Raw genomic sequence first — 46,462 nt, forward strand, 5'->3', positions numbered from 1 at the left:
GAGCCTATGATTTAGGGTAGTGGGAGTGTGCCTCTCCTTGCGCCTCTGTGAGCTAATATGAGGGGAAGGTGTGGTGGAATATCGGGCCTTTGTGGGCTTGCTTGTTATTCACAAAACTATTCTCTACCTTTGGTACATGATCTCGGGGCTCTATGCTTCCGATCTATAGCAAACGCAATATGAACAAACAAACCTCCCACGACAACTCTCTGGGCTCCTGGAGCTCTCGGTAATCCCACCTACGCCCCTCATTGGGTTGGCCTCCCACGGCGCAATTTAGAGCTCGAGCAGTCCTCTTACTTCCCCGACACACCCGACAGACGCTCACTCGGCCACATACCCCTTCCCCCGCTTCGGCGGACACCACCACGCACACGCAAAGGCTCCTCCCGATCCTCGCTAAGGGTCGCACACGCTCACATATCAAGCCTTTGTTCCCCACCATACCGTCTCATACGCTCCCAGAGTCCCCTCCCGAGGTCTCTCAGGGATGCAGTCCTACCATCATGCATATTCCCAGAGGGCGCCTCGTGTACCCTCTTGACACCACATTAACGCAACTACAATTATGAGACTCCATATCAAGTATCTCTTGGGCTGCTTGGCGCTTCTCTTCCTTCTCCCCGGATGTAAGGGGGAGAGTGATGTCGAAGAAGCTACCCTTGATCTCTCGGCCCAGAGTGTGACCTTCACCAAGGATGGCGGCGAGCAGACGCTTACCGTCTCGACCAACAAGGACAGCTGGTCAGCCTTCACCACCGAACGCTCTTGGCTCACCGTAGAGCAGCAGGGGAATACCCTCAAGGTCAAGGCTACGGCCAATGATCGCGGCATGGATCGTGCTGCTTCTGTAGTAGTCAACGCTGGCGGCATGCAGCGCGTCGTAGAAGTCAAGCAGAGCGCTGCTGACATCATCCTCGATGCTGACCCTACTTCGCTCGTCTTCCCTGCCGCAGGGGAAACGAAGAAGCTCGCTATCTCCAGCAACGGTGGGGCCGTCAAGGCTGAGCTCGCTTCGGCTGTCGACTGGCTGACGATCGACAAGGTCACTCCTACGGCTATCGTCCTCACCGCTAAGGAAAGCAAGGAGAAGGTCAAGCGTAGCGTCAAGGTCAACCTCACCGTAGGTACCGTCATCAAGGAAATCGAAGTCACTCAAGAAGGGATCATGTACTACGTACTTCCCTACCTGAAGTTCCCCGCTTCTCTTCCTGAAGTCATCCGCTACGAAAAGAGCCGTGGTAACGAACTGATCAAGCTCCCTGACGGGCTCTTCAACACGACGCTCTATCGCTTCGCTACGCAGAGTAAGATCATGTCCTTCGTACAGTACGAATTCCGTAACGAAAGCACTCCTGGCTTCTCCTCTGCCGTATCTATCTGCTACGATGTAGATCTCGTCAAGGACAATGCAGACTTCGATAACTTCCTTAAGGAAAATGGCTTCGGCGACAAGACCGTAGGTAAGGATGGTAAGACCGTGACCTATCGTGATGATGCCAAGCAGCTGCAGGTCCAAGTAGCCATCCAGTCGGGTGGTGCTATGATCACGACGACCTATGCTCCTAAGCAGGATAAGGACTACACGACCTTCAAGACCCTGCCTATGACGCATCAGACCGAGCTGATGAGTGACCGTGATCTCAAGATCAACAAGGGCAAGAAGAAGGAAGATATCCGTAAGCAGGAAGAAACCTGGGGCTCCAAGCGCGATGAATCCATCACGCAGGAAAACTATGACCGCTTCACTACGGGTAGCAGTGCCTTCGAAGAAGAAATCTATCGTGGTTACTTCTACATCCGTCCTTCTAAGGATGATAAGATCGAAGAAAATGACCCCTACATCGACTTCATGCATGGTACTCAGGCCGTCTACTCAAACATCGGTCTGGCCTTCTGGGAAGATGCTCTTGGTCGCTTCGCTCTGACGAAGGAAGTACAGGCTCTCTTCAAGGAAGCTGGATTCCCCTTCCTCCGTGCTGTCGGTAACAAGGGTTATCAGGCCTTCTACAACAAGGAAAAGATGCAAGTCTACGTCATGCGTGTCGCTTACGACAAGGGTAAGCCCATCATCGAAATGCAGTCCTTCTATGAAAAGGTAGAAGGTGGCAATTCGATCGCTACGCTCTCCAGCTACGAACGCAGTGTACGTGCTCAGAAGGCTTACGAAGCTTCGCTCCGCCGCATCGAACGTCGTATCCTCGATACGCCTCGCTTCCGCTAAGGCTGCGATCGCTCTCCTCTAAGAGGATAGGGTGCCCAGGATATGCTCCGGGCACCCTGCCTCCTTGGGGCGTATGACTCCGTCACCAGACGCACACATCACACTCTCCCCTCAGGCGAGATCGGTCCTACCTTGCCACCTCGCCTTGGGTTCACCATCCCCACACACAAAGACACATTATGAAATCGTATCTCAAGTACCTCATTGGCTGCTTGGGCCTGCTCCTCCTATTGCCAGCCTGTAAGAATGAAAGCGACGTCGAGGAAGCTACCATCGATGTCTCCACGCAGCTCATGACCTTCACTAAAGATGGTGGCGAACAGACGCTCACCGTCAAGACGAACAAGGACACGTGGACTGCCTTCACCACCCAGGAATCTTGGCTCACCCTCACACAGGAGGGCAATGCGCTCAAGGTCAAGGCCAGCGCCAATGATCGTGGTGTCGATCGCTCCGCTTCGATCATCGTCAATGCTGGTGGTGCACAGCGCCGTGTCGCTGTCACGCAGAGTGCAGCTGACGGTCTCATCGAGATGACGGATACCTCCGTGCTCTTCCCCAAGGCTGGTGCCACGAAAAAGGTCACCTTCTCGAGCAATGGCGGTGCCGTCAAGGCCGAGCTGGCTACCCCAGCAGACTGGCTTACCATCGACCGCGTCGCTGATGGCAGCATCGTCCTCACTGCGAAGGAAAGTCCCGAGAAGTATCGTCGCCGTGTGAAGGTCCTCCTGACCGTCGGTGCGACCCTCACCGAAATCGAAGCTATCCAGGAAGGCTCTGTACAGTACGTCCTGCCTATCCTGAAGTTTCCCGCTTCGCTGGCTACCGTGATGAGCGAAGAAATGGCTCGTGGTAACGCGCTTATCCAGCTCCCTGACGGCATCTTCAACACGACCTCTTATCGTGTAGCTACGCGCAGTGAAGCGATGCCCTTCATCCAGTATGAGTTCACTGACCCCAGCGCTCCTGGCTTCAAGTCTGCTATGTCTATCTGTGCCGACAGCACGCTCGTCAAGGACAATCCTGAGTTCATGGCCTTTGTCAAGGAACAGGGCTTCGATGCTCCTACGATCTCTAAGGATGGTAAGACCACGACCTACACCAGCGAAAGCCTCCAGCTCCAGATCGAGGTGACGATCCAGCCTAAGGGCGCTGTCATCACCACGACCTATCGCCCCACGCAGCGCAAGTCCTACAAGACCTTCGACGTCATGCCTCTGGCCGAGCAGCTCAAGCTCCTCAGCAGCCGTGAGCTGGGTATCATGAAGGCCAAGCGCGCTGAGATCCGCAAGCAGGAAGCTGAATGGGGCTCTGAATGGGCTGAGCCACACGATCGTAAGTACTACGACCGCTTCATGGTGACGAAGGCCTTTGACGGTGAGTTCGCTCGTGGGTACTTCTATATCGTACCTGACAAGTACAAGAAGATCCCCGAAGATGATCCATACGTGGATGCTGTCAAGGGGATCCAGGCCATCTACCACAATACTGAGCTGGCCTTCTGGCGTGACTACGCTGGCGACTTCCACCTCTCCAATGAAGTCATCAAGCTCCTCGAAGACAACGGCTATACCTTCCTGCAGAACCTCGATGGCTATAGTAAGGCTTACTACAACAAGGAGAAGAAGCTCGCCTTCATCTTCACCGTACCTAAGCAGACCTACCAAGGCCGCTACATCCTCGAGATCCAAGCCACCTACGCTGACCGTGGCAACAAGTCCGCTACCCTCTCAGTGGCTACCCTCTCCGACTATCCCAGCTATCTGCGCGCCCTGCGTGCTCATCAGGCTGAGGATCGTGCCTTCGCTGCTCAGCTGAAGGCTATCTTCGGGCACTAATCTTCCCGTGTACCGCACCACACGGATAGGGCGTTCGGGCTTCGGCCCGGGTGCCCTATTTCTGTTTCTTTACGAGTGGGGTAGTGCGAACCTATATGGGTCGGTGGGCTGACCTATATAAGTACGAGTGTAGAGCTATATCAGGTTGTTGCTCCGCGTAGGGATAAAAGTTATGGACGAGTGGTAGATAAGTTTGGACTACGTACGTGGCTCTAATATCTACGTACGTGGATATTGGGATTTACGTGCCTGGTCTTTAAGACTCCGTGCGTAGATAGAAGAATAGCACTACGTGAAGGCGCTTTTTTATTCACGAGAAGGACACTTTTCTTTCCGCTGGATAAGAGGAATACTCGCGCTAAGGCGAAGGGCTTGCCTGATCTCTTCGGAGAGGTATATCGGGTAGCTGGGCGCACGATGCCTTAGCACTCTAAATAGAGGTCAGGACTCGCGGTGACAGTCTCTATATAGGTCTGTGAGCTGGCTAATATAGGTTGGATTTGGGCTCCTCTATAGGATGCTTCTCGTGATGAGATAAGTGGCTTGGAATGTGTGGTGTATGATGTTGGGATGGAGCTGGCATCTGTGATGAGAATTTACCCCAGAGAAAGTGTGGTATATGGCTGCAATGTGTAAGGCTAACTTTATGCTCATTAGTATTGGATTTCCCGAAACAAATCTCTAACTTTGACCCATGGTTGAGGCACAAAGCCTCTGCAAATACAGAACACTCATGATCGAATCATCAACCTCAGATATGCCCCTGGGCTGCTGAGGCTCACGAAGAATCCCTTCAACTACGTCGGCTTGGGGCGGCCTCCCTCCGCGTAGATAGAGCCTTGGAAGCCCTGTTTCCTTCCACACAAGACGCTCACCTCTCGGCCACACACATCGACACACCTCGCACCCACCACACGCCTACGACGCATCGAGCTACCACCACAGTACCCTCTTCATAGCTCGTCTGCTGCTCGTCCTCCCTATCGCCTTCTTATGTCTCTGCCCGTAGAGCACTTCGCTCCGTGGGATCTGCAGGCATTCTACACCAGACAAACCCCAGCTGCGCTACCTTGTAGACCGCACGCTTATACCCGTTCCTACCCATTTCTTCCCCCCGCAGGCGACGCTCTTAGCACATACGCTCGTCGTCGAAGCGGAGAGGCCAATGTCCTCCTACTCTGTACCCACCATGAGGTCCATATCTACCTACTTATTAGCGCTTCTGGCGCTCGTCTTCCTCCTCCCTACCAGCTGTAAGCCTGATAGCGACGTCGAGGAGGCTACCCTCGAGCTGTCTCCCTCCACCCTCCACTTCTCTAAGGATGGCGGTGAGCAGGTCGTCACGATCACTACCAACCGCGAGAACTGGAGCGCCTTCTCTCCGCAAGAAGACGCTTGGGTCAAGCTCAAAGAAGAGGGGAGTACCCTCCGTGTGAGCGTCCCTGCCAACCCTCGCAGCGAAGAGCGCACAACGTCGGTCATCGTCAATGCTGGAGGCGTGCAGCGTCGCATCGCCATCCGTCAGTCAGCTGGTGAGGCAAGCCTCACGCTGGAGCAAACGGTGACCTTCGGCCTCGAAGGAGGCTCTCATCTCATTACCTTCGCTGAGGCTTCGGCGGATGCTAAGGCTGAGCTCGCTGTCCCCACCGACTGGCTGAGCATCTCAGCTGCCAGTGCCAAGGGCTTCACCCTCATCGCAAAAGCCAATGCTACGAAGCTGCGCCGTGCTGCTAAGGTGAACGTCATCCGTGGCAATAGCATTCAGGAAATCGAGGTCGTGCAGGAAGGTCTTCCCTCGACGCTCCTGCCCCTCTTGGAGTTCCCCGCTGACCTCTATCAGGTCATCCGCTACGAGCAGGGCAGAGGCCACATCCTCCTCGAGTCTGTCAATGGCGGCGAAGATGAGCCCTCAGTCTACCGCTTCCTCACCAAGGATAAGACTGTGCCCTTCATCCAGTACACGTTCAACGTCCCCCTCAGCCCCGGCTTCATGTCGGCCGAGACCCTCTTCTTCGGCTTCAATCCCAAGGAGGATGTCCCCGCCCTCGAAGCCTACCTCAAGGACCACGGCTTCACGCTCAGTAAGAGCACCGATCAGATGGCCGTCTACACGAGCACGACGATCCCCGTCAGCCTACAGACGTACTACTTCTCCGATGGCGTGAAGTTGGAGTTCACCTACCAGCCCCAGCAGCCTCAGGCTTACAAGACCTTCACCACGCTGCCTATGACGCGCATGACCGCCTATATGGGCAATCGTGAGCTGAATAAGGCCGGTAAGAAGCGTGCTGAGATCCGCAAGGATGAAGAAGCTCTGGGTAGCGAATACTTCGATGTCGGTGATCCCTCAGCTGATGTCTATCAGGTGAAGAAGTCCTTCGATGGCGAGGATGTACGTGCCTATCTCTTCGTCGTGGCTAACCCTGACAAGGGGATCGCAGAGAATGATCCCTACATCGATGTCTGCGTCGGGGTCAATGCCTTCTTCCCCATCACTATGGGTTACTGGCAGGATAAGATCACCGGAAAGCACTATCTGACCAATGAAGTGCGTTCATTCTTTGCAGGGGTAGGCTATCCCTACCTCGGGAAGCTAAAGAATGGCGACTACGCCTTCTATAATAAGGAGCGGCTCCAGGTGTATGTCTTGCGCGCAGTAGATGATGGGGCGACCCAGGTACTACAAGTCCAGTCGATCTACGCTAAGGTCAAGAGTGCCAATGCTTCCCTCGCTTCCCAGCTCGACTATCGAGCCTCGGTCAAGCAGCGTCGTGAGGATCTGCGCCGACTGAGCCAGCTCGTCACAGATGTCTACTACCACAAGGACTAAGTATCTTACTCAACCTCTATAGATAAACTCCCGCTGGAGACGGGGAGATCTCGCCCCGCCTCCAGCTTTTCCTCTCCATATCAAATCAGACTGCTTATAACGAACAGCTACTTTTCTTCCTTTCACACCTTCCACACACCACACGCAATTTTACCACCATGAGACGCTTCCACTTTACCCTTTTAGGGGTCTTGAGCGTATTCCTACTCAGCCTCCTTTGCCCCTCCTGTCGCCCTCAGAGCGATGTGGAGGAAGCTACCCTCGAACTCTCTGCCACCGCTCTGACGCTCCCACGTGAGGGCACGGCGCAGACCCTCACCATCACGACGAACCAGTCCAGCTGGTCAGCCTTCTCGCCGCAGGAGGCTACGTGGATCACCCTACGACAGGAGGGCAATACTCTCTATGTCGGAGCGCAAGCGAATGCCTCTGGGCAGGAGCGTACGGGTGCTGTCCTCGTCCAAGCTGGTGGCCTGCAGCGTCGCGTCACCGTGCATCAGACGGCGGCTGACGTCCTCCTGGAGGCTCCTGAGTCGGTCGTGCTCCAAGCTGAGGGCGGGTCAAGCGAGGTCAGCTTCGAGTGCAATAGCGATGCCCTCACTATCGAGCTGGCCGAGGGTGCTGGTTGGCTTCGTGTCGATAAGCGCACGGCTAAGACGTTCACTCTCGTCGCAGAGGCCAATGCCGACAAGCACAACCGCACGGCTAAGATCACCCTCACCGCAGGGACGGTCGTCCGTGAGCTGGAGGTCACTCAGCTGGGACTCACTCCCTACATCTTCCCCATGCTGACCTTCCCCTCACGCCTCTATGATATCGTTCGCTATGAGCATGAGCGAGGCAATACGCTCCTCTACTCCCGTGAGGAGACGAAGGAGCAGTACCCCAGCTTCCGCTTCCTCACCAAGAGCAAGGTCGTGCCGCTCATCGAGTACCAGTTCAGTGCGACGAATAGCCCTGGCTTCTCTATCGCTACCCTCATCTATACGGATAAGGACCTCGTCAAGGGGAACAAGGACTTTGACGAAGCCGTAGCCGCCTATGGCTTTGTCAAGCAGAGCTCTTCGCCCGACCTCGTCTACACGCTGTATGAGAATCCGAAGCTCCCTCTGCAGCTCCTCGTGACGATCTTCACAGGAGGGGCGAAGGTGCAGTTCGTCTACAACCCCACGCAGACGAAGCCTTTCCCCACCTTCAGCGAGATGCCTCTGAAGCGCCAGATCGAGTTCCTCGGGAGCCGTGAGCTGGATATCAAGGGCAAGAAGCAGGAGGATGTACGTGCCTTCGAGCAGACCGAGGGGAGCGAACGCATTGAGAATACCCCCGACTTCTACGACCTCTTCAAGCCCAAGCACTCCTTCCAAGATGAGATCATCCGCGGTTACTTCTACATCATCACCCCGACGCAGATGGATGACCCCTATCTGGGTGTCGTGAATAGCGTCTTGGGCTACTACCCCCAGCTCGAGCGTGCTCTGTGGTACGATGAGATCGACGGGCACTATCACCTCACCGATGAGGTGATGAAGCTCTTCACCTCCGCTGGCTACGAGTATATGGGCCAGACGCAGAATGCCAGCTATGCCTTCGCTAATCGTGCGAAGAACTTAGCCTACACCATACGTATCTTCTTCTATCAGGAGCAGCGCGTCCTCGACGTCCAGGCTTACTACACCGAGATCGATGATGGGGCAAATTCTGTCCAGGAGTTTATGAACCACCGCACCTCCCAGAAGAAGCGTGCCGCCTTCCTCCGCCGTCTGGATGCCCTCTCTCAGCGCACCATACGCTGAGTGCTCCAAGCTTATATCCACTAACTAACAACACGTAAGATGAGAAAGACAATCAGCCGTATCTTGGGTCTTTCCGCCCTCCTCGCCCTGCTCCCCGCCTGTAGCCCACAGAGCGACGTAGAGGAGGCCACCCTGGATCTCTCCACCGAGACACTCACCTTCACTAAGGAGGCTTCAGAGCAGACCCTCACCGTCTCAACGAACAAGGAAAGTTGGTCCGCCCTCTCCCCACAGGAAGCCACCTGGCTAAGCCTCACACAGGAGGGTAATACTCTGAAGGTCCGTGCTGAGGCCAATGACCTGGGCATCGACCGCGTCGGCTCGGTCATCGTCAATGCTGGTGGCTTGCAGAAGCGCGTCACCGTCCGTCAGGCCTCTGGCGACGTTATCCTCGCCACCGACCTTGAGCGCCTTGTCTTCCCCATCGAAGGGGGTACGAAGAAGGTCGTCTTCGAGAGCAATACCACTGCTAAGGTGGAGATCGGAGCCGAAGCCTCTTGGCTCAAGCTTGCCGAAGTGACGAAGTCAAGCTTCACCCTCGCCGCTGAGCGCAACGAAAGTGATGTACCCCGCTCGGTGAAGGTCGTCATCACGGCTGGTACCCAGCTCAAGGAGATCGAGGTCACTCAGGATGGTGCCAACCAGTACGTCCTGCCCCTGCAGCAGTTCCCCGCAGGTCTCAAGGATGTCATCCGCTTCGAGCGTGGCCGTCTGAGCGAGCTGACGCGTAGCTTCACCCGTGGTAGCGCCGTCGTCTTCCGCTATGCTACGCAGAGCGAGCTCTTCCCTCTGATCGAGTATGAGTTCGAGCACGAGCGTAGCAAGGGCTTCCAGGCCACGATCCAGCTCTGTCTCGATGACAAGGTGGTGAAGGACAATCCTACCTTCGTTGCCTACCTGCAGGGCCGTGGCTATCAGAAGTCCGACGCACTGAGCAATGCAGGTCAGGACGTCTATGTACACAGCACCCTTCCCTACAACCTCAATGTAGCCTTCGACTCCTCGGGCGAAGCGCTCCTCGAGACGGTCTATATGCCCCGTCAGCCTAAGGCTTACAAGACCTTCGACCACCTGCCTATGAAGCAGCTGCTGGCTCTGAACTGTGACCCCGGTCGTGGTATCCACGGCTACAAGCGAGATGATGTCGCTAAGAAGGAAGTCGAATGGAAGGGCGAACTCGATGTGAAGGACCCCCGCGCTAATCGCGAAGACTACCAGCGCTTCATTGCTAAGGGTTCGCTCGAAGGTGAGTCCCACCGTGGCTACTTCTACCTCCAGCCCAGCGAAGACATCCCTGCTGACGACCCCTTCGTAGGCGAAGTCTTCACGACGCAGGCCATCTTCGCCGATGTCACGCTCGGCTTCTGGACCGACCCTCTCGGCAAGTCCTATGTGACGAGGGAGATGGAGCAGCTCCTCAAGGAGAATGGCTACAACTACCTCCGCACGCTCAATGGTGGCTTCGTCGCCTACTACAATGCTACGGAGAAGGCTGCTTACATCCTGCACCCTGCTCAGCTGGATGGTAAGCCCGTCCTTGAGATCCAAACCTTCCTCGTCGAGCTGCCTGGTGGTGCTGGCTCTGCTCCCCGCCTGAAGGCTGCTAAGAAGGAAAACCTCTTCGAGCGCCGTGCTCGCATCGTAGAGACCATCAGCCGTCATCTGCAGAAGACGCGTCGCCTCCAGTCCCGCCGCTGATCCACCACTCGCACTCTTAGGCTCCAGTAGCCCCATGCCATCCGATCAATCTTCACTATAATCTCCATACACACTACAAGAGTCGCACAGCACACACATCACTACCACCACTAAGGACACCACAGCAAGATGCATCGCCCGATCGTGCATCCCTCGGTGGGTGACTCACCTCGAGCCCACCGCCTCCCATGACCCGCATCTCACAGCCGTGGGAGGGGTTAGCCCCCCTCCCACAGGCTGATGGAGATGAAGACCAGCAAGTCCTCCATCTCCACCGTCCCTCTGGCTTGCATACCCGCTCCACTAACCTCGGGGTGCCTGCCCTACGATCTTCCCTCCTGCGCCCCTCGTGGTGAAGTCCCTTCCAGCGACAGGCGCCTTAGTCTAAACACACATATAAGACTACGACAATGAAACGATCTATACTGACCCTGTCACTTCTCTCGGCACTGGCCGTCACCTCCTGTCAGCGGGATTTCGATGAAGTGACACCTCAGAGAGAGCCTCAGGCCTCTGAGACCGGTAGCCCCACTACACCCGCTCGTGCCTTCCTGTCGACTCAGGGGGCAGAAGCTGGGGTCCTCTATTTCCGCATCCAGCGCTCGGCCAAGAGCAGCCTTCGTGCCTTCGATGCTAATGGCGCTTCGATGAGCTCCTTGCCTTCGCAGATGGCTCAGTCCCTGCGTAGCATCGGCACCGAATCCCTCGAGCCCCTCTTCCCCATCGACCCACGCTTCGAGGAGCGTATGCGCCGCGAAGGTCTGGATCTCTGGTACGTCGTCCGCTTCAATAAGCAGCAGGACCTCCAGGGGGCTATGCAGACCCTTGCCTCTACGCCCGAGATCGAATACACCGAGCCCGTCTACGAGATCGCTCGTCCTACGGGCAAGGCTGTAGCTGTCGATGCTCCTCGTAGAAGCGATGCTCCTGCAGCTCCCTTCGATGACCCTATGCTCGGCGACCAATGGCACTACAACAATACCGGCCGCTTCTCACGCAGCGTCGCTGGAGCTGATATCGGCCTCTTCAAGGCTTGGAAAACGGAAACGGGTAAGCCTAACGTCATCGTCGCTATCACCGACGGTGGTATCGATATCACCCATCCCGACCTCAAGGATAACCTCTACGTCAATCAGAAGGAGCTCAATGGTCAGGAAGGTGTCGACGATGATGGCAACGGCTTCATCGACGATATCAACGGCTTCAACTTCATCCACAACAATGGTAAGATCTACCCCGACGATGAGTCCCACGGTACGCACGTCGCAGGTACGGTCGCAGCCCGCAACAACAATGGTATCGGCGTCGCTGGTATCGCTGGGGGGGATGGTACCGAAGGCTCTGGGGCTCGCCTGATGAGCTGTCAGATCTTCGGGGGCGAACGTGAAGGCGGTAATAGTGCCAACGCTATCGTCTACAGTGCCAATAACGGTGCTGTCATCAGCCAGAACTCTTGGGGCTATATCTACAAGGCCAATATCACCGCTATCCCTCAGAGCCAGAAGGCCGCTATCGACTACTTCATCAAGTACGCCGGCTGCGACAAGGATGGGAATCAGCTGCCCAACTCACCTATGAAGGGTGGGGTAGTCATCTTCGCTGCGGGTAACGACGGGCTGGACTATCGCTCCTTCCCAGGGGCTTATGCTCCTGTAGTGGCTGTTGCCTCGATGGCTCCAGACTGGAAGTCTGCTTACTACTCCAACCGTGGGGACTGGGTCGATATCACGGCTCCTGGTGGTGATACTCACTATCCTCAGGGCGAAGTCCTCAGTACGCTCTCTAAGAAGATCACGGGTAAGGACTACGGCTACATGCAGGGTACCTCGATGGCTTGTCCTCACGTATCCGGTATCGCCGCCCTTATCGTCTCGCACTTCGGCCGCCAGGGCTTCACGAACGTCGAGTGTCAGCAGCGTCTGCTCGGTGCTCTGAAGGCTCAGAATATCGACGCACTCACGGGCTTCCCAGGTCGTATGGGTCGTGGCTACATCGATGCTTCCGCTGTCTTCGCTGAAAATAAGGGCAAGGCTCCTGCTAAGGTCTCTCAGATTAATGTCGACGAAGTCTCCTTCGTCACGGCCAACATCTCCTGGGCTGCTGTCAGCGACGAAGATGATGGTACGCCTGTCGAATACAACGTCTATCTCTCCGAAAAGGAAATCACCGATGCTAACGCTAAGGATGTCCACTATGCCAAGATCAATGCTACGGGCTATGCTGCTGGCACGAAGATGTTCCTCCCGCTGAGTGCTCTGACGGAGAATACCTCCTATCATATCGCTATTGAAGCCATCGACCGCTGGGGCCTCAAGTCGGGGCTGACGATGGGTCAGTTCAAGACGAAGAAGAATAATCCTCCTGTGCTGACGCTCTCTACCGACAAGAAGATCCGCGTCTCTGCTCTCACGAAGGAAACCTTCTCCGTCACCTTCTCCGATCCCGACCAGCAGAAGGTCAGCATCAATGTCGCTGGAGAGACTCGTGGGGTGAGCTATCAGGTCAGCGGTGATAAGGTCATCTTCTCTCTGCGTGCTGTAGCTCCTGTAGGCCATCATGAGATCAAGGTCACCGCTACCGACGTCCTCGGGGCAAAGACCGAGCTGACGATTCCCTTCGAAGTCTACACCTATAAGGCTCCTGCCTTCATCGCCTCCCTCGGCAACCACGTCGTCGGGATGGGCCAGTCCACGATGGTAGAGGTAGCACCTTCCCTCGAGAAGAGTGATGGCGTGACCATTACCTACAAGGCCAGCGTCGCTGATGGCTCTATCGCTTCGGCTGCTATCGCTGAAGATGGTAAGCTCACGATCCGTGGTCTGAAGACGGGTACGACTCAGGTCCAGGTAGAGGCCTCCGATGGTATCAGCACGCCCGTGCAGACGTCTATCCCTGTACGTGTCGTCAAGGATGCCTCTGAGCCCGTCTACTCAGTCTATCCTATCCCCGCTACGACGGAGCTGAACATCGTGCTGAATCCCGCTATCCAGCGCGCCAACATCCAGATCTACTCCCTCTCCGGTGTCAAGGCTCTTGACCGTGACTACACCGTCGCTGGGATCGGTAAGGTAAAGCTCCTCGTCAAGAACCTCGCCCCAGGCGCCTACACGCTCCGTGTGCAGTCCGCTCAGGGTAGCTACACTAAGGCTTTTGTCAAGAAATAACGCATCCTACCCATGAATACCAAAGCATCTATCCTGCTGCTCGCAGCCGGGCTCTGCGCTACCTCCACGCTGCAGGCCCAGAAGATCAAGGGGACACGTGCCCTGCCTATCCTCGAGTATGCTCAGAGCGCTCAGACGGCAGCCCTCGGGGGGAACCACTATGGTGAGAGCGATGTATCTCATCTCTACACCAACCCCACCTCGCTCCTCTATGGCGAGACGGTCCTCTCTTTTGGTGGTGGTCTTCGTACCCTCGGCAAGGTCGAGGGCTTCGACGGCACGAATAACCTCTACAACGCTTCGCTCGGCATCTGCGTCGGACGTCATGCCTTCTTCGGCGGCTTCCGCTATCTCGGTGGCATGAAGTACACGCCGATCGACCAGAATGAGAACGCTAAGAAGAAGATGCGTCAGCTCTTCGACTACACCGTCGACCTCGGCTACGCTATTCGTATGGGCGTCTTCTCTGCCTACGCTAAGGGGAGCTACGTATACACCGACCAGGGGGCTGCTGCCTCGACGATGGTCTTCGGTGGGGGCGTCTTCCTCCGCAGTAGCGAAGAGCCATCCGCTACGGGGATGAACTTCATCCTCGGTGCGAAGGTCGATAACCTCGGTGCGAAGTACAAGCAGAGCGCCAAGAGTAGCTCGACCTATGCCCCCGCCTATGCGGGCGCCGGTGGTGAGATCAGCTATGGCATCAGCGGCGAGCATCGTCTGGCGCTCGGTGCAGGCGTAGACTACTTCTTCGCTCCTTCGAATGCCGCATCAAGTGCTATCCACTTCGGTGGGGAATACCTCTACCACCAGCTCGTAGCACTGCGTGCCGGCTATCAGTATGATACCAATGGTGCGAAGGGCGTGAGTGCAGGGCTCGGCCTGCGCTTCAAGCCCTTAGCCCTCGATGCCACGTATATGGCACCGACCTACTCTGGAGGGAAATCCTCTCTCTGGGTTACAGTTGGCCTAAGTTTATAGGCAAGCTGCGGTTTGTTTGTTAGTGAGTAGGCGCAGGGATCTCTCGTAGGTCTCTGCGTCTACCTATTTTATACCCTCTGCGAAGGGGTATCGCGAGCTGTGACATCGAGCACGTAGCTTCTCTCAGCACCAATGGTGGGAGGAGGCACGCTCTTTCTCGGGATTTATCTTGACTCTCAATAGCTATTCTTCCCGAGGACTATGGGTTTATCCTTCGCACCAATAGGGATAGACTTATATCCACGCACGTAGATTTATCATCCACGTGCGTGGCTTATATGATCTCCGTGCGTAGCTCTAAAGACTACGCACCAAGATATAGGCATATCAGTACTGCTTCATGCTTCCTCCACTGCAGAGGATAGAGATTTGCCATGGAGCTGGAGGATGGTTTTAGTATAGGAATGCTCTATAGCCTCGAGCTGTTTGCTACAAAAAGAAGCGCTCCCCTACCTCCGAGTGAGGTGGGGGAGCGCTTTGCTTTGCTGTAAGGGGGCGACTTAGTGGCGCGTGTAGATGATACCAGCAGCCACTTCCTTTGCCTTCTCTTCTCCTGCGAGAGCGGTGATGATCTCGAGGGCGAAGTCGAAGGTATAGCCTGCGGACTTAGCCGTGATGATGTGCCCGCTCTTGACGACGGGAGCCTCGGAGACCTTAGCACCCTTGAGGTTCTTCTCAAAGCCAGGGTAGGCGATAGCTTCCTTCCCCTCGAGGAGGTCAGCACCTCCGAAGACGGAGGGGGCAGCGCAGATAGCGCAGAGGAGCTTGCCTTCGTGGTTAGCTTCGCGGATGAGCTGGTGCAGACGCTGTGAAGCATCGAGGTTCGTCACACCAGGGAGTCCGCCAGGGAGGACGAGTGCAAGTACGTCATCATTGTAGACCTCGCTGATAGAAAGGTCGGCCTGGATGGCGATACCATGTGCCCCCGTGACGTTGGGCTCCAGACCGACGGCCACGACGTGCGTGGGCAGGCCTGCACGGCGCAGGAGGTCGATCGTCCCGATGGCCTCGATTTCTTCAAAGCCTTCCGCAAGGAAGACGTACACGTTCTTAGACATATGAATAGCTTGGTATAAAGGTTAGTAGGCCTTAGGCTCGGATCTTGAAGTGGTAGGTGATGCTACCTTCTTGCTCGTCAGAGCCTGGCACGGCGTTGAAGCGCGTCTTACGTGCTGCCTCAAGGGCAGCGGCACGGACGGAGGGATCAGCGATGTTGGTCCCTGGCGCGATGGTAGCACGGATCACCGAGCCATTGCCATCGACGACGATGCGCACACGCACGTTGCCCTCGACAGCACGCTGTACGCGTGGGGCGACGAGAGCACCGCCGTTGCTGATGATCTTACGTCCAGAGAGTGCATAGCTGGAGGGGCTTCCGTTGGGATCCCCCTGATTGCCCGAGCCCGAGGCAGCTGTACCTTGGCTACCAGCTTGCCCAGCCTGCTTACCGAAGGCACCCGCTACGGAGTTGCCTATCTGCTGGCTTTGGGCACGACGGGAGGCGGCGAGAGCTTCTGCAGCTCGCTGTGCAGCCTCAGCTTTGGCCTTGGCTTGACGCTCGGCCTCAGCACGTCGGGCAGCCTCTACCTGCAGGCTCTGCTCATGCTGCTGAGTCTGTAGGGGCTGGCTGGCCTCATGCGTACGAGTGGGGCGCTGCGCCTTGGGCTGTGGCGCAGGTGGCGTGGGAGGAGTAGGGGTAGCGACCTTGGGAGGGGCTGCTACCTTGGGAGCGGGCTCAGTGACGTCGGGTGTACCTCCAGGCTCGATGGCCCCTGCAGCAGAGGCCACGTTGCCCACATTGACCGCGATGAGTACCTCCGTTGGCTTGGGGGCAGGGCGGTCACTGCTGAGCTTGAGGACCCAGAGTAGGAGGAGGAAGAGGACGTGGCAAGCCACAGTCACCAGGGCGGCGACGGCTCCACGGCGTGGGGCGGCGGGATCGGTCTGTGGCATGAGGCTTATTGGACTGGCTCGCTCTCAGCACGCGTCGCCAGGACTACCTTGAGGGAAGCCTGAGCAGCAGCGTTGATGACGGCGACGACCTCCTTGTAGGGCACGGTCTCATCGGCCTGTACGGAGACGAAGGCCTCGGGGTGCTCTGCGGCGAAGATACCCAGCTGCTCCTTGAGCTGATCACGGGTAAGTTCGGTGGGGGTGCCGCGGTCGATCGAGAGATAATAATGTAGGTCGGGGGTCAGCGTGACGCGTGCGGAGGGCGTCTCGGGAGCCGACTGGGGGGCAGAGGTAGGGAGGGTGACCTTGATCGTATTGGGTACGATGATCGTGCTGGTCACCAGGAAGAAGATCAGCAGGAGGAAGATGACGTCCGTCATCGAGGCCATACTGAAGGTGTCTGCGACTTTGGTCTTACGCTTGAGTGCCATGCGTTCGTGGGTAAGGTGAGATGGGCTATAGCTCAGGGCTTAGTGCACCTCGTTGAGCATGTCCATGAACTCCATCGTCTTGGTCTCCATCTTACCACCGACCTTGTCAAGCTCTGCGACGAGGTAGTTGTAAGCGAAGAGCGCCACGATACCGACGACAAGACCACCGACAGTGGTCACGAGGGCTTCGTAGATACCGCCTGAGAGGAGTGCTACGTCGACGCCGCCCGAGCCAGCGTTAGCCATATCAAAGAAGGCACGTACCATACCGGTGACCGTACCGAGGAAGCCGATCATAGGAGCACCGGCAGCGATGGTAGCGAGGATAGGAAGGCCCTTCTCTAGACGGCCGATCTCGATGTTACCTGCATTCTCGACGATCACGAGGACGTCAGACATGGGGCGACCGATACGGGTAAGACCCTTGCGGATCATACGAGCATAGGGGGTGTTGGTGTCCTCACAGAGCTTGATAGCAGAGGGCGTCTTGCCTTCGATGACATAGTCCTTGATGCGCTCTACGAAGTACTTGTCTTCACGACCTGCAGCACGGAGCTGGAGGAACTTCGATACGAAGATGTAGAGAGCCAGGAGTGAGAGTACGAGCAGGACGATCATGATCCAGCCACCCTTGGTAGCCAGGTCGAGGATGGAGAGAGAGGCCTGAGGAGCCGTGTCAGCGAGAGTCTGAGCCAGAGAGGCTGTTGCGGTTGTATCCACGTGAATTGTAGTCAATATAAATGTGAAAGGATGGTTGCTTATGGGACGGTGCTACTTACCTGCGAGACAAGCGCGGTAGCGGCGGATGGTCTCCTCGAGGCCGAGGTAGAGGGCATCAGAAATGAGTGCATGCCCGATGGAGACCTCGGAGAGGAAGGGGATAGACTCAGAGAAGAAGCGGAGATTCTCCAGACTGAGGTCGTGCCCTGCATTGAGCGCCAGCCCGAGGGAGCGAGCGTGCTCAGCAGCCTGGACGAAGGGAGCTACAGCCTTGGCGCGATCTGCAGGATAGTCCGAAGCGTAGGGCTCGGTGTAGAGCTCGACGCGGTCGGTGCCAAGGGCTGCAGCTGCATCAAGGTTCTTGAGATCCGTCCCGACGAAGATTGAGGTGCGGATGCCCCAAGCATGGAGCTGACCGAGGATCTCGGTGAGGAAGTCACGGTGACGAGCTACATCCCAGCCCGCATTACTCGTCAGAGCATCGGGGGCGTCGGGCACTAAGGTCACCTGATGGGGGCGTACCTCTTCGACGAGATCCATGAAGGAGGGGATGGGGTTCCCCTCGATGTTGAACTCAGTGGTGACCACTCGCTTGAGGTCACGCACATCCTGATAGCGGATATGGCGCTCGTCAGGGCGTGGGTGGACGGTGATACCCTGTGCTCCAAAGCGCTCGCAGTCCAGCGCGACCTTGATGAGGTCGGGGACGTTGCCGCCACGAGCATTGCGCAGGGTAGCTATCTTATTTACATTGACGCTTAGTTGAGTCATACGTCGAACTTTTATACATTTGTAGACAGGGCGAAGAGCCCCGAAATACAAAGTTAAGTTTATTTGACCTACCTACAATAACTTAACGCTTCTTCAGCCACCCCTATGTATAAGATAGCGCTCATCGCCTCCTCACACCTTGCGGCTCATGCCGCTCATCTTGCCGAGCTCCTTCACCTTCTTGATAGGCCTGATGTGAGCTTGTGGTGTGACCGTAGCTTCCACCGCACGCTGGCCTCTGACTTCGATCTGCACCCCACGATAGCGGGTTATATACCAGCAGACTATACCCCGCTGGATATGGACTTCGTCATCAGTCTGGGGGGAGATGGTACGCTGCTGCGTGCCGCTCGTAGGGTCTTTGCCGAAGGGACTCCCGTCTTGGGACTCAATATGGGGCGACTGGGCTTCCTCACGGATCGCAGTGTCCAGGAGGCGCTCCCCCTCTTGTCTCGGCTCTTTGATGGTACGTATACGACGGAGCACCGTATGCTTCTCTCGGTGGAGGTCGATGGTGCGCACTATGGTGAGGCGCTCAATGATGTGGCGCTCCTCAAGCGTGAGACGGGCTCGATGATCACCCTGTACGCACGCCTCGCTGATACGGAGCTCGCCAGCTACGAGTGTGACGGGCTTGTGATCTCCACGCCTTCGGGATCTACGGCCTATTCGCTCAGTGCTTATGGGCCGCTGATGATGCCACAGGTTCGGGCGATGCTCATCACGCCTATTGCACCTCACTCGCTGACGATGCGCCCCTTGGTCATCCCCGAGGATGAGACGATTGAGCTTACGGTCTCGGCGCGCAACAATACCTTCCTCATCGTGCTGGATGGGCAGACAAAGATCCTGCCTTGTGGTGCGAAGATCACCATCCGTAAGTCGGTCAATAGCCTTTGCCTCCTGCATCTCGACTCCTACTCCTTCACCGACACGCTCCGCAAGAAGCTCCTCTGGGCAGCCCCCGTACGAGAGTAAGTCCCTCGCAGTAGCAAGAGGCTCTCGCCCTCATTGATAAATAAAGACTCCGCCCCAGACCCTGTCGTAGAGACTGGTCTGGGGCGGAGCTTTTCTTTTCGAAGGGGATTCGCTCCACGAGGGAGCGAGGTCTTCACTTAGCGACGGATACCGAGTTCCTTGATGATAGCACGGTAACGCTCGATGTCGATCTTCTGAAGGTAGTCGAGCATGCGACGACGCTTACCGATGATCATCTTGAGTGCGCGCTGAGTGCTGTAGTCCTTCTTGTTCTGCTGCAGGTGACCCGTCAGGTGGGCGATGCGGAAGGTGAAGAGGGCAATCTGGCTTTCAGGGCTACCCGTGTCCGTAGCGGACTTACCATACTTTTCGAAGAGCTCGGCCTTCTTAGCTGAATCTAAATACATACTTGTACTTGAGGAAATAGTGAAACAAAATACCGCCGTCGTCAGCTCGTCTTCTTCGTCCTGTGGGCTTACCACAGAGTGCGGAAGCAGTCAGACGACGCACGGATCGTGGTGCAAAGGTACAATAAACTCTCCGAATGGTCTCATAATAGATGTATGGGTGCGCGGGTAGAGCTATATAGGATGGCGAAGAAAGCTATACAGCTTTGTGAAGTGACCTATATTAGAGTTATTGCTCCGCATAGGGATAAAAGTTGTGGACGAGTGGCAGATAAGTTTGGGCTACGTACGTGGCTCTAATATCTACGTACGTGGATATTTGGATTGACGTGCTTGGTCTTTAAGACTACGTGCATAGACAGAGGAAAACCACTCGTGAAGGCGCTTTTTTATTCACGAGAAGGACACTTTTCCCTCCGCTGGATAAGAGGAATACGCGCGATAAAGCGAAGGGCTTGCCCGGTCACTTCGGAGAGGTATATCGGAGAGCTGGGCGTGCGCTACTCTATACCGCATCGTAAATGAGCCATTTGCTATCCCGAAGTGTTGTATAGCAAACAACTTATAAACTCATTAGAAGATGACAACACGATCCATCTCCCATCTGATCATCGGCTTCGGGAAGGCTGGCAAGACCTTGGCAGCTGACCTGGCGAAGCACGGTGAGTCCGTGATCCTCGTAGAGCAAAGCGCTGCGATGTATGGCGGTACTTGTATCAACATTGGCTGTATCCCCTCCAAGCTTCTGCTTGTCGAGGGTGAGAAGAGTGCTCGCCTTACGGATAAGTCTGCTGCCTTCCAGGCTGCGATGCAGCGCCGTGAGCAGCTGACCACTGCCCTCAGAGCTGCCAACTATAATAAGCTGGCTACGATCCCTGGCGTAGAGGTCTTGACGGGTACGGCGCGCTTCCTCTCTCCGAATGTAGTTGAAGTGTCTACAGAGGACGGTGCTTGTCAGATCGAGGCCGAGCGTATCTATATCAATACCGGAGCACGCCCAGCGACCTTGGCTCTTGAGGGCGCTGACGATAAGCGTATCTATGATAGCACGGGGCTCCTGCAGCTCGACTCGCTCCCCGCACGGCTGGTCATCGTAGGTGGTGGCTATATCTCGCTGGAGTTCGCCTGTATGTATGCTGCCTTTGGGACTGAGGTGACGATCCTTGAGCAGGGGGATACTTTCCTCGCTCGTGAAGATCGCGACGTCGCCGAGGCAATGCTGGCGATGCTCGCCGACCGAGGTGTCAAGGTCGTCCTCCAAGCTGATACGAAGCGCTTTGTCCCAGGAGAAGAGGCCGTCACCGTAGTGACGTCGCAGGGTGAGTATGCGGCAGAGGCTGTCCTGGTGGCTATTGGCCGTCGTCCCAACGTAGAGGCGCTACATCTTGAGGCCGCTGGAGTCCAGCTGACACCTCGTGGCTTCATCCAGACGGATGAGTATCTACGTGCCGCTCCAAATATCTGGGCGATGGGCGATGTGGTGGGCAGTCCGCAGTTCACCTATGTCTCGTTGGATGATTACCGCATCGTCCGAGATCAGATCTTAGGCGAAGGGAAGCGGACAACGGAGGACCGCCTGCTACTGCCTACCAGCGTCTTCACTACGCCTGCGCTGGCACAGGTCGGGATGACGGAGACTATGGCAGCCGCTTCGGGTCGCCCCTATGAAGTCAAGCGACTGCAGACCGTAGCTATCCCCAAGGCGAAGGTCCTTGGCGAGACGCACGGCTTGCTGAAGGCTATCGTCGATACCGAGACGGGCCTCATCCTCGGTGCTACGCTCTTCTGTCCCGAGGCACATGAGCTGATCAACCTGCTGAAGCTGGCGATGGATCATCAGATCCCAGCGGAAGCTCTGCGCACACAGATATTCACGCATCCCACGATCGCAGAGGCGCTGAACGATCTCTTCGCTCCTAACTAAAGAGCTTCGCTCTCTTTACCGCATACAAAAGGCTTCGCCCCAGATCCATCTCGTCGAGACGAATCTGGGGCGAAGCCTTTCTTGTGTCAGTGTGGCGACTGATACCCGTTAGTTCGGGTCATTCGTCGTCTGGTGACGAGGCGTATTCCCTGCACCTTGATAGGTGGTAGAGAAGAGGCGTAGTGCCTGGTAGGTGAGGTTCCATGCCTTCTGCGTGAAGTCGTAGATGGCACCACCTGGTGCAGGCTGCCCTGTGATACCCTTACCATAGGTAAAGATGTCGCCGTTGAGAGCACCATAAGCGAAGCCACGGCGGAAGAAGAGGTCAGAGGTCTTGTTGAACTTATCTACGAGTTTCGCATTGTCGCGTACGTTGGTGCTAACTTCCTTGGTGAGCAGGTCGGTGATGTAGTTCTCCTTCTCCGTGGTCATACCCCAGTGGAAGTTGAGGCGGTCGACGTCGAAGGTGCTACGACGCGCGCGGTCATCAAGCTCAGCTCCATCCTCAGGCTTGATATCCTTGTACAGACCTGCTGAGGCCAGCGTACGGGTGATGTAACCCTGCTGGAAGCTGGGATACTTCGTGCCATCCCAGAGCTCGTTATCAACCGCTGCACGGAGGAGGTGATTGCTGCCTTCCTTCTTACCCGTAGGGATAGGCGTGTCGTAGAGGTTGCCGACGAAGTACTTCCCGAGATAGACGGACTCGATATCGATGTACTTGATGTAGCGATTCTTCTGAGTGTCAGAGCCAGAAATACCCTTGTTAGGACGTGCCGTGAAGCGCATGAGGCACTGATAGGGGCTACGCTTAGAGTTGCCGAAGGAGTTGGGCTCGCGGTAGGTCAAGCGGTAGGCGTAGGAGAGGCCTTCACCCTGGTCCGTATTGCACCAGTCGATAGCATCGGTCGTGACGAAGTTGCGGTAGCCGAAGGTCGTGGGTTCATCATTCGTCGTCGCATAGGGGAGTTCGAACTCAAGCACACGATAGCGAACCTCCTTATTCTTGGGGTCATGGGTGAAGCGATCGTTATCCGTGTTGTCGATGAACTCCATGGGTGTATAGAGGCTCAGTAGCTCCATCCAAGGCTGTGTTAGAACCTTCACGAAGCCCTTAGCGCTGGTTGCGAGTCCATTCTGGAAGCCGTAGTTCGTGATTGTCTTATTGGATATGAGTGGGATATCCAGGTTCTTCGAGTTGTCAGCGACCCATCTTGTGGAGTTGGCACCGAAGTATTCCTTGAGTACATAGCCCAGAGTCTGCTTAGGCTGCGTATAGAACTCGGCGTTGACCGTGTAGGCCTTCCCGAGCTTGAGCGCCTTGTCGGTTCCCATGACAGGGGCGATGATGTAGTTGGGAGCCGTTACTTCTTCGCCCGTGCTGGTCTTCACGCCTTCAGCGTAGACGTGCGTCTGAGCATAGCCCATAGCAGGGCGGTAGGTGTTCCCGACGTGCTGAGTGTAGTCAGTCGCCGTCTCAATCCCCTTGACAGGCATAGCCCAAGTCACGATGACGTCCTCGGAGAGTGCACCACCCTTCTTACAGAGGCGGTCGCCGTCATAGATGTAGCTCGTCTCATAGAAGGGGGTATAGTCGTTGCTACACATAGCGTTGGAGACCCACTTGTTTCCCGTGTTGATGAAGTAGTCTTGGACGCTGAAGCCCGAGGGGGTCATACCATCGGAGCGACGGAGAGTGGACTGGGAGAGGTCGATCTCACCGTCGAACTGCAGGGCATTCGAGCGGAGAGTGAATCCGCTGTACTGCATGTCCTTCTCGCTGTTATTGCGGATGGTCGTCGTCAGCAGGACACCCTGAGGCTTGAGGGGAATGACACCGCTGGGGACGAAGACGCGCTGAGAGTTCTCCGTGCGGTTGTAGCTCAAGGGAACCCAGCCAGATGCGTAGGGGACAGGGAGGTCTACCTCGTTAGCGATGCCACCAGCTCCGACGGTCTGACGTGTCTTCGTGACGTCGGTCGAAGCAGCCTTGGCGAAGCCTACCTTCAGGTGCTTGGTTTGGGGGTCGAAGTCATTACCCCCAGCGATGATGAGCACTGAGAGTGAAGCCTGATTATTCTTGATGTCCTCTTCGCTGATGCCTACGGGCATGTTGATGTTGAACGTGGCGACCAGCTCATAGGCTCGCTTGCGCGTGTTGTAGTTCCAGCTAGCCTTCTCGTAGGTGAACTGCGTCTGCTTACCAGGAGCCTCTACCTTGTAGATCATCAGGAGATCGCGGGAGGGGTGGTTCGTTACGGTGAGGGTCTTGTTGTACTTGGCAATCTTACTCTTGTTGCCTGTCCCCTGGCCGTTATCATCGAGGATATCCTTGGAGGAGCCTTGGATGCTATAGGTCACCTCCGAGTTGCGGGGATCCCAGTCCAGGGCACGGCCCGATGGCTGGGGGTCTTCCAGCAGCTTAGCGTCGTAGGGGAGGAGTGAGCTCTTGAGTGCGACGGAGACGGGAGCTTCTATGTGTGGGCCCTCATGATCGGGATCAATGGGGGCGTCACTGTTCTTACTGCAGGAGCTTGCTATAATAGACAGAGTGGCAAGGAAGAGTCCTGAGCGAAAAATACGATTCATGGGTGGGTAACTAAAAACAATGTAGGTGATATCTGGATGAACTTAAAGGTCTTCTCCTTCTTCAAAGTCTTCAAAGTCAGCGTCTCCTGAGAATTGTAAGAGGAGATCTACTGTCGCTTCGATCTCGAAGAACTCGGCCTTAGGGGCGAGGTAATCTGTCAAATAGGTCATCGTGAAAAGTTAAGTTGAAAGAAGATAAAGTGCTATCGCACGCCACTGATGATCCTGTCGTCAGTGGGCTGTGTATGATGAGAGGGCGCTCTACGTGCTACGCCGTCCAGCTAAAGAGTTGGGCTTAGGGAGGCGCAATGGGGGCTCGTGAGCTACCGGAAAAGTAAGGTGGAGAGTGAAGGGTGCACGGCTGTAGATGGGCTCTCAGTGCCCGTGCTGGAGAATTAGACCTAGGGAGAGGTCTGAATGCGCGTGTGGTGAATGTTTTCCTTGCTCGCAGGGACTTAGGAGCGCTACTACAAGGCGCTACCAAGCTCAAGCATAGGAAGGGCTACCGCACAAGGCGGCTACGCATGTAAGGGGGATTTGGTGTGAGTGATATCTGCTCGCTCTAACAAGTAGGGCTTTTGTCCATACGGAAATGTGATCAATGCTGTCCGAAGGATATGGCGTGGGGTGACCCACTCTTACCGTATGAACGTATGAGGGTATGTAGATAGTACACACTCTCTAATTTACTTTTACTTCGTGACTGATTTATATCTGTATATGTAAAGAAAGCGCCTTGTCTTGGAGGGGGAAACTCCCATAGACAAGGCGCTTTCTATTATATGTACGGATTATGATCGGGTAAAAATCACTAAGGAGTCTTCAGCAGGCGCTGGATCTCGCTGAGCTTATTCAGGGCTTCCAGCGGCGTGAGGCTGTTGATGTCTACCATCAGCAGGCGCTCGCGGATATCGGAGAGTACGGGGTCGTCAAGCTGGAAGAAGCTCATCTGCACGCCACCCGTGATATTGCTGTTGGGCTCTGTGACGCTGGGTGTAGCAGCTCGGCTGACGTTGACCTCGGTGCTGAGGCCCGTGACTTCGTGGATGTGAGCGGACTCGAGCTGGCCGAGGATGTCAGTGGCACGGTCGGTGATGCTACGTGGCATACCGCCGAGGCGTGCGACTTGGATACCGAAGCTGTGCTCGCTCCCCCCGCGGACGAGCTTGCGAAGGAAGAGCATACGCCCGTCGATCTCGCGGGCGGAGACGTTGTAGTTCTTCACGCGCTCGAGACGACCCTCGAGGTCATTGAGCTCGTGGTAGTGCGTAGCGAAGAGGGTCTTGGGGCGCCCGTGGGGATTGTCGTGTAGGTACTCGATGATGGCCCAAGCGATGGAGATGCCATCGTAGGTGCTGGTACCACGGCCCAGCTCGTCGAAGAGGACGAGGGAGCGGGGCGTGAGGGCGTTGAGGATGCTGGAGGCTTCCTGCATCTCGACCATGAAGGTCGATTCGCCACGGGAGATATTGTCCGAGGCTCCGACACGGGTGAAGATGCCGTCGGTGAGCCCGAGGTGGGCGGCTTCGGCAGGGACGAAGGAGCCGATCTGCGCTAAGAGCACGATGAGGGCGGTCTGACGAAGGAGGGCGGACTTACCGCTCATGTTCGGCCCAGTGATGACCATGATCTGCGTCTCCTCATTGTCAAGGTGCACGTCATTCGGTACGTAGCTCTGCCCGAAGGGGAGCTGCTTCTCGATGACGGGGTGGCGCCCAGCACGGATATCGATGACGAAGCCATCATCGACGACGGGGCAGGCGTAGCGCTCCGTGACGGCCACTTCGGCGAGCGAACTGAGGCAGTCCAGCTCAGCGATGACGCGGGCATCCTGCTGCAGTGGGCGGACGAAGCGCGAGAGGCGTACAAGGAGTTCGCTATAGAGACGCCCTTCGAGGCTGGCGATACGCTCTTCGGCGCCGAGGATCTTCTCCTCGTACTCCTTGAGCTCGGGGAAGATGTAGCGCTCGGCGTTGGCGAGCGTCTGCTTGCGTGTCCAGTCTTCGGGTACCTTATCATTGTGGGTGGAGCGCACCTCGATGTAGTAGCCGAAGACATTATTATAGGAGACCTTGAGGGAGGGAATGCCGGTGCGCTCACTCTCGCGACGCTGGAGCTCCAGGAGGTATTCCTTGCCGTGGGAGGAGAGGCGACGGAGCTCATCCAGCTCGCTATTCACTCCTGGGGCGATGGTGATGCCACGACCGAGAGCGGCGGGTGGCTCTTCGGTCAGCGTATGCTCGATGTCGGAGATGAGCTCGCCCATAGGCTGCAGACGACCGGCTATCTTCTGTAGCTCGGCTGAGTCGCTGGAGGCGAGGAGTGAGCCGATCTGCTCCACTTGGCCGAGGGAGGTGGCCAGCTGGCGTACCTCACGAGGGGAGATACGCCCGACGACGGCCTTCGATGCCATACGCTCGAGGTCCCCGATGCCGATGAGGAGCTCACTGGTCGTGCGACGCAGGTCAGCCGTACGTACGAGATCCGTCACGACCGACTGGCGGCGGTGGATCTCGGTGAGGTCAATGAGGGGGAAGGAAAGCCAGTGACGGAGCAGGCGTCCACCCATAGCTGTCTGGGTGTGGTCGATGATATCGAGGAGGCTCTTGCCCTCCTCGCGGTTCATCGGAGAGAGGATCTCCAGACTGCGGAAGGTGAAGCTATCGAGACGCATGTAGCTCAGGCGGTCGATGCTCCGAAGGGTGGTGATGTGCCCGATCTCGTGGTGGCTCGTCAGCTCGAGGTAATTGAGGATAGCCCCAGCCGCTGCGATAGAGGCGGGGCGCTGCTCGAGGCCGAAGCCCTTGAGACTCTGCACACCGAAGTGGGCGGTGAGCTTGCGACGGTTGTTCTCCACAGCAAAGCTCCAGTCCTCGACCTCAAAGATGAAGCCTCGATAGCCAATGACCTTGTCAAAGAGGCTGCGGCTCGTGCGCTCAACGAGTACCTCCTTGGGCTGGTAGGAGCTGAGGAGCTTCTCGAGGTGCTCGGGGGTGCCTTCGGAGACGACGAATTCGCCCGTCGAGATGTCCAGCAGGGAGATGCTCCCCATGGCACCGTCGCTGGAGAGCCAGACGGCAGCCAGATAGTTGTTCTCCTTGCTTCTGAGGACGTTGTCGCCGAGTACGACCCCTGGGGTGACGAGCTCCGTGATGCCACGCTTGACGAGCTTTTTCGTCAGCTTGGGATCCTCGAGCTGGTCACAGATAGCCACGCGACGCCCCGCGCGAACGAGCTTCGGTAGGTAGGTGTCAAGGGCATGGTGGGGGAAGCCCGCCAGCTCTACGTGCATCGCAGAGCCGTTGGCACGCTTGGTGAGCGTGATGCCGAGGATCTCGGCGGCAGCTATGGCGTCGTCGCTGAAGGTCTCGTAGAAGTCACCGACACGGAAGAGCAGGATAGCATCGGGGTGCTTAGCCTTGAACTCCATGTACTGCTTCATCATCGGGGTCTCTGCGATCTTCTTTGCCATAGTGTGCTTGTGGGGCTTTACTCTGAGGGGGATAGGGGAGAGGAGGGATTACTGGGCGTCTTTGGGCAGGACGTCACGGAGGAGGTCAGCGAAGAACTCCCCACGGGTCAGGCGCCCGTTGTCGACGACGACGCACTCGACCTCACCGCGTGCAGCGAGGCTCCCGTCGAGGTGCAGGATATCCTGATAGAAGACGAGCTTGGGCGCACGCATAGCACAGCGGAGTGCCGAGCGGAAGTGGTCGCCACTGCGCAGGCTCTTCTTATAGGAGATAGATACTTTGGTGACGAAGGCATCCAGGCCATCTTCGTGCATCTTGCCGAAGTTCACGCCCAGGCTCTCGAGGAACTCATGTCGCGTATGCTCCATGTAGTGCTGGTAGTTGGCGTTGTTGACGACGCCCTGTAGGTCGCACTCGTAGTCGCGCACCTTCATCTCGAGGGTGAATAGATATTCCAATGGAGTAGTCTTGATTAGTTTGTCCTCCCCGTAGGCTGGGGCGGTATGGGGTGCCGAAGGTCTGTGGCGGGCCCTTCCTTACCCTATAATATTGTACGAATGAATGCGGTGCCACACGCCTGCAAAGGTACGGCAAAAGTGTGAGTGCCTGCCTATCGAGCCACAAGCGTAGAGCTCTTTAGCAGGAAGCTACGCATCCCCTCTGATCGCCAATAGCGAAGCGAGCACTGTGCGGTCTATTGCCTGCACAGTGCTCGCTTCGCTTAGCTGGACTTTCCTCGGGAGAGCGAGGATGGACTTTAGAGCGGCATATAGAAGAGCGTGGTCTTGCTTACATGGTCGTGGCCTGCACCCTCCATACATTCGCTGATGAAGCTCGCGATCTTCTTGCTAGCCTCCATCAGATCCCCGTCGTTCTTGGGGAAGTTTACCTTGACAGAGCTACCATCCTTTGCCCCTCCGTCGCAGGAGAAAAGCATCTTACTCGGAGCCCCAGCCTCAGTAGACTGGGCTGTGTCAAGCTCGTCAGAATCGGACTTAGGCATCAGTGCGATAGCGAAGAGGAGGTTAAGTAGTCCGATCTTTTCGGGATCATAGACTGTGACCTCTTCGATCCGAATCTCCTGACGGTCCTTGTCATCGCTGATGACGATGGCGGCAAATTTACCTTGCTTGGGGTTGGCGAATGAGGGGAGGCTGCGGAGAAGCTGGTCGGAGAGCGTGGTGAGTGCCTCTGTGCGGGCGGAATGGGAGTCAAGGGGGAGGCCCTTGGCTTGGTGTGGGCTGTAGCTCGTGCGGAGTGAGAGGAGCTGGGAGCTTGGGATGTGGGTGGCGCCTGGTTCCTCGGCTTCCTGTACCTTTACTGCGGTCGAAGGAGAGGGATCGGCTGTGGACTCTATGTCTTGATCCTTGGTGCAGGAGGTAGCACCGAGCAGGAGAAGGCAGAGAGAACAGAATACCATTTTTGTTGTCATAACTTAGATGAGTTGCGTTGGATGATGACTACATAGAGTAGGCTCTCTCGTGGGCCTAAGTGGTTGGTCCTTTGTACCTACGATGCGAAGGTATCAATAAATTATTTAGTGAAGATACACACGAGACGGAGGCACCTTATAAGCCCTGTGGATACCGTACCTATAGAGGGGAAGGTGCGAACCACTATTCCTTCGAAGTGCAAACCACTATTGGAGACCATTGCGCGAGGTCATCTCTTCACAGCTTGCACTTTCCTCCTTCGAACTTCTCAGCCTAAAGCCTCCGATTTGCGAGGGAAGAAGGTACGAGTAATGAAGAAGTGGTCTTGCGCAATGGCCCCATATATAGGTATATGGGTGCATGGGTAGAGCTATATAGGATGGCGAAGAAAGCTATATAGCTTTGGACTGATTCCTATATAGCTTTGTGAAGTGGACCTCTATTAGTTTGTCGCTCCGCGTAGGGATAAAAGTTGCGGACGAGTGGCAGATAAGTTTGGACTACATACGTGGCTCTAATATCTACGTGCGTTGATATTTGGATTTACGTGCCTGGTCTTTAAGACTACGTGCATAGACAAAGGAAAACCACTACGGGAAGGTGCTTTTTTCTTCACGAGAATGATGCTTTTCCCTCCGCTGGATAAGAGGAATACTCGCGATAAGGCGAAGGGCTTCTGTATCACTTCCGAGAGGCATATCGTGGGGCTGGGCGTACGATGCCTTAGCGCTCTCAATAGAGGGCAGGACTCTGCCGCAACAGTCTCTATTGGTCAGCGGTACGAACCAATATAGGTCGGTATTACCCCGCTCACGAGATCGCTTCTTCACTCCTCCTAAAGTAAAATAGGGCGGCACGCATCATGTATGCGTGCCGCCCTATCGGTATGGGACTTATGTCGGGGAGGCCTTCCCCTATGCTTATTCGTTATCAACCTGCGCTGCGTAGGTGCGCCAGCGCTCCAAAAGTTGCTGGAGGTCGCTGGGGAGCTCGCTGTCGAAGAGCATCTCTTCGCCCGTCACGGGGTGAACGAAACCCAGCGTCTTCGCGTGGAGTGCCTGACGGGGGCAGAGCGTGAGGCAGTTTTGGACGAACTGCTTGTAGCGGGAGAATTGGTTGCCCCAAAGGATCTTGTCGCCGCCATAGCGTGCATCAGCGAAGAGTGGGTGACCGATGTGGCGCATGTGGGCGCGGATCTGGTGCGTGCGTCCCGTCTCGAGTCGGCATTCGACCCAGCTGACGTAGGCCAGCTCCTCGAGGAGGGTGTAGTGGGTGACGGCGTGCTTACCCTTAGGAGAGCCCTCGGGATAGACAGCCATCTGCAGGCGGTCACGCTCATCACGGCCGATGTTGCCGATGATCGTGCCTTCGGCTTCCTTCAGTCTGCCCCAGACGAGGGCGCGGTAGGTGCGGCGGGTCGTCTTGTTGAAGAACTGACGTGCCAGATGCGCCTTCGCTTCTGGACGCTTGGCGATGACGAGCAGGCCGCTCGTGTCCTTGTCAATACGATGGACGAGACCGACGTTGGGGTCGGCGGGATCATAGAGGGGATCATCCTGCAGGTAGTACGCGAGTGCATTGACCAGCGTGCCAGTATAGTTGCCGTGCCCTGGATGGACGACGAGCCCCGCAGGCTTGTTGACCACCATCAGCACCTCATCTTCGTAGACGACATCCAGCGGTATGGGCTCGGGGATGATCTCGAGCTCATGCTTGGGACGGCGTAGCTGGAGGGTGACGACGTCGAGGGGCTTGATGCGGTAGTTGCTCTTGACGGGCTTGTCGCCGACAAAGACATAGCCCCCATCGAGCGCCTGCTGGATGCGACTACGACTGCTACCCGTCATGCGAGTAGCCAGATACTTGTCGATGCGCATAGGCGCCTGCCCTTTGTCAGCTACGACACGGAAGTGCTCATAGAGCGGTGAGCTATCGGCATGCTGGAGATAGGAGACGGCAGCGGCATCGAGGCGCTCGACCTCGGCGGTGCCATCAGGGAGAAAGAGATCTTCGTCGCCTTCCCAGGCTTCGCTATCGAGGAGTAGCTCCTCGTCAGTCAGTGGATTACCACCAGTCATTGCTGATGCCTCCGTCATCCTTCTTCTCGGGTGTGGCTGGTGCCGTCCGTAGAACGGTGCTGTCACCTTGGCTGCTGCTATATCCCTCGATATAGCGGTCGAGACCCAGCGTATCGATGACCTGACCTGCTACGAGGAGGACGAGCTTCGTATCGATAGGCAGCTGCGTACCGGCCTCTACGACCTTGCCATCAGCTGTCTGCAGGCCCACGACAGAGCCGACGTAGCCACCAGGCACGACGCGCTGGTCGACGGACTCAAAGCCCAGCCCCTTCAGCAGGGCAAGGATCTGACGGGCCGACTGATCCTTGTAGGTGGGGATCGTCTGGCGACGCTGGTGGAAGCCATTGATAGCGATGAAGAGGATGCGGCCGAGCTTGACCTCGCTACCAGGTGCGGGGATGACCTCGCGGACGGTACCAGGGATAGCGGTGCGGGAGAACGTCGAGTCGTTGATCTCGTACTTTAGCCCTGCATCATCGAGGATGCGCTGCATCTCGGCGAGCGTCTTACCACGCAGGTCGGGTACCTTGACCGTATCCCCGTGGCGGGTGTAGATGTCGAGGCCGTAGGTGAGTAGGACGACGAGTAGGACGGAGGCGCCTACAGCGAGTAGGACGTGCGTCAGGAGCGAATCTTTCTTGAGGAGAGACATATGCTGGTCAGAAGTGGAGTGGGCAGGCTATACGCGACCTGCGTTGATGAACTGAAGGACGCCCTCGGGCACATCTGGTGAGGAGAGTAGGGCACTACTTCCTTCCCATTCCTTTAGTCCGTTGTGGATGTATATGATCTTATCGCCGATAGCACGCACGGAGTTCATGTCGTGCGTATTGACGATGGTCGTGATATTATACTCTTGCGTGAGCTCGTAGATGAGCTGGTCGATGACCGTAGAGGTCTTGGGGTCAAGACCGGAGTTCGGCTCGTCGCAGAAGAGATATTTTGGATTGAGTGCCAGAGCGCGGGCGATGGCGGTACGCTTCATCATCCCACCACTGATCTCGGCGGGATACTTCTTTGCGGCTTCGGCCAGACCGACACGCTCCAGTAGCTCCATCGCACGGCGGTAGGACTTGTCGTAGCTGTCTGAGGAGAACATCTCCATAGGGAAGAGGACATTCTCCACGACCGTCATACTGTCGAAGAGGGCTGAGCCCTGGAAGAGCATCCCCATCTCACGACGCAGACGCAGCAGCTCGGGCTTGGTCATCTTGATGAGGTCACGGCCGTCATAGAGGACTTCGCCCTGGTCGGGACGGATGAGCCCGATCATACACTTCACGAAGACGGACTTACCAGCACCGCTTCGGCCGATGACTAGGTTCGTCTTCCCTGTCTCGAAGGTGGCGTCGATACCCTTGATGACCTCCTTGTCCTCGAAGCGCTTAGCGAGCGACTTGACTTGTATCATAGTGCGGGAGAGCTTAGGTGAGGAGGATGTTGGTGAGCAGGAGGTCCCAGAAGAGGATGAGGACGCTGCTATTGACGACGGCGCGCGTACTTGAGGCGCCTACCTGCAGTGCCCCGCCCTTCACGCAGTAGCCGTAGTAGGAGGCTACCGAGGAGATGATGAAGGCATAGACCACCGACTTGATGATCGAGTAGCCGACGTAGGAGGGCGTGAAGAAAAGCTGGAGCCCGTAGACAAAGTCCTTGTGCGTCATCGAGAGCGCCAGGTCACAGGCGATATATCCCCCGACGATACCCGTGACCATGGAGAAGACCGAGAGCACGGGGATGAAGGCCATGAAGCCTACGATCTTGGGCAGGATAAGGAAGTTCGCAGAGTTGACCCCCATGATCTCCATCGCGTCGATCTGCTCGGTGACGCGCATCGTACCGAGCTCTGAGGCGACGCTCGAGCCGACTTTACCCGATAAGATGAGGCACATGACCGTCGAGGAGAACTCAAGGATCATGATCTCACGCGTGGAGTAGCCGATGGTGAAGCGTGGGATAAGGGGGTTCGTCATATTGATCGACAGCTGGATCGTGATCACTGCACCGATGAAGAGCGAGATGATGAATACGATCCAGAGAGAGCCGACCCCGAGACTGTACATCTCTCGGATGACGGAGCGGAAGAACATCCGCCAGCGCATAGGCAGCGTGAAGACGCGTCCCATAAGCTGCGTATACTCGCCTACCTCGGCGAGGGTCTTAAATTCCATTTAGTATCTACTTGGAGGGCGTGGGCTTACTTAGCGGAGGTCGACGACTTCGCAGCCTGGGTAGCTCTTCGCCGAGAGGGTGAAGAAGCTCGCGGCATAGGCTGTGCGAGGGCTGACCTTCGCGACACGGGCGGTCAAGACGCTCTTGTCCTTAGCCGTGAAGACCAGTTGCGTGGGGATCCCATTGCTTGTCTGGAAGGTCGTTACGACACGGGAGATATTGCTCTTCTGCTGTGGGGTGAAGGCCACGACAGCAGTAGCACCGACCTTCCCCTCGAGCTGGCTTGCAAAGCCCTGAGCGCGGGATCGAAGGAAGTAGAGCGGGTTGATCTGCAGGAGCTCGTCCTGCGAGGGCTTCGATATGGTGAGGGTATGCTCGGCGCTATCGTAGTAGGTGAGCGTCCCAGCGGTGTAGACCGCTGTGATCGTCCCGTACTCGAGGCGGAAGGCATCACCCTGGAGGTGCATCTTACCCGTCGTTGATCCAGTGCTGCGTCCAGCCTTGTCCTGGAGCTGCGTGGAGAAGTCTACCACGGTAGTACCTGTGCGGTAGAGGCTGGCCTCAGCACGCTCAAGTAGGCTCTGTGGAGTGACGGAAGAAGTCGGGGCTGCGGGGGTAGCCTTGCGCTGTGCTATGGCTCCCGTGCAGAGCAGGGCAGCGGCACTCAGCGTCATGATGATACGTCGCATAATCATAGCTCAAAGTTATAAAGTAATGATAAAACGGCCCATTCCCCTTGGGCTTAGCTTAGCTTCTGCAGCAGTTGCTCGAGGGTCGCTTGGTCCTTGATGTAGACCTCGCGGGGCTTACTGCCCTCCTGTACGCCGACGATGCCGGCGCCCTCGAGCTGGTCCATGAGACGGCCAGCGCGGTTGTAGCCGATGTTGAACTTACGCTGGATATTTGACGTCGAGCCCACCTGTGTCTGTACGACCATGCGGGCGACCTCGTCGAAGAGGCTGTCCTTCTCGTTGGGGTTGAAGCCCTTGGCACCATTCTCCTCCCCTTCGGGGATGTATTCGGGGAGTTCGTAGGCGGAGCCAGTGCTCTCCTGCTGCGCTATATATTCAACGATAGCCTCGGTCTCGGGCGTATCCATAAAGGCGCACTGCACGCGGATCATATCCTTGCCCTGATAGAAGAGCATGTCGCCTCGGCCGATGAGCTGGTTGGCTCCAGGAGAGTCAAGGACGGTGCGGGAGTCGACCATAGAAAAGACCTTGAAGGCGATACGTGCGGGGAAGTTCGCCTTGATAAGACCCGTGATGACGTCTGTCGAGGGGCGCTGTGTCGCGATGACCATGTGGATCCCTGCGGCACGTGCCTTCTGCGCCAGGCGGGCGATGGGCTGCTCGACCTCCTTGCCTACGGTCATCATCAGGTCGGCGAACTCGTCGACGATGAGCACGATGTAGGGGAGGATCTCGTGTCCGTCGATGCGCTTGAGGGCACCGGAGCGGACCTGCTCGTTGTACTCACGGATGTTGCGCACGGCGCGCCCTGCGGTCTGCAGGAGGCGGTAGCGGTTGTCCATCTCGATACAGAGGGAGTTCAGCGTCGCCACGACCTTGGTCATGTCGGTGATGATCGCGCGCTCGGCATCGGGGAGCTTAGCGAGGAAGTGACGCTCGATCTCCTCGTAGATAGAGAACTCAAGCATCTTGGGGTCGACCATGACGAACTTCAGCTCCTCGGGGCGCTTGCTGTAGAGGAGCGAGGTGATGAGGGCATTCAGCCCGACGCTCTTCCCCTGACCCGTAGCCCCTGCGATGAGCAGGTGGGGCATCTTCGTCAGGTCAAAGATGAAGGGCTCGTTCGTGATCGTCTTACCGATACCGATGGGGAGCTCCATCTTCTCCTGCTGCTCACGGTACTTGCGTGAGGCGAGGATGGAGCGCATCGATACGGTCTGTGGGGTGGAGTTCGGTACCTCGATACCGATCGTGCCAAGGCCTGGCATGGGGGCGATGATACGTACGCCCTCGCTCTTGAGGCTCATGGCGATATCATCCTCCATCGTCTTGATGCGGGAGACTTTGATACCCGACTCGGGGATGACTTCGTAGAGCGTCACGGTGGGGCCAACGGTGGCCTTGCAGGGGGTGACGTTCATCTTGAAGCTGGCGAGCGTGTCGATGATCTTCTGCTTGTTGTACTCGATCTCCTCCATGTCGATGCCCGTGCCGCCCTGCTCATAGTCGCGCAGGAGGTCGATGGTGGGCTTGCGGTAGAGGGCGAGCTGGATGCCAGGAGCTAAGGGCTCGGGGGCGGTGCGGTCACCGTCCTCGACGAGGTCATCCTTAGGCGCTTCCTCGACGATCATCTCAGGGACGTCCGAAGGCTCGGCGCTGGTTGTACGGCTGAAGGATGTCGCACTTGGGGCTGCTTCTGCTGTGTGCGCAGTCGTAGCCGTCGTGGTGGCTGTCGTCGGAGGTGTATGCACTACGTAAGGCGTGGGGTCTTCCTCCTGCACGTCCATATCCTCGTCATCGGTGGGCATCGGAGGCTCGTCACGCCAAGCATCTTCGTCTTGGCTGTAGCTCTCCCCCTCCACCTCGCTCTGAGGCTCTTCGTCGCTCTTCTTGCGAGAGAAGAGGCGCGAGAAGAAGCCACCCACCTGAGGGCGTGGGACGGAGACGTGGGGTACCTTCGGCACCTTGGGATTCTGTATGGCGCTGAGCACACGACTGCTGCACGTCACTGCGAAGATGAGTAGGGTGAAGGCCAGCACGCCGAGGAGGCCAGCGATGCCGATGCCTCTATATATATAGGTAAAGAGCTCCTCACCGCGCAGACCGCCCCAGCGCAGGAAGCTATCCGAGGGGACGAGCGACTGTAGGCCGGCTGCTGCTACGGATACCCAGAGCAGGAGGAAGCCATTGATGAGGAAGCTTGTGATGTAGCGGTAGGGCGCGATACGGGGGCGCCAGATGAGGTGGGCAAAGAGGTAGACGACGTAGGAGAGCGCGAAGACGATCCCCCAGCCGAAAAGCTGGTTGAAGAGGTAGTCTGCGAGACGGGCTCCAGGCAGGCCTAAGATGTTCTTGGCTTCGCGCCCCAGCTCAGCGGCAGCCTCGCCATCTCGAGCAGCATAGATGAGGCTCTGGTCACTCCCCCCAGAGAAGAGGAAGGTGATGAGTGCTAAGCAGGCGAAGAGGGAGCACGCCGCCAGCGCCAGCCCAATGAGGGTGGGGATGCGACGGTTGTCGAAGTTCACCTTCATCAGATCCTTCAGGCCACCGAAGAGCGTGGTAAGCGGAGAGGGTGCATTCCTCTTCGCTCCCCCTGCTGTAGGGCGGCGGCCACGTGGATTACTTGATGTCTTACCTGAAGTCTTAGCCATGATGTCTTATCGCTTTGTCGCTACTCTTTGTAGCCTACAAAGTTAGCGAAAGCGAGCCATTTGCCCACATTGCTTGTTATATAGCTGTAAGGCGTCCTCCTCGCCCTACATATCACACCCTATTAATTTAATATGAACTATCTGATGACACTCCTTGCCTCAGCTCTCGGTAGCTGCGCTCTTGGCTCTCCCGACGGAGAAGTCCCTGTACTCACTCCCGAGGTCTTCATCGAGACGGCTCGTGCCGATAGTACGGCCTTCATCCTCGACGTGCGTCGCCCTGGCGAATTTGCCGAAGGTCACCTCGAGGGTGCACAGCTCCTCGACTGGCTCGACCAACCTGCTTTCATCGAAGGCATCAAGCACTTCGATAAGAAGCGTACCTATTACCTCTACTGCCGTAGCGGGAAGCGAAGCAATGCTGCAGCTACCTATATGCAGGCCGAGGGCTTCCGCGTGCGCGATATGGAGGGCGGCTATATGCGCTGGACGGCTGAGGGTCGCCCCGTAGTCAAGTAAGCCCTTCTCCTCCTTCTCTCTAATTCATCACTGCACCCTCTCGTGGTGCCTAATGACCCGATAATAAGACAATGATCAAGATCTATGGAATGGAATCCTGCCCCGACTGCACATACGTCTGGGACCAGGTCCAGGGCGATGCCCGCTACGAAGTGATAGACTTCGGACTCGATATCCGCCAGCTCAAGGCGTTCCTCAAGCTCCGTGACAACGACCCCGCTTTCGCTGCTGCCAAGGCACGCGGTGCGGCTGGTATCCCCTGCTTCGTACTTGAGGATGGGCGTGTGACGCTTTCTCCCGAAGACGCAGGCCTGCGCTCACGTCCTGCTGAGGGTGCTGCTTGCAGTATCGACGGCTCGGGCTGCTAAGCGCATAGCTCCGCCTTTATAGTCCCCATTTACGCTACGGGGCTACCTTCTCACGCTGGAGAAGGTAGCCCCGTGGCGCTTTTGTGTCGTGCGGAGGGCTAAGGCGTGGCACGCACCTCGAAGGTGGTACGGCGGTTCAGCTGGTCGCATACGGCCTGCTCTTCGGGCTTCGTGAGGCTGGCGATGAAGTCAGGGGTGAGCACCGTACCCACAGCGAGGAAGGGGTGCACGGCTGCGGTGCGCTTCGTGACGGTGTAGGGCTCATCGCTCCCGCATCCCATAGCCTCCAGCCGCTCGGGGACGATGCCTCGGCCGATGAGATAGCGGACGACGGACTCAGCTCGCTGCTGGGAGAGTCGGGCATTGTAGCTCGCTGTACCTCGTCGGTCGGTGTGGGCGGTGAGGCGGATCTTCACCTCGGGGTTGTCGGTGAGGAGCTGGTAGAGGGTCTCCAGAGCGGGCGTGCTCTCAGGGAGTAGGTCGGCCCGGTCGAAGGCGTAGTACACCTCACGCAGGGCCTCGGGGCGCACGCGGGAGGAGAGGAAGAATTCTACCGTGTACTCTTCGCTCAGCGTCTGCTGGGGATCGGTGCGCAGGCGGACGAACTGATTGAGGTAGTCTCGGCTGCTCGCCAGCAGGATGTACTCCGTGTCGGGCGCTACCGTGAGGCGGAAGGCCCCCTCGCTGTCGGTCGTGATGAGCCGCTCTGTCCCGTCGGGTCGTCGCCCTACGATGCGCACCGTCGCTCCTCGGATGGGCTCCTCCTCGCGGTCGAGGACGTAGCCAGTGATCGTCGTGGTTATCTGACGGCGACGGAACTCATACAGGTGCGGCAGGCCACGTGCATCATCGCGTGAGGAGGCGAAAAGCCCCGCCTCGGCTAGAGGCTCCGCACTCGGCCAAGCCTGTGGCGCTGGGGTGGGAGCAAAGGTCAGTTCGTCGGCCTCGCTATTGATCGGAGAGGGGAGGTGCAGGAGGGTGGTGTGCCCATCACTGTGAAGGGTCGCTTCGTAGATATCCAGCCCGCCAAAGCCCCCCGCGCGGTCGGAGGCGAAGTAAAGCGTACTGTCGCTCGTGGCGTAGGGGAAGAGTTCGTCGGCTGTGCTACTCACTCCCGTGATAGGTACGGGAGCACCGAGGGCATCGCCATAGAGGTCGACGTAGTAGAGCTCCTTGTCTTGGCGGGCTTTGTCGGGCGCTTCGCTGACGAAGAAGAGGCGTGCGCCCGAGGGGCTGACTGCGGGGTGCGCTGTGAGGCGTGTGCTATCGGCGAAGAGCCGAAGGGGGCCACTGGGCTGCCAGCGGCCACGTTCGTCAGGTGTGGCAACCCAGATCTGAGGCGTGTTGTGCTCCCCTTGGCGCTGGGGAGCGTAGGTATAGTAGAGCCGTCGTCCGTCGGGGCTTAGGCTCGGTGTGCCAAGCTCAGCCGTCGCTTCGGCAAGACCCTGCAGGCTGTCGGGGGCGCTGAGCCACGTGCCATCGGCCTGCTGACCGAGGCGGTAGAGGCGTCCGAGAGGCTCACCCGTCACGGGGGATATGCTCTTGGAGAGGGCTGTCGGGCGGTGGCTCCCGAAGAGGAGCGTTCGCCCGTCGGGGGTGAAGCTCACCCCGAACTCACTCCGCGTGGAGCGGAGACGGTCGAAGCGCTCCACCTCATACAGCCCTTGTGGAGAGCTGTCTTCTGCTCGGAGCGCTTCTGTGGATAAGGTCGTGTATAGCTTGCTTTTTCGCAGTAGACTGTCGGGGAGGTGCAGGCGCCGAGCGCGCTGCAGTAGGGCCCTTGCCGTGGCATAGCGTCTACCTCGGTAGGCGGCCTTGGCAGCACGCAGGCTGTAGAGGCCGCGGCGCTGTCGCTCTTTCTTCGGGGTACTCTTATAGAGCTCCTTATAGAGCTGCTCCGCCTCGTAGTAGGCTCCCGTACGCTCAGCTTCCCGAGCCCGAGAGAGGAGGCTCCCAGCACAAGAGCTGAGGGCGAGGAGGAGGGTGAAGGGGAGGAGACGAAGGAGGCGACGAGAAGGCCGAAGCATGGCGCAGAGCTGTGCTAAGGGATGTGGATAAGCTTGTGCATCTGCAGGCTGAGCTGCCACTCGGGATGCTCAAGGATGTGGGAGACACAGAGCTCAATGGCAGCCTTGTCGGCCTCGCTCTGCGTCTCGCCGACGAAGATGGGGCTTAGGAGGTAGGCGCCAGCGGGGGGCAGCTCGCTCACCGCTGGCGGTAGGTCAGCAGGGCTTCCCACGGGGAAGCGGAATTCACCCACGCCGTCGGGGAAGTTGCGGTGCAGGAGCTGCATCGCCTCTTTCTTCGGGCTGCAGGTGATGTAGTCCAGCCCAGCGGGTGGGCGCCGCGTGCCGTTGGTCTCAATGGACTGATGGTAGCCGAGGGCCTTGAAGTAAGCTACCGTCTCCTCGGTGAGCTGGAGCGTGGGCTCGCCACCCGTCCAGATGATACGGCGTCCAGGGTAGGGGGCGATGGCGTCGCGAAGCTCCTCGATGGTCATCTCGGTGCCCGAGTCAAACTCCGTGTCGCAGAAGCTGCAGCGGAGATTGCATCGGCTCAGACGGATGAATATCGAGGCCTTACCCATGTGCACACCTTCGCCCTGCAGGCTGTAAAATATTTCGTTGATCAGCATGAATGTCGTGGGGATAATCTGGGTGCAAAGATACGACGACTCGCGTAGCTCCCCCGAGATGAGGCGAGGCATACCCCTCACTACCCCCTTCTCTTGCACGAGGATTTTCCTTATCCAGCCGAGGAAAAAGTGGTATTCTCGTGCGGAAAAAAGGCCCCTCCCGTAATGCTTTTCCTCTGTCCACGTACGTGGTCTTAAAGACTACGTACGTAAATCCAAACGACTACGCACGTAGTCATTAGATCCACGTACGTAGACCGAACTTATCTACCATTCGTCGGCACCTTTTATTCGTGCTCATCGGAGGTCACTCCACTACTGCTCCCAGCTTTTCTCTCCGAAGAAGCGAGTCTCATAGAGGAAGGAGTGTAGGAGTGCTTTTTCGGGTATTTGGCACCATCCCCACTATTAGGTATTCTGCTTCTCTACATATAGTAGGGTATGTCATTAGCGTTTAGCTCCTTGAGAAGAGATGACTCGTTGAGTAGCTCGCCCCAGAGGTGTGTCCTGTGACATAAGCTCCTCCTCATTTTGTACTTTTGCTTCCTCCCGAGAGCGCGCGGGGCGCTTGCCTCGCCTTCCCTATGGGAGCATATTCTCTAACCAATAATTAACAAAGCAGTATGTATATCAAGCAGTGGGCAGCAGCCCTTCTCCTCGGCGCTATCGTCCTCGGCACGGCTTCGTGCGCTAAGGACGAACCTAAGAAGCCTGAGACGAGTGTAGCTATCGAGGACCTCGCAGGTACGTGGAACCTCAGTGGGGTTACTTTCTCCCCCGAGACCGTCACCGTGGGTGGTACGGAGTACAAGGTCGCAGACCATATCTTCAAGGCTTCCATCTTTAATCGGCTGAGTGTAGCTCCCTCTAAGGTCAAGATCGAAGGCGAAAAGGCTACCCTCATCTCTGTCGTTGGCGGCGTAGAGAAGACCTTCGACGTCACGGTGAAGGAGGGCAAGCTTTCCTTCCATACCTTCCCCTTCGGTAGTGTCGTCCGCGAAGGCAACCGGCTCAAGCTGGAGATCGCCGTCACTAATGACCTTCTGAAGCAGATGCCTCTGAGTCACTTTGCTAACGACGAAGCAAGTACTATCCTCAAGGCGATCGCCGAGCAGGGGAAGGATCTGAAGATCACCGCTACGGGTACGAAGTAGCCCGCTTCTCCCCGCCACATCGCACGATATAGCACGGCCACCGCTCCAGCTCTCGCTGGGGTGGTGGACGTGTGCGATTATTTGATACCTTTATGGAGTGCTATAGCCTGAGGATATCCTCATGTCGGACTATCGGTATATTCGCTCACACCCTGAGTGCGTGCGGGATGCTTGCCTTACCCGCTCTTTAGGAACGCATGATTTTAACCTATCTAATGTATAAGTCGTATGAATATCAAGCAGTGGGCAGTAGCCCTTCTCTTCGGTAGTCTCGTCCTTGGCGCGGCTTCGTGCTCTAAGGACGACCCCAATGGACCTAAGTCGAGTGTTGCTATTAAGTACCTGGAGGGTTCGTGGAATCTTGGTGAGCCGACGATCTCCCCCGAGACCATCACCACCGAGGGCAAGGAGTATAAGGTGGCAGACCACATCTTCAAGACTTTCCTCTTTACTGGGCTGGGTTGGGAGCCTCGATTTATCCTGATCAAGGGCGAGACAGCTGAGCTTCGCGCCGTTGGCTATTGCGTTCAGAAGAGCATGAAGCTTGCTCTGAAGGAAGGTAAACTCTCCGTGCATAACCTCCCCATCGGGGGTGTCGTCCGTGAGGGTAGGCTACTCAAGTTGGAGATCTCCATCACAAATGCCCTCTTGAAGCAGATGCCCTCAGGGCACCTAACTCAGGGTGAGAGTGGCTTTATCCTCAAGGCACTTGCCGAGCAGGGGAAGGATCTGAAGATCACCGCTACGGGTACGAAGTAGTCCGCTCCTCCCCGCCACATCGCACGATATAGCACGGCCACCGCTCCAGCTCCCGCTGGGGTGGTGGCCGTGCTACGCTTCGGTGGGGCACTGCTCATCCTCCCGATGCCCGTGCTGTAAATAAGAGTGGAGGGCGTGAAAAATTCATGAAGATTCTGCTCTATATTGAGTACCTTTGCAAGACATTATAGCCCAATGAGTATCGTACAAGCAGTAGACTATCACGTCCCCGTTATGCTCGAGGAGTGCCTCCAGGGGATGAACCTCCAGCCCACAGGCCATTATGTCGACGTCACCTTCGGTGGAGGGGGGCACTCACGTGCTATACTCGACCGTCTCTCTGACGGCGGGCATCTCTACTCCTTCGACCAAGATCCCGATGCTGCAGCACGAGCCGAGGAGACGGAGCGCTTCACGTTCGTCGCCTCGAACTTCCGCCATCTCGAGCGCTTCATGGACTACTATGAGGAGCTGGGGCATGTGGATGCGCTCTTGGCTGACCTCGGTGTCTCCTCCCATCACTTCGATGATATGGAGCGTGGCTTTAGCTTCCGTGACGAGACACCACTGCTGGATATGCGCATGAATAACCGCGCAGGCCGCTCAGCGCGTGACCTTCTGAACGAGTACGACGAAGCCGCTCTTGCCGACATCCTCTACCGCTATGGTGAGCTGAAGCAGAGCCGTAAGATCGCCCAGCGTATCGTGCAGGCCCGAGCTACGGCACCTCTGCAGACCGTCGGGGATCTCATCGCCGTCGTCCGCCCCTTGGTGCGTCCTGACCAAGAGAAGAAGCAGCTCTCCTGCATCTTCCAGGCGCTGCGTATCGAGGTCAATGGCGAGCTGACGGCTCTCGAAGAGCTCCTCGAAGCTACGAAGCGCGTCCTGCGTCCCGGTGGCCGTCTCGTGGTGATGACCTATCACTCCCTCGAGGATCGCATCGTCAAGAACTTCCTCCGCCAGGGCGATGACTCGGCCGATGCCCGTATCTACGGCTCTTCGGCTTCAGCTTGGCGTCTGGTGACGCGTAAGCCCATCACGCCTTCTGCCGAGGAGATCGCTCGCAACCCTCGTGCCCGCAGTGCTAAGCTGCGTATCGCTGAGCTTCTCTGATCCCTCCCAATACCTCTACCCTTACCGATGACTCCAGACGAATATATCCCCTCCGACGAGAGCCGCCACTACGAAGCGGATACCCCACATGAGCCCCACTATACCGATGCCCATGAGGGCGAAGAGGATCGCGCGCGCGGTCTCATTGAGTGGATCGAGAATGACCTGTGGGGCTTGCCCGGCCTTCGGAAGAATATTCGCTTCATCGCCTACTGTCTCTTCCTCGTGGGGGTGATGATCGCATGGCCCTATATCTATCAGGGCAGCTTGCGTGAGATCACTTCGCTGGAGAAGAAGCTGGAGGATATCCGCTACAAGGCCCTCTTCACCTCGGCGGCACTCATCGAGTATGAGCGTATCAACAACATCACGACCAAGGTCGACCAGTACCAGCTTCAGCTCGTACCCGCTACCCAGCCCCCTTATCTCCTCGTCGACTCGGGCCAGTATCCTACGCCCAAGCCTCACTAACCCCACGTATATCCCCCTTCCTACGACTGAGATTCGTCAATGAACCTGCGTACAATCACCGCTAAGCTCAAGGCCTTCGTCGCGGCGGCTAAGGCCCTCGCCCGTGGACTCTTCTTCAAGTCCCAGCGTGGTGTCGAGTGGCACCGCCTCACCCACGACCGCTATCCCTGGGTCGTGGCTTTTATCTCGCTGGCGATGGTCCTCGTGATGCTCCGCATTGTCTTCTTCATCCTCAGTCCCGACGGCAAGCGCTATGCGGAGATGGCCTCTAAGGTCAACCCCCCACGCTACAGCGCTGTCGAGCCTATGCGTGGCTCGATCTACGCCCGTGATGGACGCCCTGTCGCCGTCACCTCCCCCGTCTATCGCCTCTTCTTTGACTTCGGACACGAAGCCCTCGAGCCGCTGCGTCAGCCCCTCCCTCCGAAGGATGGCGATAGCAAGCAGCAGGCCAAGCGCGAGCAGATCCTCAAGCTTCGTGCCGAGTATGAGGCCGGTCTGGATTCGCTGGCCGAGCTGATGTCCAATACCTTCGACCTCTCGGCTCGCAAGCTCACTAAGGCCAAGCTCAAGGCACGCTGGAAGCAAGGCTTCGATACCAAGTCCCGCCACTGCGCTGTCTATCCTGCCGACGTACCCTACGTCCAGTACCGCGCTTTCGAGCAGGCAGAGCCCTTCGTCATCCATAAGACGGGCCCCAATAGGTATAAGAAGCGCCTCTTCAGCAAGCTCATCTATACGGAGAATGAGAGCCGTCGTGTCTATCCCTTCGGTTCGCTGGCTTACCGCACCATCGGGCATATCTACGACCGTACCGATGGCGGGCTGACGAAGGCACGCTTCGGTCTTGAGCTTCGCTACAACGATCTCCTCCGTGGGGAGCTCGGTGAGAAGCTCTCCTTCTATAACATGGGTCGCTACGAGCAGACCATCAGCAAGCCCCCCGTCGATGGGGCAAGCGTCTACACGACCCTCGACATGAATATACAGAGCATCGTGGAGCGCAACCTCCGCGAGCAGCTCTCCTACCTTGAGGCGGAGAGCGGTACCGTCGTCCTGATGGAGGTCAAGACGGGTAAGGTCGTCTCGATCTCCAACCTCCAGCGCACCGCACCTGGCGTCTACCACGAGACGGTGAATATGGCCGTGTCGGATATGAGTGAGCCAGGCTCTACCTTCAAGGTCGCTTCGATGATGGTTGCCCTCGATGATGGGGTCGTCCATCCCAATGATACCATCGACGTAGGCAACGGCCTCTGGAAGTACGGCGGTAAGGTCATACGTGACCACAACGCCCACCATGGTGGCTATGGGCGTCTCTCCGTAGCGCAGACCATCGTCAAGTCCAGTAATGTCGGTGTGGCAAAGATCATCACCCGTGCCTATGAGTCGCGCCCCGATGACTATGTGCAGAAGATCCGTAACCTCGGCTTCGGCGAAGACCTCAAGCTCGAGATTGATGGCTACGAGAAGGCCCGCATCCGCAAGCGCTCAGACAACCCCGACCGCTGGTACAATACCACCCTCGGCTGGATGTCCTACGGCTATGAGACGCAGGTGCCTCCTATCTATACGCTGGCCTTCTTCAATGCGATCGCTAATGGTGGTCGCTATATGCGTCCTTACTTCGTCTCCGAGATCCGCAGACAGGATCAGGTCATCAAGACCTTCGAGCCGACGGTCGTGCGTGAGCAGATCTGTAAGCCCGAGACGCTGACGGCGATCCAAGAGATGCTGCGCCGTGTCGTCACCGAGGGTACGGGGAAGAAGGCGCGCTCGCCCTTCGTCGCTATCAGCGGGAAGAGCGGTACGGCACAGCTCTCCTCAGGTCGTGGTGGCTACCGCGACTCCACGGGGCACGTACGCCACCAGGTATCCTTCTGCGCGTACTTCCCCTCTGAGGCGCCTAAGTACTCCTGTATCGCGGTCATCCGCAGACCCTCGAGCCAGTTCAGCGCTGGTGGGGGGGTGATGGCAGCTCCTATCATCCGTAAGATCGCCGAGAGCCTCTTGGCACTCGAGGATCCTATCCCTCTGGATTCGCTCCGTCGCTCGTCCTCTCCCAAGGCGTATACGAAGGAGATCGCCGCAGGCCGTGCTTCGGCACTCCTCTCGGTGATGGCGCAGCTCGGTATGCCCACGCCTCGTATGCCGAAGGACGCTGGGCTCTTCATCGCCGTCGATACGACGCTACATGCCCGCTCCCTGCCCGCTACGAATGGCCGTGTGCCTGCCGTCGTCGGTATGAGTGCGATGGATGCTGTCTACCTCCTGCGTAAGATGGGCTACAACCCTCGCCTGCGTGGTGCAGGCAACGTCGTCGGGCAGTCCATACCGGCAGGCTCACCAGCCGCAGCCGGCACCGAGGTTGTCCTGGAGCTCGGCTTCGCCTCCTAAGGCGCACGGCCCCTCCCTTCTCCCTTTCCCCTCATCGACGTATATCAATTCTATATCCAATGACACTGAGCTCCCTCCTCCAAGGCATTGCCTATACCTCACCCTCCGAACCCGCACTTATCGCGGGCTGTGAGATCACTCATATCACCGAAGACTCCCGCGCTGTGAAGCCTGGGACGCTCTTCGTCGCCCTACGTGGTGTCCATGCCGATGGGCATCGCTTCGTCCCCGCCGCTATCGAGGCGG

General features: G+C 57.3%; 36 protein-coding genes. 17 read left to right on the plus strand and 19 right to left on the minus strand.

Translation table 11 applies throughout. The features are described from left to right. The first annotated feature begins 568 nt into the window (after nt 1-568). The 7 genes from HMPREF1323_RS00385 to HMPREF1323_RS00415 all read left to right on the plus strand — a co-directional run bounded on the left by HMPREF1323_RS00385 (nt 569) and on the right by HMPREF1323_RS00415 (nt 14,525). On the plus strand, nt 569-2,224 hold the full coding sequence (locus HMPREF1323_RS00385; RefSeq protein ID WP_009432185.1) for a BACON domain-containing protein: 1,656 nt from the start codon (nt 569-571) through the stop codon (nt 2,222-2,224). Between the two features lie 179 nt (nt 2,225-2,403). After that, on the plus strand, nt 2,404-4,062 hold the full coding sequence (locus HMPREF1323_RS00390; RefSeq protein ID WP_009432186.1) for a BACON domain-containing protein: 1,659 nt from the start codon (nt 2,404-2,406) through the stop codon (nt 4,060-4,062). Between the two features lie 1,189 nt (nt 4,063-5,251). Continuing rightward, entirely contained in the window at nt 5,252-6,892 is a 1,641-nt protein-coding gene (locus HMPREF1323_RS00395; protein ID WP_198004356.1) for a BACON domain-containing protein, read from the plus strand. Nucleotides 6,893-7,083: 191 nt separating this feature from the next. Continuing rightward, the gene (locus tag HMPREF1323_RS00400; RefSeq protein WP_044123817.1) at nt 7,084-8,685 is read left to right on the plus strand and encodes a BACON domain-containing protein; all 1,602 of its coding nucleotides are present in this window, start codon (nt 7,084-7,086) and stop codon (nt 8,683-8,685) included. A 39-nt stretch (nt 8,686-8,724) separates the two neighbouring features. Next, nucleotides 8,725-10,383, plus strand: a complete 1,659-nt coding sequence (locus tag HMPREF1323_RS00405; RefSeq protein WP_009432191.1) for a BACON domain-containing protein — start codon at nt 8,725-8,727, stop codon at nt 10,381-10,383. Between the two features lie 410 nt (nt 10,384-10,793). Further along, on the plus strand, nt 10,794-13,547 hold the full coding sequence (locus HMPREF1323_RS00410; protein ID WP_009432202.1) for a S8 family serine peptidase: 2,754 nt from the start codon (nt 10,794-10,796) through the stop codon (nt 13,545-13,547). Between the two features lie 12 nt (nt 13,548-13,559). After that, nucleotides 13,560-14,525: a PorV/PorQ family protein gene (locus HMPREF1323_RS00415; protein WP_009432194.1), complete on the plus strand. Its 966-nt coding sequence runs from the start codon at nt 13,560-13,562 to the stop codon at nt 14,523-14,525. A 500-nt stretch (nt 14,526-15,025) separates the two neighbouring features. Here HMPREF1323_RS00415 and HMPREF1323_RS00420 read toward each other — a convergent pair whose 3' ends face one another. From HMPREF1323_RS00420 to HMPREF1323_RS00440, 5 genes are all read right to left on the minus strand, one after another. Continuing rightward, nucleotides 15,026-15,583 (minus strand): DJ-1 family glyoxalase III, encoded by a 558-nt coding sequence (locus HMPREF1323_RS00420; protein ID WP_009432204.1) that lies wholly within the window; start codon nt 15,581-15,583, stop codon nt 15,026-15,028. Nucleotides 15,584-15,614: 31 nt separating this feature from the next. Continuing rightward, complete coding sequence (locus tag HMPREF1323_RS00425; protein ID WP_009432189.1) at nt 15,615-16,478, minus strand: energy transducer TonB family protein; 864 nt, start codon at nt 16,476-16,478, stop codon at nt 15,615-15,617. A 5-nt stretch (nt 16,479-16,483) separates the two neighbouring features. After that, nucleotides 16,484-16,909 carry an ExbD/TolR family protein gene (locus HMPREF1323_RS00430; RefSeq protein ID WP_009432200.1) on the minus strand — a complete coding sequence of 142 codons (426 nt, stop codon included), beginning with the start codon at nt 16,907-16,909 and terminating at the stop codon, nt 16,484-16,486. Nucleotides 16,910-16,948: 39 nt separating this feature from the next. After that, a complete protein-coding gene (locus HMPREF1323_RS00435; protein ID WP_232203969.1) occupies nt 16,949-17,605 on the minus strand; it encodes a MotA/TolQ/ExbB proton channel family protein in 657 nt (218 codons plus the stop codon). Nucleotides 17,606-17,680: 75 nt separating this feature from the next. After that, the gene (locus tag HMPREF1323_RS00440; RefSeq protein ID WP_009432199.1) at nt 17,681-18,400 is read right to left on the minus strand and encodes a pyridoxine 5'-phosphate synthase; all 720 of its coding nucleotides are present in this window, start codon (nt 18,398-18,400) and stop codon (nt 17,681-17,683) included. Nucleotides 18,401-18,505: 105 nt separating this feature from the next. Between HMPREF1323_RS00440 and HMPREF1323_RS00445 the strand changes: the two genes are divergently transcribed. Continuing rightward, nucleotides 18,506-19,378, plus strand: coding sequence for an NAD(+)/NADH kinase (locus HMPREF1323_RS00445; protein WP_009432182.1), 873 nt, complete (start codon nt 18,506-18,508; stop codon nt 19,376-19,378). A 137-nt stretch (nt 19,379-19,515) separates the two neighbouring features. On the opposite strand, the gene rpsO is transcribed toward HMPREF1323_RS00445, so the two are convergent. Continuing rightward, the gene (gene rpsO, locus HMPREF1323_RS00450) at nt 19,516-19,785 is read right to left on the minus strand and encodes a 30S ribosomal protein S15 (protein WP_009432203.1); all 270 of its coding nucleotides are present in this window, start codon (nt 19,783-19,785) and stop codon (nt 19,516-19,518) included. A 580-nt stretch (nt 19,786-20,365) separates the two neighbouring features. Between rpsO and HMPREF1323_RS00455 the strand changes: the two genes are divergently transcribed. Then, on the plus strand, nt 20,366-21,709 hold the full coding sequence (locus HMPREF1323_RS00455) for an FAD-dependent oxidoreductase (protein WP_009432181.1): 1,344 nt from the start codon (nt 20,366-20,368) through the stop codon (nt 21,707-21,709). Between the two features lie 108 nt (nt 21,710-21,817). Here the strand turns inward: HMPREF1323_RS00455 and HMPREF1323_RS00460 are convergent, their stop codons facing one another. From HMPREF1323_RS00460 to HMPREF1323_RS00505, 11 genes are all read right to left on the minus strand, one after another. After that, a complete protein-coding gene (locus tag HMPREF1323_RS00460; RefSeq protein WP_009432175.1) occupies nt 21,818-24,298 on the minus strand; it encodes a hypothetical protein in 2,481 nt (826 codons plus the stop codon). Nucleotides 24,299-24,340: 42 nt separating this feature from the next. After that, nucleotides 24,341-24,469 carry a hypothetical protein gene (locus tag HMPREF1323_RS09295; protein WP_255327146.1) on the minus strand — a complete coding sequence of 43 codons (129 nt, stop codon included), beginning with the start codon at nt 24,467-24,469 and terminating at the stop codon, nt 24,341-24,343. Between the two features lie 640 nt (nt 24,470-25,109). Then, complete coding sequence (mutS, locus tag HMPREF1323_RS00465) at nt 25,110-27,770, minus strand: DNA mismatch repair protein MutS (protein ID WP_009432172.1); 2,661 nt, start codon at nt 27,768-27,770, stop codon at nt 25,110-25,112. Nucleotides 27,771-27,818: 48 nt separating this feature from the next. Further along, nucleotides 27,819-28,205, minus strand: a complete 387-nt coding sequence (locus HMPREF1323_RS00470) for an acyl-CoA thioesterase (RefSeq protein WP_044123818.1) — start codon at nt 28,203-28,205, stop codon at nt 27,819-27,821. Nucleotides 28,206-28,528: 323 nt separating this feature from the next. Next, nucleotides 28,529-29,203 carry a hypothetical protein gene (locus HMPREF1323_RS00475; RefSeq protein ID WP_156795155.1) on the minus strand — a complete coding sequence of 225 codons (675 nt, stop codon included), beginning with the start codon at nt 29,201-29,203 and terminating at the stop codon, nt 28,529-28,531. A gap of 921 nt (nt 29,204-30,124) precedes the next feature. Beyond that, entirely contained in the window at nt 30,125-31,300 is a 1,176-nt protein-coding gene (locus HMPREF1323_RS00480; RefSeq protein ID WP_009432176.1) for an RluA family pseudouridine synthase, read from the minus strand. Then, nucleotides 31,269-31,937 carry a PASTA domain-containing protein gene (locus HMPREF1323_RS00485; protein WP_009432174.1) on the minus strand — a complete coding sequence of 223 codons (669 nt, stop codon included), beginning with the start codon at nt 31,935-31,937 and terminating at the stop codon, nt 31,269-31,271. The genes HMPREF1323_RS00480 and HMPREF1323_RS00485 overlap by 32 nt, the downstream gene beginning before the upstream one ends. A 27-nt stretch (nt 31,938-31,964) precedes the next feature. Then, complete coding sequence (locus HMPREF1323_RS00490) at nt 31,965-32,696, minus strand: ABC transporter ATP-binding protein (protein ID WP_009432193.1); 732 nt, start codon at nt 32,694-32,696, stop codon at nt 31,965-31,967. 13 nt (nt 32,697-32,709) lie between these two features. Then, a complete protein-coding gene (locus HMPREF1323_RS00495; RefSeq protein ID WP_009432196.1) occupies nt 32,710-33,456 on the minus strand; it encodes an MlaE family ABC transporter permease in 747 nt (248 codons plus the stop codon). Between the two features lie 30 nt (nt 33,457-33,486). Further along, complete coding sequence (locus tag HMPREF1323_RS00500; RefSeq protein WP_198004357.1) at nt 33,487-34,146, minus strand: LolA family protein; 660 nt, start codon at nt 34,144-34,146, stop codon at nt 33,487-33,489. Between the two features lie 53 nt (nt 34,147-34,199). Beyond that, the gene (locus tag HMPREF1323_RS00505; RefSeq protein ID WP_009432178.1) at nt 34,200-36,800 is read right to left on the minus strand and encodes an FtsK/SpoIIIE family DNA translocase; all 2,601 of its coding nucleotides are present in this window, start codon (nt 36,798-36,800) and stop codon (nt 34,200-34,202) included. A 132-nt stretch (nt 36,801-36,932) separates the two neighbouring features. On the opposite strand from HMPREF1323_RS00505, the gene HMPREF1323_RS00510 reads away from it, so the two are divergent. Together HMPREF1323_RS00510 and HMPREF1323_RS00515 are read left to right on the plus strand one after the other, a co-directional pair. Then, nucleotides 36,933-37,319: a rhodanese-like domain-containing protein gene (locus HMPREF1323_RS00510; protein ID WP_009432171.1), complete on the plus strand. Its 387-nt coding sequence runs from the start codon at nt 36,933-36,935 to the stop codon at nt 37,317-37,319. Nucleotides 37,320-37,390: 71 nt separating this feature from the next. Next, complete coding sequence (locus HMPREF1323_RS00515) at nt 37,391-37,687, plus strand: glutaredoxin (protein ID WP_044123821.1); 297 nt, start codon at nt 37,391-37,393, stop codon at nt 37,685-37,687. A gap of 98 nt (nt 37,688-37,785) precedes the next feature. On the opposite strand, the gene HMPREF1323_RS00520 is transcribed toward HMPREF1323_RS00515, so the two are convergent. Continuing rightward, entirely contained in the window at nt 37,786-39,714 is a 1,929-nt protein-coding gene (locus HMPREF1323_RS00520) for an OmpA family protein (RefSeq protein ID WP_009432192.1), read from the minus strand. A gap of 14 nt (nt 39,715-39,728) precedes the next feature. Continuing rightward, complete coding sequence (locus HMPREF1323_RS00525; RefSeq protein ID WP_044115219.1) at nt 39,729-40,322, minus strand: 7-carboxy-7-deazaguanine synthase QueE; 594 nt, start codon at nt 40,320-40,322, stop codon at nt 39,729-39,731. Nucleotides 40,323-40,945: 623 nt separating this feature from the next. On the opposite strand from HMPREF1323_RS00525, the gene HMPREF1323_RS00530 reads away from it, so the two are divergent. The 6 genes from HMPREF1323_RS00530 to HMPREF1323_RS00555 all read left to right on the plus strand — a co-directional run. Further along, nucleotides 40,946-41,476 (plus strand): hypothetical protein, encoded by a 531-nt coding sequence (locus HMPREF1323_RS00530; RefSeq protein WP_009432184.1) that lies wholly within the window; start codon nt 40,946-40,948, stop codon nt 41,474-41,476. A 228-nt stretch (nt 41,477-41,704) separates the two neighbouring features. Next, nucleotides 41,705-42,235, plus strand: a complete 531-nt coding sequence (locus tag HMPREF1323_RS00535; protein ID WP_009432177.1) for a hypothetical protein — start codon at nt 41,705-41,707, stop codon at nt 42,233-42,235. A gap of 195 nt (nt 42,236-42,430) precedes the next feature. Beyond that, complete coding sequence (gene rsmH / locus HMPREF1323_RS00540; RefSeq protein WP_009432179.1) at nt 42,431-43,348, plus strand: 16S rRNA (cytosine(1402)-N(4))-methyltransferase RsmH; 918 nt, start codon at nt 42,431-42,433, stop codon at nt 43,346-43,348. 27 nt (nt 43,349-43,375) lie between these two features. Beyond that, nucleotides 43,376-43,819, plus strand: coding sequence for an FtsL-like putative cell division protein (locus tag HMPREF1323_RS00545; RefSeq protein ID WP_009432198.1), 444 nt, complete (start codon nt 43,376-43,378; stop codon nt 43,817-43,819). Nucleotides 43,820-43,858: 39 nt separating this feature from the next. Then, nucleotides 43,859-46,216 carry a penicillin-binding protein gene (locus HMPREF1323_RS00550; protein ID WP_009432173.1) on the plus strand — a complete coding sequence of 786 codons (2,358 nt, stop codon included), beginning with the start codon at nt 43,859-43,861 and terminating at the stop codon, nt 46,214-46,216. A gap of 59 nt (nt 46,217-46,275) precedes the next feature. Then, a partial coding sequence (locus tag HMPREF1323_RS00555; protein ID WP_009432197.1) for a Mur ligase domain-containing protein occupies nt 46,276-46,462 on the plus strand: 187 nt, incomplete at its 3' end.

The sequence above is a fragment of the Porphyromonas sp. oral taxon 279 str. F0450 genome (genome assembly GCF_000292995.1).
Classification (GTDB): Bacteria; Bacteroidota; Bacteroidia; order Bacteroidales; family Porphyromonadaceae; genus Porphyromonas; species Porphyromonas pasteri.

Coding starts and splice junctions, on each gene's coding strand:
- HMPREF1323_RS00385 (WP_009432185.1), top strand. CDS start 569: ATGAGACTCCATATCAAGTATCTCTTGGGCTGCTTGGCGCTTCTCTTC.
- HMPREF1323_RS00390 (WP_009432186.1), top strand. CDS start 2,404: ATGAAATCGTATCTCAAGTACCTCATTGGCTGCTTGGGCCTGCTCCTC.
- HMPREF1323_RS00395 (WP_198004356.1), top strand. CDS start 5,252: ATGAGGTCCATATCTACCTACTTATTAGCGCTTCTGGCGCTCGTCTTC.
- HMPREF1323_RS00405 (WP_009432191.1), top strand. CDS start 8,725: ATGAGAAAGACAATCAGCCGTATCTTGGGTCTTTCCGCCCTCCTCGCC.
- HMPREF1323_RS00410 (WP_009432202.1), top strand. CDS start 10,794: ATGAAACGATCTATACTGACCCTGTCACTTCTCTCGGCACTGGCCGTC.
- HMPREF1323_RS00415 (WP_009432194.1), top strand. CDS start 13,560: ATGAATACCAAAGCATCTATCCTGCTGCTCGCAGCCGGGCTCTGCGCT.
- HMPREF1323_RS00420 (WP_009432204.1), bottom strand. CDS start 15,583: ATGTCTAAGAACGTGTACGTCTTCCTTGCGGAAGGCTTTGAAGAAATC.
- HMPREF1323_RS00425 (WP_009432189.1), bottom strand. CDS start 16,478: ATGCCACAGACCGATCCCGCCGCCCCACGCCGTGGAGCCGTCGCCGCC.
- HMPREF1323_RS00430 (WP_009432200.1), bottom strand. CDS start 16,909: ATGGCACTCAAGCGTAAGACCAAAGTCGCAGACACCTTCAGTATGGCC.
- HMPREF1323_RS00440 (WP_009432199.1), bottom strand. CDS start 18,400: ATGACTCAACTAAGCGTCAATGTAAATAAGATAGCTACCCTGCGCAAT.
- HMPREF1323_RS00445 (WP_009432182.1), top strand. CDS start 18,506: ATGTATAAGATAGCGCTCATCGCCTCCTCACACCTTGCGGCTCATGCC.
- rpsO (WP_009432203.1), bottom strand. CDS start 19,785: ATGTATTTAGATTCAGCTAAGAAGGCCGAGCTCTTCGAAAAGTATGGT.
- HMPREF1323_RS00455 (WP_009432181.1), top strand. CDS start 20,366: ATGACAACACGATCCATCTCCCATCTGATCATCGGCTTCGGGAAGGCT.
- HMPREF1323_RS00460 (WP_009432175.1), bottom strand. CDS start 24,298: ATGAATCGTATTTTTCGCTCAGGACTCTTCCTTGCCACTCTGTCTATT.
- HMPREF1323_RS09295 (WP_255327146.1), bottom strand. CDS start 24,469: ATGACCTATTTGACAGATTACCTCGCCCCTAAGGCCGAGTTCTTCGAG.
- mutS (WP_009432172.1), bottom strand. CDS start 27,770: ATGGCAAAGAAGATCGCAGAGACCCCGATGATGAAGCAGTACATGGAG.
- HMPREF1323_RS00470 (WP_044123818.1), bottom strand. CDS start 28,205: ATGAAGGTGCGCGACTACGAGTGCGACCTACAGGGCGTCGTCAACAAC.
- HMPREF1323_RS00475 (WP_156795155.1), bottom strand. CDS start 29,203: ATGACAACAAAAATGGTATTCTGTTCTCTCTGCCTTCTCCTGCTCGGT.
- HMPREF1323_RS00480 (WP_009432176.1), bottom strand. CDS start 31,300: ATGACGGAGGCATCAGCAATGACTGGTGGTAATCCACTGACTGACGAG.
- HMPREF1323_RS00485 (WP_009432174.1), bottom strand. CDS start 31,937: ATGTCTCTCCTCAAGAAAGATTCGCTCCTGACGCACGTCCTACTCGCT.
- HMPREF1323_RS00490 (WP_009432193.1), bottom strand. CDS start 32,696: ATGATACAAGTCAAGTCGCTCGCTAAGCGCTTCGAGGACAAGGAGGTC.
- HMPREF1323_RS00495 (WP_009432196.1), bottom strand. CDS start 33,456: ATGGAATTTAAGACCCTCGCCGAGGTAGGCGAGTATACGCAGCTTATG.
- HMPREF1323_RS00500 (WP_198004357.1), bottom strand. CDS start 34,146: ATGCGACGTATCATCATGACGCTGAGTGCCGCTGCCCTGCTCTGCACG.
- HMPREF1323_RS00505 (WP_009432178.1), bottom strand. CDS start 36,800: ATGGCTAAGACTTCAGGTAAGACATCAAGTAATCCACGTGGCCGCCGC.
- HMPREF1323_RS00510 (WP_009432171.1), top strand. CDS start 36,933: ATGAACTATCTGATGACACTCCTTGCCTCAGCTCTCGGTAGCTGCGCT.
- HMPREF1323_RS00515 (WP_044123821.1), top strand. CDS start 37,391: ATGATCAAGATCTATGGAATGGAATCCTGCCCCGACTGCACATACGTC.
- HMPREF1323_RS00520 (WP_009432192.1), bottom strand. CDS start 39,714: ATGCTTCGGCCTTCTCGTCGCCTCCTTCGTCTCCTCCCCTTCACCCTC.
- HMPREF1323_RS00525 (WP_044115219.1), bottom strand. CDS start 40,322: ATGCTGATCAACGAAATATTTTACAGCCTGCAGGGCGAAGGTGTGCAC.
- HMPREF1323_RS00530 (WP_009432184.1), top strand. CDS start 40,946: ATGTATATCAAGCAGTGGGCAGCAGCCCTTCTCCTCGGCGCTATCGTC.
- HMPREF1323_RS00535 (WP_009432177.1), top strand. CDS start 41,705: ATGAATATCAAGCAGTGGGCAGTAGCCCTTCTCTTCGGTAGTCTCGTC.
- rsmH (WP_009432179.1), top strand. CDS start 42,431: ATGAGTATCGTACAAGCAGTAGACTATCACGTCCCCGTTATGCTCGAG.
- HMPREF1323_RS00545 (WP_009432198.1), top strand. CDS start 43,376: ATGACTCCAGACGAATATATCCCCTCCGACGAGAGCCGCCACTACGAA.
- HMPREF1323_RS00550 (WP_009432173.1), top strand. CDS start 43,859: ATGAACCTGCGTACAATCACCGCTAAGCTCAAGGCCTTCGTCGCGGCG.